Origin of the sequence: Streptomyces sp. NPDC051217 (assembly GCF_044455465.1) — a bacterium.
Taxonomy (GTDB): Bacteria; Actinomycetota; Actinomycetes; order Streptomycetales; family Streptomycetaceae; genus Streptomyces.
The window spans coordinates 40,686-96,000 of record NZ_JBITEV010000005.1; the positions used below are offsets into that span (position 1 = coordinate 40,686).

Below are 55,315 nucleotides of genomic sequence, written 5' to 3' on the forward strand. Positions count from 1 at the left end.
CGGCCCCCGCCGCCCCCGCCCCCCCCCCCCCCCCCCCCCGCCGCGCCCCCCCCCCCCCCCCCCCCGCCCGCGCCGCCCCCCCCCCCCCCCCCCCCCCCCCCCCCACGGCTCTTGCCTGTCTCCGTCCGCCGTCCCTGACGCCTCGGGGCTCAAGGGCCTCAAGGTGTCAGGGGCGGGCGGGGTCCGTCCCGGCCGGGATCGCGCGGCGGCCGTGGCTCGTCGTGCTTGATGACCTCGCCCTGGACGACCTTGCCGTCCGGGCGGCCCATCCTGGCCTGCTGAGCTTGCTGGAAGGCGTCGCCGAAGCCACCAGGACCCGCTTCGCGCATCCGGCGCTCCAGCGACCGTTCGACGCGCCGGCTCAGCATCGTGCGCACCGGCGGAATCAGCAGGACGAGGCCGACGGCGTCGGAGACCAGCCCCGGCAGCATGATCAGCAGGCCGCCCAGCATCAGGAAGCCGTTGCCCGAGGTGGGTTTCGAGCTCTCGTCGGTGCTCTCGGGAGCCTCGGGGTTCTGCTGCTGCCGCTGCGCCTGCTGAAGAGTCTCGGTGAGATTGCGGAAGGCCCGGCGGCCCGCCCGCTTCACGACGACCGAGCCGACAACGCCCGCGCCGATCAACAGCGCCAGCACGGTCAGTCCGCTCGTCGCACCGGCCACCACGGTCAGCAGCCAGATTTCGAGCACCAGCCAGACGGCGATGCCCAGAGGGACAAATTTGCGCGCGCGCGAGCGCTGCGGAGCCACGGGAGGCGGTGCGCCGGTCGTCATGGTTCCAGTGTGCCTGGCGGCGGCGCGCGTTGTCGTGACTGGGGCGGACCGGATCAGAGGGGCTTGCGGCCGAGCATGCGGTTGGCCCGGGTCCCGACGCCCCACGCGGTGACCCGCCAGAGCGCTTCCACGAGGATGTCCCGGCTCATCTTGGAGTCGCCCAGTTCCCGGTCGACGAAGGTGATCGGCACCTCCACGACATGGCAGCCGGCCTCGACGGCACGGCGCGCGAGGTCGACCTGGAAGCAGTAGCCCTGCGAGGCGACCTCGTCCAGGCCCAGCCGGTCGAGCGTCTCCGTACGGAAGGCGCGGAAGCCACCGGTGATGTCGCGCAGCGGGAGGCCGAGCAGCGCCCGTGAGTACGTGCTGCCGCCGCGCGAGATCATCTCCCGCGTCCTCGGCCAGTTCACCACACGGCCGCCGGGCACCCAGCGCGAGCCGAGCACGAGGTCGGCACCCTTGAGGGCGGTCAGCAGCCGGGGCAGTTCCTCGGGCTGGTGGGAGCCGTCGGCGTCCATCTCGACCAGGACGCCGTAGCCGTGCTCCATGCCCCAGTGGAATCCGGCCAGGTAGGCCGCGCCCAGCCCCTCCTTGCCCCTGCGGTGCAGGACATGGACCTGGCTGTCGTCGGCGGCGAGTTCGTCGGCGATCTTTCCGGTGCCGTCGGGGCTGTTGTCGTCGGCCACGAGGATGTCGGCTTCCGGGACCGCCGCGCGCAGGCGGGTGACGGTCCGTTTGATGTTCTCCGCCTCGTTGAAGGTCGGGATGATCACCAAGGCTGCGCCGAGCGGGCCGTACTGCCTCTGACCACCGTCGTTCACAACTGCCCCTTAATCGCCGTACGCAGAAGTACCACCTTAGCGAGCACGCGAGGGGTCGCCGTCCACACGGTGGCGGGGTGTTCCACGGGAGGGGGCGCGGGCGGCCGGAATCCGCCCGCGCGAGCGCCGGGCGGTGCGATCCGGGGCCTGCGGATCGGGTCCCGGCGTCCTTCGGGCCGACCTGGGACCCGCCGGCTGCGAGTCGACCGAGAGCCGTTGTCTACTGAACGCCGGGGCCCTACCCGGGTCGCACCCGCCGACCGGCAGAAACCTTCCCTCGCCCCCGAGGCGCGGGCGCTGAACCTGGCTCCCAGTGGCGGTGCGCCGGTGCGGCACACCACCCCATGGCCCAGCGGCGTTCGACGACTGCGTGGAAGTTGCCGGTCGGACGTCCTTTGGTGGACCCGGCCGAACCTACCGGCCGGTCAGTGCCTGCTGTCAATACTCCTTTGACCTGCGACATTTACCCGTTTCAGCAGGTCAGCGGGGAAGATCCGCTGGTCGCGACAGTGACCGGCAAGCATCTGTCGGCGGTACGGAAACGCGGGTACATCACTCGTTCGGTCGCAAGAACACCGTTCGCCCGCCGACCACGGTCCGCAGACAGACGGGCAGGGCCGCGCCCGGCGTGAGATCGGGCAGGCCGGGCGTCCCCGAGCGGGGGTCGGTCGACCAGCGGGAGACCCGGTCGTCGGGGGTCTGGACGATCAGCTCCGCGGTGCGCCAGAGCGCGTAGTCGGCGGGCGCCCCGGGCACGAGCACGCCGGTGTCGTCTTGTCCGGCGGCGCGCCCGCCGCCGCGCGTATGGGCGGTGAAGGCGGCGCGTACGGAGATGCGGTGGCCGGGTGTGCGGTGGAAGGCGGCCGCCCTGATGGTGCCCCACGGGTCGAGCGCGGTCACCGGGCTGTCGGAGCCGAAGGCGAGCGGGACACCGGCGCGCAGGAGGGCCGCGTACGGGTTGAGGGTTCCGGCGCGGGTCTCGCCGAGCCGGTCGGCGTACATGCCCTCCGTACCGCCCCATGCCGCGTCGAACGCGGGTTGGACGGAGGCGGTGAGACCGAGTTCGGCGAACGCGGCAACGGTCTCGGGGGTGAGCATCTCGGCGTGCTCGACCCGGTGGCGGGCGGCCCGGACACGGGAGAGGCCGAGGGTCTCGGCGGCGGCGCGGGTCCCGGCGACCACCGCGCCGATCGCGGCGTCACCGATGGCGTGGAAGCCGGCCTGGAGACCCGCTTCGGTGCAGGCCGTGACGTGCGCGGCGATGTCGGCCGCGTCGAGGTGCGCGGCGCCGGTGTGGGGCGCGTCCGCGTACGGCTCGTGCAGCCAGGCGGTGTGCGATCCGAGAGAGCCGTCCACGAAGAGGTCGCCCGCCGCGCCGACGGCGCCGAGTTGACGGATCCGCGCCGCGCCCTTGTCGTCGCCGATCGGCTCCGCCCAGTAGCCGTGGACGCGCGGGCCCGCCTCGTCCCCCGCCAGCCGGAGCAGCCCGGTGAAGTCGTCCTCGCCGGAGATGTCGGGGCCGGCGCACTCGTGGAGTGTGCCGATGCCGAGAGAGGCCGCGCGGGCGCGCGCGGCGCGCTGGGCCTCGGTGCGCTGCGCGGGGGTCACCGCGGCGTACGCGGCGGCCCGTACGGCGTGGTGCGCGTCGCCGGTCAGCGGGGCGTCACGGTGGAATCCGGCCCGTTCGGTGACGCCGGGCACCAGATCGAGCAGGGCGGTGGTCACCACGGCCGAATGGACGTCGACGCGCGTCAGATAGAGCGGCCTGCCGTCCGCCGCCTCGTCGAGCTCCCGGCGGGTGGGCGCACGGCGCTCGGGCCACCGCGAGGCGTCCCAGCCGTGCCCGAGGAGCACCCGGTCGCCGGGGTGCGCGGTGCGGTGGTCCCGTACGAGCGCGAGAGCGTCGCCGAGCGTTCCGGCGCCGGTCAGGTCGAGGCCGGTGAGGGCGAGGCCGGTCGCGGTGGTGTGGACGTGCGCGTCGGTGAACGCCGGGGCGACGAGGGCGCCTTCGAGGTCGACGGTCTCGTCGACACCGGAGGCGAAGGAATCGGCGGCGCCTTCGGAGCCCACCCAGGCGACATGACCACGTTCGACGACCATCGCGGTGGCGAAGGGGTCGGCGGGGCTGTGGACTTCTCCGCCGCGCAGCAGCACGGTGCGGGGTTCGCTCTGGGGGGCGGCGCGATCGTTCATGGGGCCCAGTCTCCCGCTTCGCGGGCCTAGGGGGCACGCGGGGGTGCGGGCGGCTGCCCGCGTTCCCGGCGAGTGAGCCGAAGGGGCGCCGCGGTCACGCGGGGGAACGCGCGTGCGGGGCACGCACCGCAGCCCGGACCACCGGCGAATGAGCCGAAGGGCGCGCCGCTGTCGAAAGGGAGAGCGCGCAGAGGCTCCGAGGAACGAGGGGCTGAGCACGGTCGACCGTCGACAGTGGCTTTAAGCGCCCGGAGGCGAACCGAGCCCTAAAAATATGGGGGCCGCGCTTCGTACGGGGTGGACAGGACGACCGTCGTACGGGTCGAGACCCCCGCCAGGGTACGGATGCGGGTCAGCAGGTGCTCCAGCGCCAGCGGCGTCGCCACCCGCACCTTGAGGATGTAGTTCTCCTCGCCGGCCACGCTGTGGCACGCCTCGATCTCGGGGATCGGGGCGAGCCGTTCCGCGATGTCGTCCGGCGCGCTCGGGTCGAACGGTTTGACCGAGATGAACGCGGTCATGGGCAGGCCCACCGCTTCCGGGTCCACCACGGCGGCGTAGCCGCGTACCACTCCGCGCTGCTCCAGCCTGCGGACGCGCTGATGCACCGCCGAGGTGGACAGACCGGTGGCCTTGCCCAGGTCGGTGTAGCTCATCCGCCCGTCCTTGACGAGCAACTCCACGATCTGACGATCCAGCTCCTCCATGCGGATCAACCTATTGCCCATGGTCACTTCCGGCACAGTCGACGGTGTACTGGATCGTCACCTGCGCCGGGCATGTGACGAACACCACAGGTATGTCACGGGGTCCGTCGAGACCTCACGGTTACCTGAGGCGCGCGACGGGAATTGCTTGCTGTGGTCGAGGCCGCACGTGGCTGTCGGCCCACCCGAGGGGGAGTGTCTCCATGCAGAGCCTGAAGCGCACCGGACATGTCGAACCGGAGCCCGTTGATCCCGTCGAGGCCGATGAGCTCGACTTCTACGACACCTTCGAGATGTTCCGGGTCGTGTGCCCGGACTGCTCCCAGCCGATCGCCCTGCTGGCCGACGAGGACAGCCTTCCCGAGCACGCGCTGTGCCCCAGCCCGTGGAACCCGTTCGTGCTCACCGTCTGCGCGGGTACGGGCCGTTCGGCCACGGACGCCCGGCCGGCCGACGAGACGCTCGACGCACAGGAGCAGGACACCGCACTGCTGCTGACGCTCCCTCAGGGGCTGGACTGGCGCACGCAGCCGTTCTCCCACGCGGGTGGCCCCGCCTCACGCCCGTTCAAGGTGCCGCATCTGCGGCGCCAGGCCGCCGCCTGACGCTCCATCACATCGAGCCCGGACCACTCGTCGATCTCCCTGGTCCGTCCGCCGGTTGGTGACTGCTGACGGACGGATCAGTACGACGGACGACGGGGTCAGCGGGTCTCGGGGCCCGCGAGATGACGGGCGATCACCATGCGCTGGATCTGGTTGGTGCCTTCGACGATCTGGAGCACCTTCGCCTCGCGCATGTAACGCTCGGCGGGGAAATCGGCGGTGTATCCGTAGCCGCCGAGTACCTGAACGGCGTCCGTGGTCACCTGCATCGCCGCGTCCGTGCAGAACAGCTTCGCCATCGCCGCCTGCCGGGAGAACGGCAGGCCCGCGTCCCGCAGCCGCGCCGCCGCGAGATATAGGGCCCGCCCCGCCTCGATCCGGGTGGCCATGTCGGCGAGCATGAAGCGCAGGCCCTGGAAGTCGGCGATGGGGCGGCCGAACTGCCGTCGGCCGGTGGCGTATTCCACCGCCTCGTCCAGGGCGGCCTGGGCGACGCCCACGGCGCACGCGGCGATCCCGAGCCGGCCCGAGTCGAGCGCGGAGAGGGCGATCGCGAACCCCTGCCCCTCGTCGCCGATCCGTCGGTCGTCGCCGATCCGGACGCCGTCGAAGTGGAGTTGGGCGGTGGGCGAGCCCTTCATGCCCATCTTCTTCTCGGGTACGGCGGCGGCCAGTCCGTCGGAGTCGCCGGGCACCAGGAAGGCGGAGATGCCACCGGCGCCCTCGCCGCCGGTGCGCGCGAGCACGGTGTAGAAGTCGGCGATGCCGCCGTGGGTGATCCAGGCCTTGGTGCCGGTGATCACCCAGTCGTCGCCGTCTCTGACGGCCTTCGTGCGCAGCGAGGCGGCGTCGGAGCCCGAGGAGGGCTCGGAGAGGCAGTACGCGCCGAGGAGACCGCCGCCCAGCATCACGGGGAGGTGCTTGGCCCCCTGGTCGGGAGTCCCGTACGCGGCGACGGCGTGGCAGGCCAGGGAGTGGACGCTGACGCCGAGTCCGATGGTGAGACGGGCCGCGGCGAGCTCTTCCAGGACCTGGAGGTAGACCTCGTACGGCTGGTCGCCGCCGCCGTGCTCGGAGTCGTAGGGGAGGCCGAGCAGTCCCGATTCGGAGAGGAGGGTGAAGGTCTCCCGGGGGAAGTGGCCCGCCTCCTCCTCTTCGGCCGCCGTGGGGACGATCTCCCGCTCGACGATGTCGCGTACGAGCGCGAGCAGGTCCTTGGACTCCTCGGTGGGCAACTGACGTTCCACCGTTCGCGGGGCGCGGTCGGGCATGGCGGCGCTCTCCTCCCTGTCGGGACGGTACGGCGGCCGCGCACTGGGTGTGGCGGCGGTCACCGGTCGAGGCCCGGGGTGTCCCCCGGGCCGGAATACTGCCCAACCGATGCTGCCTTCCCGGGTCACGGGTGCGGCTGACCAGCGGCTGTGGCGCGTTGAGTATGCCCGATCGGCGGGGTGCAGTCACGGGAGGTCAGCCCCTGTGCGGGTTCCGCTTCGGTTCCGTTTGCCCGCCTTCGGATCCGCGTCGCACTCATCGGGAAGTTGGTCCGCACCATTGACCCACTGGTCTAGTCCTTCTACCGTCCGGGTGAACACACTTCGCGTCCATGCCAAGTCGACGGCACGGACCTCGATCTCCCTCCCCACGAGGAGACCTCATGCTCAGACCGCACCGTCCCCGCGCCCGCTTCCGGGCGCTCGTCGCGGCCGTCTGTACGGCCGTGCTCGGCGTGTCCCTGCTCGCCGGCGCCGGTACCGCGTCGGCCGACCAGGACAAGACCCCGGCGGCCCCCACAGCCGCCGGTGAGAAGGTCATCGGATACTTCGCCAACTGGGGTGTCTACGACCGGAATTACCACGTCAAGAACATCCAGACCTCCGGGTCCGCCGACAAGCTGACGCATATCAACTACGCGTTCGGCAACGTCCAGGGCGGCAAGTGCACCATCGGTGACTCCTTCGCGGACTACGAGAAGGCCTACACCGCCGACCAGAGCGTCGACGGTGCCGCCGACGCCTGGGACCAGCCGCTGCGCGGCAACTTCAACCAGCTGCGCAAGCTCAAGGCGCTCCACCCGGACCTCAAGGTGATCTGGTCGTTCGGCGGCTGGTCCTGGTCGGGCGGGTTCGGTGAGGCGGCCCAGAACCCGGCCGCGTTCGCCAAGTCCTGTCACGACCTGGTCGAGGACCCGCGCTGGGCCGATGTCTTCGACGGCATCGACATCGACTGGGAGTACCCGAACGCCTGCGGTCTGACCTGCGACACCAGCGGGCCCGACGCCTTCACGAACATGGTCTCCGCGCTCCGTACGGAGTTCGGCGGCGACAGCCTCGTCACGGCGGCCATCACCGCCGACGCGTCCGAGGGCGGCAAGATCGACGCCACCGACTACGGCTCGGCCGCCCAGTACCTCGACTGGTACCTGCCGATGACGTACGACTTCTTCGGCGCGTTCGCGGCGCAGGGCCCCACGGCTCCGCACTCGCCGCTCACGTCGTACGAGGGCATCCCGCAGGAGGGCTTCAACTCCGACGCGGCTGTCACCAAGCTGAAGGCCAAGGGCGTTCCCGCGGAGAAGCTGCTGCTGGGCATCGGCTTCTACGGGCGCGGCTGGACCGGGGTCACCCAGTCCGAGCCGGGCGGCAGCGCGACGGGCGCGGCTCCCGGCACGTACGAGGCGGGCATCGAGGACTACAAGGTCCTGAAGAACACCTGCCCGGCCAACGGCACGGTGGCCGGTACGGCGTACGCGCACTGCGGCGGCAACTGGTGGAGCTACGACACCCCCGCCACCATCGGCACCAAGATGGACTACAAGAACGAGCAGGGCCTGGGAGGCACCTTCTTCTGGGAGCTCAGCGGCGACACGACCGACGGCGAGCTGATCAAGGCGATCAACTAGGGCCTGTCCGGCCGCAGGCGCCGGACGGGCCGGTCCGGCCCGTCCGGCGCCTGCGTCGTTCGGTCACCGCCTCAGAGGCCGGTGTACGGGCGGAAGTCCGGGTCCGCCGGCGGCGCCGGGCAGTCCGGCGCGAACTCCTCGATGGTGCTGAGCGTATGACGCAGCATCCGCACCAGCAGATCGCGCGGGATCTCCCGGGTCAGCTCCTCGCGGTGATCCAGCCATTCGAGGGTCAGCCACTCCACGCTGCTGAGCCAGCCCAACAGTGCGAGTCTGGCGATCGGCGGGATGTCGCGGCGGCCGTACGCGCCCTCGGCGACGGTGGAGACCAGCCCCGTACGCACGGCGTCGCGGATCGCCTGCACCTGGGTGTCGAAGCCGACTCCGCCGGTGATGATCGTGCGGTAGGCGGCCTCGTTGAACTCGGCGAACCGGAGATAGGCCTCGACGGTGCGCTGCACGCGCTGGGTGTTGGGCAGATCGCCGCCGCCCGACGCGAGCGAGACGAGCTCCATCACCGAGTCCTCGATGATGGCGAGGTAGTAGCCGCGCTTGTTCTTGAAGTAGTAGTAGATCAGCCCTTTGGCGACGCCCGCGTGCTGGGCGATGTCGTCCACGGACAGGGCGTCGTACGACGTGTCGGCGAACAACTTACGGCCGGTGGCGATGAGTTCGGAGCGGCGCATCTGCGCCCGCTCGCTCTCACCACGCTGCTGCCTGTTGTTCAAGTCCGCGCTTCCCAGTCTCGGCTGTCACAGGAGATCCGCAGTATTGCAGACCCGCTGACAAGGGCCGGGACCGGCGCCTTCGACGCCCTGCCGGACCGCTGGGGCGTGTCTTCAAAGTAGCGCCGTCCGCCCGTGGGGCGGGGCCCGCGGCGGCTGGTGCGGTGCATCGCAAGGCGGAGGATCATGCTCGTACTGGGCGTACTCGCATGACTCCGACAACGCGGCGAGGTGCCGTGCCAGGCGTTCGCGGGCCAGGCGGGACTTTGAAGACACGTCCTAGCGCACGCCGACGGCCTCCAGGGCCTTGCGCTGGGCGGCGGTGGGCTCCACGGGCCAGTAGAGGTAACAGACGCCGCCCGTGCCCGAGACCACGGTGCCCGCGGCGTTGTACCGCTTTGTCCGCAACCAGATATTTTCCCATTCGCGCCGCTTGTAGACCCGGCGTACGGCCGTGTTGCTCGGTGAGGCCGGGTCGTTGGCGATCACGTCGCCGGCGGCAGTGAAGCCGATCACGGTCATCAGATGGCCGGAGGTGCCGTAGCCCGCGCCGGTCAGCTCCTTCTCCAGGAAGGACTGCGAGGTGATGACCGGGATGCCCGCGCGGATCAGCCGCTCGACGTCGGTGAGCGAGCCGAGCCGGGTGACGACGGCGTTCATGTCCTTGTAGCTGGTCGCGTAGGCCGCGTTGAACGGCCAGTTGCCGCAGCCGTCGTACTGGTAGTCGAAGGTGAACCGGGCCGCGTGGCAGACCTGCGGGTCGGCGAAGTCCGGGTTCACCCAGGCCAGGTCGGCCGCGGTGGGCTTACGGCCCCAGTACTCGATGATCATCTGCGAGGAGGTGGGGCTGCACCAGGCCTCGCCGCCGTTGTCGTACTCCGGGTACTGGCCGACGTGCGTGTTCTGCGAGTAGCGCGGCACGGTCAGCTCGCGCGTCACCACGTGCCCGGCGGCCGGGACGGTGAAGCGGTCGGGGATGTCCGAGGCCATCGCGCCGACCCGGCGGACCGTGGGGGTGAGTGTCGTGCCCGGCTTGCGGTAGAGGGTGAGACGGAGCTGGTACGACGACAGCCGCAGGCCGCTCGCCGGGTCGTCGATGGCGAAGGTGTCGGTCCAGACGGTGCTGCGGTCGTCCGTCTGGTCGTCGACGGACGTACGGCGGATGTCGCCGTCCCCGGACGCCCAGCGGCCCATCACGTACCAGGGGGTCGCCGCGCCGTCCGAGTAGGTGCCGCGCAGCTCGGTCTGGATCCACGTGCCCGCGGGGGTCTCGGCGTTCCAGGAGGCGATCGCCTCGGTGGCCGGGACCGTGGAGCGGTGGACGGGCGAGGTCCAGGTCGCGTACTCCCAGGTGCTGGTCCCGCCGGTGTGCGGGTCGGCGTAGTCGGTGCGGCCGGCGGGGGTGGCGACGACGAGGCCGGACCGGCTGCCGGTCAGGACCTTCGTGCCGTTGCCCGTGCCGCCGTGCCAGTCGGTGGACGAACTCCAGAAGCGGTTGTCCACGGGAGTGCCTGCGCGGTGGTGGGCGGCCGACGGGCCGGGGCGGGCGGAAGGAGCGGAGGGAGCGGCCGCCATCGCGGGCGCGGCCCCGGAGAGCGCGCCCGCGCCGGCCGCGGCGAGGGCGGTGGCGAGCACCGTGCGGCGCGACGCCGAGCTGTGACGGGAAGGAGCTGGGTTGTTCATGGGACCCCCGGGTCACTGGTCTGGTGCACGACAATCCGTCAACTATCTCGGGTCCCGGACGGCTTCTGCCAGCGATTCGCCTCGCGTCGCCCGACCAATATTGGTCTCCACCAGTGACATGAATCGCCTCAGGGGCCTGGTACGGGCGGCGCCTGCCCCCGAGCGCCCGAGCATAGGGTGGCCGGGTGGACGACCTCACCGAAGCCGCCATGGCCCTGCGCGCGCTGCCGCCCTCCTGCGGGCCGGTACGGCTGGTCGCGGTCGACGGCCACGCCGGTTCCGGGAAGAGCACCTTCGCCACGCGGCTCGCCGCCGCGCTCGGCGGGGCGCCCGTGCTGCGGCTGGACGACCTGGCCACGCACGAAGCGTTCTTCGACTGGACCGAGCGGCTCGCCGAGGATGTGCTCGGACCACTCGCGCGCGGGGCTTCCGCGCGGTACGCGCCGTACGACTGGACCCTGCGGCGCTTCCGTACGCCCCGCCCACTGCTCCCCGCGCCGGTCGTGCTGATCGAGGGGGTGGGCGCGGGCCGGACGGCGGTACGGCCGTGGCTGGCGAGACTGTTGTGGATGGACCGGGGCGCCGAGGAATCCTGGCAACGGGGCCGTGAGCGCGACGGATCGGACCTCTCGGCCTTCTGGGACGCCTGGACGCGGGCCGAGACGCGCCATTTCGCGGCTGATCCGTCGCGTCCGTACGCCGATGCGCTGGTACGTGAGTGGCAGGAGGGGTACAAGTGGCTGCCCGGAACTCCTGCGACCGCACGGCAGGACCGCCCTGTTACCCACGGTGAGCAACCCTTCCCTCCGTACTGAGCAGTCGGAAATCAGCCCCGAACGGGCCTCAACTCGGCTTGACCAAGGGGTGGGACAGGTCTTACGTTCTCAATGTGCGGCTTTTCGGAGCTGCCCAGACGCGAAGCCCCCGGTTGTTCCCCCGTGATCGGGGGCTTCGTTCTGCCCTCTTCGCCACCTCCCCGGCACCGCCTCCCACCCAGCGATCACCCTGGGTCACCGGTGCGGGCGGGACGGCTGCGCCCTTAGTCGCGCACCCTCTGCGCAGGTACGATGCATCTCGGTGGGGTCAATTCCCGTCCACGACAAGGTGGTTCAGCACGCTCTGCCGACGGGCGCCCGCCCGGCGGGACATCACGGGGTCATGGTTTGTGGGGGGCCTGATGGACATCGGCACGCAGGGCGCTCAAGCCCCGGCCGATCTCGCGTGGGTGCGTGGTGTGGATGCTTACACGATGGGGGCGTATCCACAGGCGGAGGAGGAGTTCCGGGAGGCCGTACGGCTCGATCCCGGTATGGCGGACGGCTGGCTCGGACTGCACGCGCTGCGGGTCGACACCACGACCGCGCTGCTGCACATGTACCGCCACCGTGACCGCTTCGGCGAACAGCGCTCCCGCCACCGCCGCACGCTCAACTCCTGGTACTGGCTGGGCTGGTGGGTGCAGCCCGTGCTGGAGAGCCGGCGCGATCTGCTGCTGGCGCACGCCTCGCACTGGCTCGACGGCCGGCATGTACCCGAGCTCGACCGTGCGCTCGCCGGACTGCCGCCCGTGGACGCCGATCCGCATGTGCGCTTCCTGCACGCCTGCCGCGCCTATCTGGTCAAGGACTGGGACCAGTTGGTGCGCCACACCGAATCCCTCGTCAACGACCCGCTGCTGGGCATCGAGGCGGGTCTCTTCGGCGGGATGGCACGCGTCCGGCTGGAGATGTACGGACAGGCGGAGCCGCTGCTCTCGACCTCGCTGATGCGCTGCCGCAGCGAGCAGCCGCAGCGCAAAGAGCTGCGCTACTGGCTGGCCCGCGCGCACGAGGGGACCGGCCGCAGCGCCGCGGCGCTGCCGCTGTACCGGGCCGTGCACCGTATCGACCCCACCTTCATGGACACCGCCGCCCGGCTCGCCGCGATCACCGACTCCGACGGGTACGACGGGGCGGACGACTCGGCCGGTCTCGCGTCGGTCGCGCTGGCCGGCTTCGGCCAGGACGCGGTGGACGGGCAGGCCGACAGCGAGTATCCGCAGGGCCCCGACCCGCGGCCGGGCGTCGACGCGCAGTCCCCGTACGGGGTGGGTGTGCCGCCGGACCCGGTGGACCCGGTGGACGGGATCCGGGAGAAGGCGCGCGTACCGGCGCAGCCCGCTCCCCCGCAGTTCCCCGACCGACCGACGGATCCGGTCCTGCTCGCCGAGGCGCTGGCCGAGCTGGAGCGGATGGTCGGTCTGGAGCCGGTGAAGCGGCAGGTCAAGGCGTTGTCCGCACAGCTCAACATGGCGCGGTTACGGGCCGGCCAGGGGCTGCCCGTACAGCCGCCCAAACGGCACTTCGTCTTCTCCGGCCCCTCGGGCACCGGGAAGACGACCGTCGCGCGCATCCTCGGCCGGGTCTTCTACGCGCTCGGGCTGCTGGGTGGTGACCATCTGGTCGAGGCCCAACGGGCCGATCTGGTCGGCGAGTTCCTGGGCCAGACGGCGGTGAAGGCGAACGAGCTGATCGACTCGGCGATCGGTGGTGTGCTCTTCGTCGACGAGGCGTACAGCCTCGCCAACTCCGGCTACAGCAAGGGCGACGCGTACGGCGACGAGGCCCTTCAGGTGCTGCTGAAGCGCGCCGAGGACAACCGGAACCACCTCGTTGTCATACTCGCCGGCTATCCGGAGGGCATGGACCGGCTGCTCGCCACCAACCCCGGGCTCTCGTCCCGCTTCACGACGCGCGTCGACTTCCCCAGCTACCGCCCCCTCGAACTGACCGCGATCGGCGAGGTGCTGGCCGCCGAGAACGACGACGTGTGGGACGAGGAGTCGCTGGACGAACTGCGCAGCATCAGCGGCCATGTGGTCGACCAGGGCTGGATCGACGAGCTGGGCAACGGCCGCTTCCTGCGCACGCTGTACGAGAAGAGCTGCGCGTACCGCGATCTGCGGCTCTCCGGTTACAGCAGCACACCGGGCCGCGACGACCTGGCCACGCTGCGGCTGCCGGATCTGATGCAGGCGTACGGCGAGGTGCTGTCGGGCCGGGGACCGGTGAACCGGGGCCCCCAGGACCCGCCGGGGCTGTAGCGGCGCGTGCCGGGTGCCCGGCCCGGTCCCGGTACTCAACCGGGACGGGTGCCCCGGGAACCCGGGACCTGGGCGGATCTACTGTGCGGATCTACCGTCGCGACCGGCGATGTTCCCCCGCGTTCCGGGAGGGGCACCGGGGTGACCGGAAGTAATGGGGGACACAGTGGAGTTCGGCACAGTGGAATTCAGCGTGCTCGGTCCGGTGCGGGTGATCTCGAAAGGGCGGGAGATCCCGGTCCCGGGCCGGAAACAGCGGACGATGCTCGCCGCCCTGCTGCTGGCCGGCGGGCGGCCGCTGTCCGACGACCGCCTCACGGCGGTGATGTGGGGAGGGCGCGCCCCGGCCACGGTCGGCGCGCAGCTCTGCACCTACGCCTCCCGGCTGCGGACCCGGCTCGGGCCCGCGGCCGAACTGCGCAGGGTGGGAAGCAGCTACCGGCTCGGTGTCACCGGCGGGCTCGTCGACGCGGCCGAGTTCGACCGGCTCGCCCGCGCCGGGCACGAGGCGCTGCGCGCCGGTCGGCCGGAGGTGGCGGCGCCGCTTCTGCGGTCGGCCCTGGGACTCTGGCGCGGGCCCGCTCTCGACGGCGTCACCCAGCAGTTGAAGGATGCGGAGGTGCCCCAGCTGGACGAGGCGCGGACCTCGGCCCTGGAGAGCCGGATCGAGGCCGAGCTGGCCCTCGGTGAGCACCACGGGCTCGTCCCCGAACTCACCGGTCTGGTCGCCCGGTACCCCTTGCGGGAGCGGCTGCGCGCCCAGTGGATGACAGCCCTCTACCGGTGCGAGCGGCAGGCGGAGGCGCTGGCCGCCTACCAGGAGGGCCGCCGGATCCTCGTCGAGGAACTGGGGGTCGATCCGGGGCCCGCGCTGACCGCCGCTCACCACGCCGTGCTTCAGGGGCGCCTCGGCCTGGAGGCTGTCTGACCGGACTCCGGCGGCCACTCCGGGTAGGGGAAGGACTGGAAGTCCACGTCGAGCCGCGCCGGGCTGCGCGGGAGCCAGTGCGCGGCCAGCTTCCGTACGGTCGCCCTGGGCAGGGGCGGGTTGACGTTCTGCTGGTCGGGATCGGCGGTGAGCTGCACCGCGCACCCGAAGGCGTTGAGCGGGGCGATCTCGGCCCAGCGCCCCGGTGAGATGCCGAGGAACATCATCGCCCGCAGGGTCACGTGCCAGACCGGGTAGCCGCCGGGCGGATTGCCGGTCATCACATGGGGTTTCCCGGTGCGCGGGTCGTAGAGGACGCCCTGGCCGAACCAGCCGAAGGCCTGGGCCAGACGGTGGTCGTGCCGGTGGTAGACGGCGTCGATCACTTCGAGCTGGACGCGGGACATCACGGACAGGGGTTCCTTGAGCGGTGTCGCCCAGTCGGTGAAGTCGCGTGGATAGTCGGGCGAGTTGACCATGTCGAGCCAGGTGCGCAGCAGGGTGACGTCCCAGCCCGTGCCGAGGGCCGCGATCAGTGCCAGGAAGGCATCCGTGAACTCCTGCGTCGGATGGTGGAGGGTGGCCTCGTCGAGCAGGTACCAGAACTCGTTGGCCCGCCGGTCGCCGAGCATCCCCGGGACCGGGGGGAGATCCCCGCCTCCCCGGCCCCCGGCGGTGGCCCGGCCCGCCGCCGCGGCGGCGGGGAGGGCGCCCGCCGCTCCCAGCGCCCCGGCCAGTCCCCCGGCCGCGGTGACGGCGAGCGCCGACCGCAGTACTCGCCGTCGTCCCTGGGCCGGCATCAGCTCATCCCTTCCGGCAGCCAGAACGACTGGAAGTCCCGGTCGAGCCGCTCGATGCTCCGGGGCAGCCAGGAGGCGGCCAGCCGCCCCACGGTGGCGGGCGGCAGCGGCGGGTTGACCTTGTCCTGGGCCGGTTTGGCGACGGTCTGCAGAGCCCAGGCCCAGCCGAGGGCGCGTGCGGACAGCTCCCAGCGGCGCGGTTCGATGTCCAGCAGCATCATGGCCCGCAGGACCACGTACCAGGTGTGGTAGGCGCGCGGGGGCTCGTCCCCGACAGTGTTCATGGTGTGCACGAGATACGGGGCGTGGCCGCGCGGGTCGAAGAGCACCCCCTCGCCGAACCAGCCGTAGGCCCTGACCAGTTCGTGGTGGCGCTGACCGTAGTAGGTGTCGGCGACATCGAGCTGGACGCGCGAGAGCAGTTCGAGCGGTTCTCTGATCGGCTCGACGTACGCGGCGAAGTTGGCCGGGTATTCGGGCAGTTCGACGAGTTCCCACCACTTCTCGCGCAGGGTGCGTTCGAAGGGCGGGCCTGTGTACGCGCTGATGGCCGCGTAGGCGTCCGTCACCTCCTGCGAGGCGTTGTAGTAGGTCTTCTCGTCGTACACGTGCCAGAACTCGTTGGCCCTGCGGTCGCCCCGCATGCCGGGCACGTCGGGGAGTCCGGGGTCGCCGCGGCCGGGCGGGGCCGCGGCGGCGGACGGGGCGCCGGCCGCCACCAGCCCGAGGGCGGCCGCGCCGCCCAGTGAACTCCGGAGGAGCAGTCGTCGGTTGACCTCTGTCGGCACAGTGGGCCGCCCTTCTCCTGAAGACACGCTTTTTCCGTCGTGGTCAGGAGCGTAGGGAGGGCGGCTATACGCCTTCCGATCGTTCTTCTGTGCGTTTTTCTATACGTTCTTCCCCAGGTCGGCCTTCGACGGGCCGTACTTCGACAGCTCCGCCTTCAACGGGTCAGCCTTCGACAGGCCGGCGCGGCGCCGCCGACACCAGCCCCGTCTCGTAGGCGACGATGACCAGTTGCGCACGGTCACGGCTGCTGAGCTTGGTCAGCAGATGGCTCACATGGGTCTTCACGGTGGCCACACTCAGCCGCAGCAGTGTGGAGATCTCCGCGTTCGACAGCCCCCGCGCGACGAGGGTGAGGACCTCGCGCTCCCGGTCGGTGACACCGTCGAGCCGCCGCGGCGGCCGGTGGACGGGCTCGGGGCCGCGGACGAACTCGGTGATCAGCCGCCGGGTGACGGACGGTGCCAGCAGCCCTTCGCCGGCGGCGACCACACTGATGCCCCGCAGCAGGTCGGCGGGGGGTACGTCCTTCAGCAGGAATCCGCTGGCCCCGGCGCGCAGCGCGGCGTAGACGTACGAGTCGAGGTCGAACATGGTCAGCATGAGGACCCGTACGCCCGCGGTCCCGGGTGCCGCGCAGATCTGCCGGGTCGCCTCGATACCGTCCATCTCCGGCATCCGGACATCCATGAGAACGACATCGGGGCGTTCCTCGCGGGCGAGGTCGACCGCCTGCGCGCCCGTGGCGGCCTCGCCCACCACGGTGAAGCCGGGCTCGTTGTCGACCAGGACGCGGAAGCTGCCGCGCAGCAGCGCCTGGTCGTCGGCCACCAGTACCCGGACCGGCTCGCTCATACCGTCACACCGCCCGGCCTCGGGGACGGTTCGCGGGGAATCCTGGCCGAGACGGCGAAGCCGCCGTCGGTACGTGCCCCGGCGCTGAAGGCGCCGCCGTACATGGCGACCCGCTCGCGCATGCCGATCAGGCCGTGCCCGCCGCCGGCCGGGGGGCACGGCGGCATCGGTCCGCCCCGGGTGGCGCGTCCGTCGTCGGTCACGTCGATCCGTACCTCGTGCGCGGTCGTCTCGACGAGGACCTGGCAGTGTGCCGGGGCCGCGTGGCGGGCGGCGTTGGTCAGGGCCTCCTGCACGATGCGGTAGACGGTGAGTCCCATCGCCTCGGGCAGCCGGTCCGTGCCCCGTACGTCCATGTCCACGCGCAGCCCGGCCAGTTCCGCACGCTCGGCGAGCCCGGACAGCCCCTCGGGGCCGGGGGACGGGCCGAGGTCGGCGGGGGTGCCGGCGCCGTACTCGTCCGAGCGCAGGACGCCGAGCAGATGCCGCATCTCCGTCAGGGCGTCCCTGCTGGTGGTCTCGATGACACCCAGCGCGTCGGGGACCTCCTCGGGGCGGGTCTTCACGACGTGGTTCGCCACCGCGGCCTTGACCGCGATGACGCCGAGGCTGTGAGCGACGATGTCGTGCAGTTCACGGGCTATGCGCAGCCGCTCCCCCGCCGCGGCGCGCGCGGTGAGCTGGTCGGCGGCGCGGATGGCGTAGGCGCGCCGTTCCCGTACGGCGCTGCCGAGCGCCCAGACGCCCGCGATCAGGGTCCACCCGATCAGGAGGGGCCCCGGTCCGTTCAGCCACCAGTACGCGGAGGTGGTGTCGGGTTTCGCCGCGATCAGCCCGGCGAGGCCGAGCAGCCCGGCGGCGGCGAGGGGCACCCAGTTCCGTACGGGTCTGGCCAGCGCGACCGGGTAGAGGGCGAACGCGACGACGATGAAGGGGTCTTCCACGATGCCGATCAGCAGGGACACCGACGAGGCCGTGAGGACGACCGCGAGGACGGGCAGGGGCCAGAGCCTTCGTACGGTCAGCGGCAGTCCCGAGGCCACGATCAGCGCGTCCGCCACCCAGCCGGGCAGATCGTGGCGGAGTGCGCCGGGGGGCTGTCCCGCGTGCCGCAGCAGTATGAGCATGGCCACGTACCCGATGGCCAGCAGGGCGTCCACGAAGAGGAGTTGACGAGGCGTCAGATTTCGGGTGTAGAAGGAGCGGGGTTCCGCACGAGACATCCACCGACCCTAACGGCATCTCCACGGCCCCGCCTCCGTCCTCGGAACGTCATCCCCAGGTCGCGTTACCGGCAGTACGACACTCACTCCACCCGGGAGAACCGCCGGGTCGCGGCGGCCAGGGCGATCAGCGCCAGCAGCGCGACCAGGCCGACCTCCAGCAGGACCGGCGGGGTCCATCCCCACCACTGCGGGCTCGTCCCGCCGCCGCCCACCGTCGCCGCGTCCCCCGGCAGCGTGCGGCGCAGCGCGTCGACCGCGTAGGTCATGGGGTTGAGGGTCACCGCCGTGCCGAGCCAGCCGGGCAGGCCTGAGGCGGGGAACATGGCGCCCGACAGGAAGAAGAGCGGCATCATGCACATGCTCACGGCCACTTGGAAGGTCTCCGGCCGCCGGATACAGACGGCGGCGACCACACCCAGCGAGGTGAAGGAGAACGCGATCAGCGCCAGTTCCAGCAGGACCAGCAGGAGTTGGGGGTGGTACGGGACGTCCGCCACCCCGGCGAGCAGCAGTACCAGCAGGCCGTACGCCGCGCCCGAGGTGGCGCCGCCGAGACAGATCCCGACCAGGATGGCGCTGCGCCGAACCGGGGCGACCAGCATCTGCCGGAGGTATCCGGAGCGGCGGTCCCAGACGATGGAGGCGCCGACGGCGATGGCGGGTGCCTGGACGGACATCAGCAGCACGCCGGGGAAGAGGAAGGCACGGAAGTCACTGAGCGTCTCCTCCTCCATCGCCGCGTTCAGCCCGGTTCCGAGAATGAGCAGGAACATCACCGGGGTGAGCAGGCTCATGGCGATCCGCACCCGGTTCCGGCTGAATCTGATCGTCTCGCGCCGCCAGAGGACGGAGACCGTCCTCAGGTCCCGGGCCGTGCCTCCGCCGACGCCGGGCGGCGCGGGCGGCCGTGGTGCGCCGGGCGGCACGGCGTCCGCCCTGTCCTCGGCCACCGTTCCGGTGCCGTGGGTCGTGATGTCGGCCATGGGCCGTTACCTCCTCGGTCCGAAGGCGGCCGGTCCGGTGGCGTTGTCGGCCTCCCGGATGGTGCGGCCTGTGTAGTGGAGGAACGCGTCGTCGAGTGAGGGCGGGGTGACGGTCACCGAGTGGACGGGGACGGTGAGTTCGGCGCAGAGCCGGGGGACGAAGGCGGCTCCGTCGGCGGCTCTGAGGCGTACCCCGTCCGGGCCCGTGTCGGTGTCCAGGCCGAACCGCTCGCGCACGGCACGGGCCGCGGCCTCGTCGTCACCCGTGCGCAGGGTCACCAGATCCGCGCCGACGACCGCCTTGAGGGTGCCGGGGTCGCCCTCCACGACCAGCTCGCCGTTGTCCATGATGGCGATCCGGTCGCAGTGCTCGGCCTCCTCCAGGTGATGGGTCGTCAGAAAGACGGTGATGTCCTGCTCCCGCCGCAGCCGGTGCAGATGGTCCCAGATGGCGACACGGGTCTGCGGGTCCAGGCCCGTGGTGGGCTCGTCCAGGAACAGCACGCGCGGGGTGTGGAGCAGCCCCCGCGCGATCTCCAGCCGACGCCGCATCCCCCCGGAGAAGGTCCGTACGGGGCTGTCCGCGCGGTGTGCCAGTTCCACGAGTTCGAGCAGGTCGCCGATGGTCTCGCGGGCCCGCGCGCGGGGGATGCCGAACAGCTCCGCCTGGAACCGCAGGTTCTCCCTGGCGGTCAGTTCGCCGTCGAGCGTCGACTCCTGGAAGACCAGCCCGATCCTGGCACGCACCTCGGCGGGGTCCTTGCGTACGTCGTGGCCGGCGACCCGCGCCTCGCCCGCGGAGGGCCTGAGCAGTGTGCAGAGCATGCCGATGGTGGTGCTCTTGCCCGCGCCGTTGGGGCCGAGGAAGCCGTACATCTCCCCGGCGGGCACGGTCAGGTCGAGGTCGACGACCGCCTCACTCGTCCCGTACGTCTTGCGCAGACCCCTGGTCATGACCGCGGCCTCGCCGACCGCCGCCGCGCTCACCGGGGCCGCCCGGCGGGGCGGCGGACGCTGACCATCGTGTGGTAGAGCGAGGTGTCCCCCGGCTCGCCGACCGCACCGCCCTCCGCCTCGACCCACGCGTGGGCCCGGAACGGCTGGGTGCGGATCCCGGTGCACCAGTCGGGCCACCGGCCGCGCAGCCGGCACAGCAGCACGGTGGCCACCGACCGCTGGAGACAGCCCTGCCCGGCGCAGCGCGCGCTGACCGACACGACGGCCGTCCGCGCGGCGAGCGCCTCCGCCGCCGTGGCGGGCCGGGTGCCGCGCGCCGTCACCTCCAGGAAACGGCGCAGCCGTTTCGGGGGCATGCTCACCAGGACCCGCGCCGCGACGACGGCGCACCGGGCCGTGATGTGCCGGTGCCAGACCAGCGGCGACCGGCTCTCCGAGACCACGGGCATGCTCATGCGCGTACCACCAGCCGGGCGTCGACCAACGCGCCCAGCAGCGCCCGGACATCGGACCCGACGCGCTCCGCGCGGTCCGCGCGCCCGGGGGCCAGGGCTTCCGTGGTCTCCTCGGGCGACCGGCCTTCGAGCGCCAGCCGCAGAACGGCGGCGCCGGTCCGGTTGAGCTGCCAGTAGCGGCCGTCGCGCTGGTCGAGCAGGACCGCGCCGTCCTCGACGTCCTTGACCACGACATCGGGTTCGAGCTGGTAGGTCATCGGGTTCCTCCTGCCGGTGCGGGGATGTGCGGGGTGGAACTGGGGGAACGCAGCCAGGTCTCGCAGGACAGGGTGGTCTCGAACGGGCCGAGGCCGCGGACGTCGGGCACGGGGCTGAGCAGCGCGGTGCGCAGGGCCCCGGCGTCGACGAGCCCCCGGTCGGCGAGGCGGAGATCCGCGCAGAGTCCGGCGAGCCGCTCCCGGTTGCGGTACAGGCCCTCGTAGGCCTCTCTGCCGAAGGAGCCCTTGTCGCGGCGGTCGAGCACCCGGTCGGGCACCGTGCCCCGCATGGATGCCACGAGCACCGGCTTGTACTTCCCCGCCACGACCCGGTCCCTGACCCGTACCGAGAGCGCGGCCTCCAGTACCCGGTCATCGAGGAACGGGGCCTCGAACTCGACGCCGTAGGGCCGTAGCGCACGGCTCAGCTGGCGGGCCCCGTGACCGCTCTGCACCACGACCTCGACGGTCTGGTGCTGCACCCGGTCGCGGTCCAGCGGTGGCGGTTGCGCCGCCGCCGCCTCGCGGAGCTGGCGCCGTACGGACGCGATCGCGTCGCCCGTCACCCATGGGGGCATCCGCGGGTCTCCACGGCCCCAGCTCACCGGCGGGTGGAACCGGGGCGGCTGCGGAGCGTCGAGCTGCCGCGCCGCCAGGTCCAGGGAGTGCGCGAACGAGGTGCGGTCGGCGACGCTGCGGAACGTCGTGGCCAGACTCCACCGGTTGACCGCTCCGAACCGGTGGGCCATACGGATGCCGATCAGCGGATTCCGGCGGATCAGTGACCAGGCGAACAGCGGTGCCACGCCGAACAGTTCGTCGCCGCCGAGCCCGATGAGATGGACCGCGGCGCCGTCGCCGGCGGCGTCCCGCGCCAGCCGTTCCATGTGCGCCCGGTTGCGGCTGAACAGGAGAGGGCCCTCCACGTCGTCATGGCCCCCGGCATGGTGCGCCTGCGCGTCGTACCAGTCCGGCGCGTCCTTCGTCTCGACGAAGCGGTGCCTGGCGGAGGGGAGGGACGCGGCGGCGAGGCGTGCCCACTCGGTGTCCGCGTTGGCCTCGTCCCTGGGCTTCCAGTGGTTGGTGACCAGCGGGACGTCCGCGGCGGCGGCCAGGAAACACAGACTGGTGGAGTCGAGCCCTCCCGAGAGGTCGGCGCTCAGGATGTCCTGTCCCCTGGCGCGGGCCGCCACGGAGTCGGCCAGCGCGTCCCGTATCGTCCCGGCCGCCTCCGAGAGGGGAACGTCGGCGGCGGGAGGGGACCACCAGGTCCGGGAACGGTGACCGCCGTCCGGCAGGACCTCCAGCCAGTGGCCGACGCCCAGGGATTCGACCCCCTGCCACAGCGGACGTGAGGTGAGCGGGTGGGGAATCGGCTGGAGCAGTTGGAGGGCCAGGACGTCGTCGTCGATCCGCGCACCGGTCAGCGGCGCGAGGCCCGCGGGACTGTCCGCCGCCACCGTCACCCCGTGGACCGTGGTGTGGAAGACCTGCCGGGCGGTGGACAGCGATCCCTGCGTACGGGTCCGTCCGTCGAATGAGGCCGCCAGATGGAAACTGCCCGGCAGGGTCCGCGCGAGGACGTCCAGGCCCTCCGGTGAACTCGCCCCGCGCAGCGCCCTGGTGGCGGCCCCGGCATCGACGCGGGTGTGCCCGAGAAGCGCGAGCGACCGGGTCCCGGACGTGATGAGGGTGCACTGCCCGTCGTCCCAGTCCCCCACCAGCCAGGGGCGGCCCGACGCGTGCGGGACGACGCGGAGGCCGGGTCGCGCGGTGGCCCGGACGACAGGCTCCGCGGACCGGCAGTCAGGAAGGATCAGAAACTCCATGTGCCCTTCTCCGGAGTACGGACTCCCGCGGTGGACGGGGAGTGGCGGGACAGGAAGGGCGGCGGTACGGACCCACAGCTCACCGTGGGTCCGCACCGCCGCCTCAGCCGCGTGGAAGCGATAGCGCGGCCGGGTGCCGCCGGCTCAGCAGAACCAGGCGTCTCCGGTGAAGACGTCCTGGCAGTCCGCGGGGCCGAGCCCCAGCGTCAGCTCCTCGAAGTCACCGACCTCGACGAGCAGCGGCGGCTCGTAGATCTCCTCATGCGTGGTCATGTCCCACCATCCTTGGTGTCGCGGGCGATGGGAGCGGTCTCCCGCCGGGCGGGTCACCGCTCCCCGAGCGCCCTCAACGTAGGCGGCCCGTGGTCCCGGGCTCCTGGGCACGACGTCCCGTCCACGTCCCGCGCCGGTGCGCCTCAGGCGTCGCGGCGCCTGAGGGCCACGAGACCCGCGAGCACCGACAGCACGGTCCAGGCCAGCAGCACCAGCAGTCCGCTCCAGGGGCCGAGCACGGTGTCCTCCGGCGGGGTCGTACGCAGGACGATCCCGCCGGCGGCGTCGGGGAGGAACTGCGCCACCGTCTTCACCTTCGGCAGGTTGTTCAGGATCTCCGAGACGATGAAGAACAGCGGGACCAGGATGCCCAGCGTCAGCGAGGGGCTGCGCAGGACCGTCGCCATCCCCATCGAGAAGGCACAGAGCAGCGTCATGTAGATGACCGAGCCCACGATCGCGCGGAGTGCTCCGTCGTCGGTCACGGACACGTTGAGCCGGCCGCCGATCGCCGCCTGCGCGGTGAAGAACGTGACGACCACGACGACCACGGAGACACCCAGCGCGAGCGCCGTTCCGGTCAGTACCTTCGCCGCGTAGAACAGCCCGCGCCTGGGAACCGCCGCCAGCGAGGCGCGGATGGTCCCGGTCGTGTACTCGGTGCTGACCATGAGCACACCGAAGACGACGAGGGCGATCATGCTGAGGCGCAGCCCGTTGAAGCCCGAGCCGATCGGGTCGAAGGACGCCTTGCCCTCCGCGCTCATGTCGTCGTAGGCGCCTCTCAGGAAGACCCCGAAGAGCAGTGCGATGGCGACACTGACCAGGAGGCAGAGGACCCAGCTCCACACCAGGGAACGCAGGGTGCGGACCTTGGTCCATTCGAAGGCGATGGCCGCCTGTGCGGATGCCGTACTCACCGGGACTCCTCCTCGGCCCGGGGCAGCGGGGTCCCGCTGTCCGCCCGGAACTCCACCGCGTCCGCCGTCAGTCGCATGAACGCCTCCTCCAGCGAGGCCGTCTGCGGGCTGACCTCGTGGACGACCACCCCGTTCCCGGCGATCAGCTCGCCCACCGTCTCCAGGGAGACCCCGGACGCCTCCAGCGTCCCGTCGGGCCCCTCCCCCGTGGTGACGCCCGCCGCGGCGAGTACCTCCCTCATCCGCTCCCACTCGGGTGTCCGGATCCTGATGTACGAGCGGGAGTTGCGTGCGATGAATGTCTCCACATCGGTGTCCGCCAGCAGCCGGCCCCGCCCGATGACGATCAGATGCTTCGCCGTCAGCGCCATTTCACTCATCAGATGGCTGGAGACGAAGACCGTACGGCCCTCGGCCGCGAGCCGCTTCATGAGCCCGCGGATCCACAGGATGCCCTCCGGATCAAGGCCGTTGACGGGTTCGTCGAGCAGCAGGACGGGAGGATCGCCGAGCAGCGCCGCCGCCACGCCGAGCCGCTGGGCCATGCCCAGCGAGTAGCCGCCCGTCCGTTTGTCCGCCGCGTCCTCCAGTCCCGTCATGCCGATGACCTCACGCACCCGGGCCCGCGGGATGCGGTTGCTGCGCGCCAGGCCGAGCAGATGCCCGTACGCCGTCCGGCTGCCGTGCAGGCCCCTGGCCTCCAGCAGCGCGCCGACGGAACACAGTGGCCGGGGAATGTCCCGGTAGTACCGGCCGTCGATGAGGGCCCGGCCGGAGGTGGGACGGTCCAGGCCGAGCAGGCTGCGCATGGTGGTGGACTTGCCCGCGCCGTTGGGTCCGAGGAATCCGGTCACCTGTCCGGGCCTGACCCGGAAGCTCAGCCCGTCCACGGCGACCGTGTCCCCGTAACGTTTCGTCAGTTCTTCAACCTCGATCATGTCCGTCACGTTCTCGTGGAGCGCGAGTCGGCACATCGGGCCGGAGAATGTCATCCTCCGGACCGAGACCGCCCGGGGCACCGCCCGGCGGGGAAGGGCCGTCCCCGGGAACGCGCAACGGCGGCGGAGGGAAGCCCTCCACCGCCGTTCTCTTCAGGGCGCGTACGCCATCGCGGCACCGAACGCCGTCCGGTCGGACGGGATCCGGTGCCCCGGCGGGCGCGCCGCCGGTTCAGCTCCGCCGGACCGTCAGCAGGCCCAGGCGCCGCCGCCGAAGATGTCCTCGCACGCGCTGTCCCAGCCCAGGGTCAGCTCGGCGAAGTCACCGAGCTCGACCAGAGCGGGGGTCTCGTATTCGTCATGATCGGCCATCGTGAGGTCACCGTCCCATTCGGATGTGCTGGTGAGGCGGTGTCCGGCGCACCGGCCGGACACCGCCCCTGGTCACCGCCACCGTAGGAGGCCCACGGTCCCGGGTTCCTGGGTCACCGCACCCGTCCGGGTCCCGGCCCACCACCCGGGGTGGGGCACCCTCCCGGCAGCCTGTCCGTCAGCCGCCGAGTCCCGCGTCACGAGCCCGTACGGCCGCCTCGGCCCGGTCGCTGACCTGCAACTTGGCGAAGACATGGGACACGTGGTTGCGCACGGTCTTCTCGGAGAGCACCAACTCCCGGGCGATACGGCGGTTGTTGAACCCCCGCGCGAGCAGGTCGAGGACCTGCCGTTCGCGGTCGGTGAGATGGGGGAAGGCGGCGCGGCTCGGCAACTCGTGCACGGCGGAGAAATAGGCACCGAGCCGGGCCGCCACAGCAGGGCTGAACACGGCGCCGCCGACCGCGACGGTGCGTACGGCCCGTACCAGTTCCTCCCGTGGCGCCCCCTTGACCAGATAGCCGTAGGCACCGGCGCGCAGCGCCGAGACCACCGCGTCGTCGTCCGCCGCCACCGACATCACCAGGATGCGGGGCACGGCGGCCCCCGCCGGGAAGCCGTCGACGATCGTCCGGGTCGCCTCGGTGCCGGAGCACCCCGGGAGCTGCATGTCCATCAGGACGATGTCCGCGGTGACTTTCCTGCCCAGCAGCGTCCGCACGGCCTCCTCGCCCGTGGCGGCCTCTCCGACGACCTCCAGGCCGTCGGTGTCCTCCAGCGCGATCCGGACACCGGCCCGGAACATCGGATGGTCGTCCACGAGGAACACCCGGACGTTCACATCGGGTTCCGGGGCAGGAGCACGTGCACGAGCGTCCCCGAAGGACCCCGGGGGTGCGGCAGGAGCAGGCACCGGCCCCCTACCTCCTCGGCGCGCTGGGCCATCGAGTTCAGCCCGACACGGCGGCGGCCCGTCGCGTGGCCGGGTGGCAGGCCGATGCCGTCGTCCAGCACCTGAAGGACGAGATGGTCCCCGTGGACGTCCAGGGACACGGTGACGGTGCCGGCCACCGCGTGCCGGATGACGTTCGTCAGCGCTTCGGAGGCGATCCGGTAGGCGGCCAGTTCGGTGGTGTAGCCGGGCCGCAGGTACGTGCCCGGCTCCGGCACCCTGCAGTCGACGCGCAGGGTGGTTTCCGTGCCGACCCGGTCCACCAGGTTCCGCAGCGCGCTCGGCAGGCCCACCTCGTCGAGGTCCGGGGGCCGCAGATCGTCGATGATGCGCCGCACGTCGTCCATGGTGCGTGAGGCCTCGTCGGCGGCGTCCAGGATGAGGCGGCGGGCCGACGACTCGTGGACGGCCCCCGCCGCGGTGTCCAGCCGCAGCCGGAGCCCCGCGAGACTCGGACCGAGACCGTCGTGCAGGTCACGTCTTATCCGGTGCCGTTCCTGCTCACGGACGGCCACCAACTGCTCGGTGAACCGCAGTCGCGGGAACGGCGCCGCCGCCCTGGGCCGCCGGCCGAGACGCTGTCTGCCGGCCCAGACCAGCAGAGGTGCGAGGGCGGAGAGGCTGCCGATGGCGACGGCCAGGCCGAGGGCCTCGGGCCACGGCATCACCAGGAGCAGAAAAAGGAGGAAGAAGACGGTCAGAGACACCCAGCCGCGAAGTGACCACCTCATCCCAGCCCGCCGATGGCCGGACAGCACCCGCACGAAGACGGTCCGCGCGCAGTTCCCTTGCCCGTCGAAGACACTCTGGTCAGGTCGTGTTTCGTTCTGTCACGCATGCCCCGTTGATTCAGCATGTGTTCGAACATACGAGGAGTTGAGCCGTTGATGGGGGCCGAAAACCGGCCGTCCACGACCTGCCGGAGGGACCGGTTTCGGCCCCTCCGGCGGTTGTGGGCTCAGCGCGCCAGGGCCTGCCCGGCCTGGTCGGTGCGCTGGTGCACCGGCAGCGCCGCCTGCCGGTGTGACGGGTCCCGTACCTCGCCGACGAGCATTTCCAGTACGTCCTCCAGCGCGACGAGGCCCAGCACCCGGCCGGTCGCGTCGGCGACCTGCGCGAGGTGGGTGGCGGCCCGGCGCATGACGGTGAGGGCGTCGTCCAGCGGCAGTTCGGCCCGCAGGGTCGTCATCGGCCGCCAGACGTGCTGCGGTACGGCGCGCTCCCTGTCCTCCAGGTCGAGGACGTCCTTGACGTGCACGTACCCCATGAAGACCCCCGCGTTGTCGGCGCAGACCGGGAAGCGGGAGAAGCCGGTGCGTACCGTCAGCTCCTCGATCTCGCGGGGCGTGACCGCGGGTGTCACCGTGACCAGCCCGGCCCGGGTGAGCAGAACGTCGGTGACCGGCCGGGAGCCGAGTTCCAGGGCGTCTCCCAGCCGTTCCCGCTCCTCCGGTTCGAGGAGGCCGGCCTGGCCGGAGTCCTCCACGAGACGGTTGAGCTGTTCGCTGGTGAAGACGGCCTCCACCTCGTCCTTGGGCTCGACCCCGAAGGCCCGAAGGACCAGCGTGGCGCAGGCGCCGAGGGCCGCGGTGACGGGGCGGCAGAGACGTGCGAAGCCGACAAGACCGGGGCTGAGCCAGATCGCGGTCTTCTCCGGCGCGGCCATGGCGAGGTTCTTCGGCACCATCTCGCCGATGACGAGGTGCAGGAAGACGACCAGGGCGAGGGCGATGACGAAGCCCAGCGGATGGATCAGTCCCTCGGGGACATGGGCCGCGTGGAAGAGCGGTTCCAGGAGATGGGCCACGGTGGGCTCGGCGACCGCGCCGAGCGTCAGGGAGCAGATGGTGATGCCGAACTGCGCGGCGGCCATCATCTGCGGAAGATTCTCCAGACCGTGCAGCACCTGCCTGGCGCGGGCCGATCCCTCGGCGGCCAGGGGTTCGATCTGGCTGCGCCGTACGGAGACGAGTGCGAACTCGGCTCCTACGAAGAATCCGTTGGCGAGGACGAGCAGGACGGCGAAGAGGAGTTGAAGGACGCTCACCGGGCCGCCTCCGCCTTGGCCGTGGCGGACGCGGGCGCCGATGTCTGGGGAGGCGTCTGTGCCGGTGCGGGCGCCGTGGCCCTGACCGTGACCCTGGCCGGCGCCGGCTTCGCGCCCCGTACGGCGGCCGGGGCCGGGACGTCGCCGGTGCGCGCCAGCCGGACACGCTCGGCCCGGTAGCGCCCGACCTGCCGGACGGAGAGCCGCCAGCCGGGCAGCTCCGCCCGGTCGCCCGGGGCGGGGATACGGCCCAGCAGATCGGCGACCAGCCCGGCCACCGTCTCGTACGGCCCGTCCGGGACTTGGAGCCCTATCCGCCGGAGGGTGAGGACCCGGCAGCTGCCCTCGGCGTCCCATGTGGGGCGCCCGTCGTCGGTGGCGACGGAGGCGAGTTCGGGCCGCCCGTCGCCCTCGCTGTCGTGCTCGTCCAGGACCTCGCCGACCAGTTCCTCGACGATGTCCTCAAGGGTGACGACCCCGGCCGTACCGCCGTACTCGTCGACGACCACGGCGATGGGCTGCTCGCTGCGCAGCCGCTCCAGGAGCTGCCGCACCGGCAGCGTCTCGGGCACCAGCTGGGCCTGCACGGAGATCCGGCCGACCGGCGCGCGTCCCCGCTCGTGCGCGGGGACGGCCAGCGCGTCCTTGAGGTGGGCCATGCCGACGATCTCGTCGATGCGCTGCCGGTAGACGGGGAAGCGCGACAGGCCGGTGGCGCGGGTCAGATTGAGTACGTCGGCCGCGGTGGCGTCCGACTGGAGGGCTATGACCTTCACCCGCGGGGTCATCACATGCTGAGCGGTGAGATGCCCGAGGGACAGGGTCCGTACGAACAGGTCGGCCGTGTCCTGTTCGAGGGCGCCGGCCAGCGCGGAGTGCCTGGCCAGTGAGACCAGCTCGCCGGGCGTACGGGCCGAGGCCAGCTCGTCGGTCGGCTCGACGCCGAGCAGCCGCACCAGCCGGTTGGCCACCGCGTTGAGGAGGGTGATGACGGGCCGGAAGACGGTGGCGAACAGATGCTGGGGGCCCGCGACGAAGCGCGCGACCTGCAACGGCCGGGAGACCGCCCAGTTCTTCGGTACGAGTTCTCCGATGACCATCTGGACGGCGGAGGCGAGGAGCACACCGATCACCACGGCGACCCCGGACACGGCCCCTTCGGGGAGACCGGTGGCGGTGAGAGGGCCGTCGAGCAGCTGGGCGAGGGCCGGTTCGGCGAGCATGCCGACGACGAGTGAGGTGATGGTGATGCCGAGCTGGGTGCCGGAGAGCTGGAAGGACAGCTCCCGCAGGGCCCGGACGACGGCGCGGGCGCGGCGGTCGCCCGCGGCGGCGGCGCGTTCGGCGTCCGGCCGGTTCACTGTCACGAGACCGAACTCGGCCGCCACGAAGAATCCGTTGGCGAGGATGAGAAGGAATGCCGCGGTGAGCAGCAGCAGGGGGATGGTCATGCCGCCGCCTCTTCGAAGGCGGCGGCGCATGTACTACCGGATGATCCGTCCATTGCTGGAGGGAGTCACTCCTCGGGTCGCAGGATGCCCCGCGGGCCGGTACTCACGGCCGTCGGATGCGGGGCGGGGCGCACCTGGCGCCTCCGCCCCCAGCGTAGCCACTGGGACCGGCACCGCAATGTTCACGCCGGCCCGGCATCCGTGGCCGTGTCCGTACCGGCGTCGGTCGTGGTGTCCGTACGGGCGTCGTCTGCGGCACCGGTCGCCGTGTCCGTGCCGGTGCCGTGCGACTCCACGAGGGCGCGCAGGGTCCGCGCGTCGCGTACGGCCTTCTGCCTGGCGACACCGGGCTGGATGCCGAGTACGGGCATGCTCGTGCCGTCGCTCAGGTCGAGGAAGACCCACGGGTCGCCGACCCGGAGGTTGACGCGCAGGATCTCCGCCCACTCCAGGCGCCGGACGCGGGTGAGATTGACGACGGTGACGCCCGTGTCGTCGGCGACGACCTTGGGGCGGCTCAGCAGGCACAGCACGCCGAAGAAGAGCAGCCCGACGAAGACGAAGCTGACGCGCTCGGCGGAGTTCAGCTTCTCCAGCAGCAGGGACATCGCCGTGATGACAACGAGCATGAGCGTCCCGACGGACAGCAGGACGGCCCGCGTGACGTTCGGGCGGAACGTCACGGGGAGCGCCGGCAGGTCGGGGGGCGTGGGGCGGGTGGCCGGCACGGGCATCAGAGGTGAGTCCTTCACAGGCGGCAGGCGTGGATGGCCGTGGTGAGGATGGCACGGGCGCCCAGCTCGTACAGATCGTCCATGATCCGCTGCGCCTCGGCGGCCGGGACCATGGCGCGGACGGCGACCCAGCCCTCGTTGTGCAGCGGGGAGACGGTCGGCGACTCCAGGCCGGGCGTGAGGGCGACGGCGCGCTCCAGGTGTTCGGCGCGGCAGTCGTAGTCCATCATCACGTACGAGCGGGCCACCAGGACGCCCTGGAGACGGCGCAGGAACTGCTGGACCTTCGGGTCGCCCGCGTCCGCGCCGTTGCGGCGGATGACGATCGCCTCGGACTTCATGATCGGCTCGCCGATGACTTCCAGGCCGGCGTTCCGCATCGACGTGCCGGTCTCCACCACGTCGGCGATGATCTGCGCGACGCCCAGCTCGATGGCGGTCTCGACGGCGCCGTCGAGGTGGACGACGGAGGCGTCCACGCCCTTGTCGGCGAGGTACTTGACGACAACGCCTTCGTAGGAGGTGGCGATCGTGAGCCCGCCGAAGTCGGCGACGGACGCGGCGGCGCCGGGCTTGGCGGCGAAGCGGAAGGTGGAGCGGGCGAAGCCGAGGGGCAGGATCTCCTCGGCGCCCGCGCCCGAGTCGAGCAGCAGGTCACGTCCGGTGATGCCGATGTCGAGCCGGCCGGAGCTCACATAGATCGCGATGTCACGCGGGCGCAGGTAGAAGAACTCGACCTCGTTCCCGGGATCGACCAGGACGAGTTCCTTGGACTCCTTGCGCTGCTGGTAGCCCGCCTCATGGAGCATCTCGGACGCTGCCCCGGAGAGCGAACCCTTGTTGGGGACGGCGATACGCAGCATGAGAGTGGCTTCCTTACGTATGCGTGACAGCGGCGAACGGGGAACGTGACGTGAACGGCGAGCGGGCGGGATCCGGGCGCGACCGTGCGCCCGGCGCCGTGGAGTTGTGGGGAGTCGTACGTCGATGAGGGTGGTGCTCAGAGATGGGCGTAGACGTCGTCGAGGGAGATCCCGCGCGCGACCATCATCACCTGGATGTGGTACAGCAGCTGCGAGATCTCCTCGGCGGTGGCTTCGGGCCCCTCGTACTCGGCCGCCATCCACACCTCGGCGGCCTCTTCGACGACCTTCTTACCGATGGCATGCACTCCCTTGTCCACCAGTTCTGCGGTGCGGGAGGTGCTGGGGTCGCCCGTGGCGGCCTTCTGCTGAAGCTCGGCGAAGAGCTCCTCGAACGTCTTCTTCGGCATGGTGACGACTAGCCTACGCCGTCCGCCGGGACCGTCAGCGCCAGGGTTCGGCGAGGGCGCGCAGGGTGGCCGCCGTGGCGACGGCGGCGGTGGCGGCCTCGTGCCCCTTGTCCTCGCGGGAGTCATCGAGTCCTGCCCGGTCCAGCGCCTGTGCCTCGGTGTCGCAGGTCAGAACGCCGAAGCCGACCGGTACGCCGGTGTCGATCGAGACCTGGGTCAGGCCCTGGGTGACGCCCTGGCACACGTAGTCGAAGTGCGGGGTCCCGCCGCGGATGACGACGCCGAGGGCGACGACCGCGTCGTAACCGCGGTCGGCGAGGACCTTGGCGGCGACAGGCAGCTCGAAGCTCCCGGGGACCCTGATCAGGGTCGGCTCGTCGATGCCCAGTTCACGCAGGGCGCCCAGGGCGCCGTCCACGAGTCCGTCCATGACCTTCTCGTGCCACAGGGCCGCGATGACCGCCACGCGCAGGTCGCCGCAGTTGCGGACGGTCAGTTCGGGTGCACCCTTGCCGCTCATGTCTCTCCTGTTGTTCCGATGCGCAGTGAGTACTGCGGTGTCGCTGATGAGTACGGATGTGCCGGTGTACGTGCTGGTGTACGCGCCGGGTGTTACTGGTTGCCGCAGGCCGAGGTGGCCGCCGGGTCGAGCCAGGGCAGTTCGTGCCCCATCCGGTCCCGCTTGGTGCGCAGATACCGGAGGTTGTGCTCCCCCGCCTGGACGGGCATGGGCTCGCGGGCGGTCACGTCGAGACCGTGCCGCACCAACGCGTCGACCTTGTCGGGGTTGTTGGTCATCAGCCGCAGGCTGCGCACCCCGAGGTCTTCGAGGATCTGCGCCCCGGCCGCGTAGTCCCGCGCGTCGGCGGGCAGGCCGAGTTCCAGGTTGGCGTCCAGGGTGTCGCGCCCGCGCTCCTGGAGCTCGTACGCGCGCAGCTTGGACAGCAGGCCGATACCACGCCCCTCGTGGCCGCGCAGATAGACGACGACGCCCCGGCCGGCCTCGGTGACGCGTCGCATCGAGGCCTGGAGCTGGGGGCCGCAGTCGCAGCGCTGCGAGGAGAAGATGTCGCCGGTCAGGCACTCGGAGTGGACCCTGACGAGGACGTCGGTGCCGTCGCCGATGTCACCGTGGACGAGGGCGACATGCTCGACGCCGTCGACGGTGGACCGGTAGCCGTACGCGGTGAACTCACCGAACGCCGTGGGCAGTCGGACCTCGGCCTCGCGGCGGACGGTGGGCTCCGCGGCGAGCCGGTAGGCGATCAGGTCCTCGATGGAGATGATCGTCAGGCCGTGCTTGCGCGCGAACGGGATCAGCTCCGGCAGCCGGAGCATCACCCCGTCCTCGCCCGCGATCTCGACGATCGCCCCGGCCGGACGCAGCCCCGCCAGCCGGGCCAGATCGACCGCCGCCTCGGTGTGACCGTTGCGTACGAGCACCCCGCCCGGCTTGGCGCGCAGCGGGAAGACATGGCCGGGCCGGACGAAGTCGGCGGGCTCGGCCGCGGCGCCGGCGGCGAGCAGGCGGAGTGTCGTGGCGCGGTCGGCGGCCGAGATACCGGTGGTGACACCGTGGGCCGGTCCCGCGTCGACGGAGACGGTGAACGCGGTGCGCATCGACTCGGTGTTGTGGTCGACCATCTGCGGCAGTTCGAGCCGGTCCAGCTCCGCGCCCTCCATCGGGGCGCAGATCAGTCCGCGGCACTCGCTCATCATGAAGGCGACGATCTCGGGGGTCGCCTTCTCGGCGGCGATCACGAGATCGCCCTCGTTCTCGCGGTCCTCGTCGTCCACGACCACGACGGGCCGGCCCGCCGCGATGTCCATGACGGCCCGCTCCACGGGGTCGAGGGCGAAGTCCTCGATGTTGTCGGTGGAGTACCAGGTGGGCTGTGCGGTCATGCTGCCGCTCCTTCCAGAGCCGGGGCGGCCACGCGGGTGCGCAGCCACCAGTCCCGCAGCCCCCACAGGACGAGGGCGAGGTAGACGACGTACACGAAGCCGGAGAAGGCCAGCCCGCTGCTGAAGGCGAGCGGTACTCCGACGAGGTCCACCAGGAGCCAGGCGAACCAGAACTCGACCAGACCGCGTGCCTGCGCGACCATCGCCGCGAGGGTGCCGACGAAGATGTACGCGTCGGGCCACGGGTTCCAGGACAGGTCGGGTACGGCGGTGAAGAGGCCACCGACGGCGAGGGTGCCCAGCGCCGTGCCGCCGAGGAGCAGCCCGCGCTCGGGCCAGGTGGCGAACCGTACGGCGATCGTGCCGTCCTGCGCCTGGTGACGGCCGCGCTGCCACATCCGCCAGCCCCACAACGCCACGACGATCACGAGGAGTTGCTTGCCGACGCCGCCGCTGAGGTGCGCCGAGGCGTACGCGGCGACGAGGATGGCGCCGGACAGCAACTGCGCGGGCCAGGTCAGGATCGAACGTCGCCAGCCGAGCGCGAGGGCGACCAGACCCATCGAGTTGCCGACCATGTCGGACCAGATGATGTGCTGGCCGAAGGCGGTGAACGCCTCCGCGTTCAGCCACGACATGTCCGGCCAGGAGGGCAGGGCGCTCACCGGACCGGTCCCCCGGCCTCGTGGGCGCCGGACGTCAGCAGCCGCTCCACGTATTTGGCGATGACGTCGACCTCCAGGTTGACCGGGTCGCCGGGCTCCTTGATGCCGAGGGTGGTCAGCGCGAGGGTGGTGGGGATGAGGCTGATGGTGAAGTAGTCGGGCCCGGCGTCGACCACGGTGAGGCTCACGCCGTCGACGGTGATGGAGCCCTTCTCGACGACGTAGCGGGTGAGGTCGGCGGGGAGCGAGACCTTGACGATCTCCCAGTTCTCGGACGTCTTGCGGTCCATGATCGTGCCGGTGCCGTCGACATGCCCCTGGACGATGTGTCCGCCGAGCCGGTCGCCGACCGCCATGGGCCGCTCCAGGTTGACCCGTGAGCCGGGTACGAGCGCGCCGAGGCTGGAGCGGTCCAGTGTCTCGGCCATGACGTCGGCGGTGAACTCGCCCCCGTCGAGGTCGACGACGGTGAGGCAGACGCCGTTGACGGCGATCGAGTCGCCGTGCTTGGCGCCCTCGGTGACGGCGGGGCCGCGCAGACGGAAGCGGGAGGAGTCACCGAGCTTCTCGACGGCGGCGACCTGACCCAGCTCTTCGACGATTCCGGTGAACACTCAGCGCTCCTTGGGGGTGGCAACAGCACTGGCGGTGCTGACGGGTGTGGCGAGCTCGTCCGCGTGCGCGGTCGTGGCGCGTCCGGGCGTCGCGGTGATACGGAGGTCGGGGCCGACGCGTACGGTCTCGGTCATCCGTAGACGCAACGCCCGCGCGAGGGTGGTGATTCCGGCGTCGCCCAGAGCGGCGGGACCGGCGCCCAGCAGGACGGGCGCGAGATAGCCGACGACCTTGTCGACGGCCCCGGCCGCGACGAAGGCCCCGGCCAGGGTCGGGCCGCCTTCGAGCAGTACGGAGCGCACGCCGCGCGCGTGCAGGTCGGCGAGCAGCGCGGGGACGGACAGGCCCCGTTCGGCGCGCGGCAGCCGTACGACGTCCACCGGCTCCCCGCCCGGCCCCGCGGCCTTGAGGTGTGTGGTGTCGGCGTCTTCGGCGACGGCGATCAGTGTGGGCGCGGTCCCGTCCAGGACGCGTGCTCCCGGCCGTACGGCGGTGGCTTCGGTGTCGATGACGACCCGCAGCGGCTGGACGGCGCCGGCGACGTCGCGGACCGCGAGGTGGGGGTCGTCGGCGCGGGCGGTGCCCGAGCCGACGACGACCGCGTCGGCCTCGGCGCGGAGCCGGTGGACGTCGGCGCGGGACTCGGCGGAGGTGATCCAGCGGCTGGTGGCGTCGGCCGCCGCGATCCGGCCGTCGAGCGTGGCGGCGTACTTCCACAGGACATGGGGGCGGCCGAGCCGTACGGAAGTGAGCCAGGCCGCGTTGCCCGCCTCGGCCTCCTCGGCGAGCAGCCCCTGCTCGACGTGGACACCGGCCGCCCGCAGGGTGTCGGCGCCGCCGGTGGCCTGGGGGTTCGGGTCACCGACCGCGTACACGACGCGGGCGACGCCGGCCCTGATGAGCGCTTGGGCGCACGGGCCGGTGCGGCCCGTGTGGTCGCACGGTTCGAGGGTGACGTAGGCGGTGCCGCCCGCGGCCCGGTCGCCGGCTTCGCGCAGGGCGTGGATCTCGGCGTGCGGGCCGCCTGCCCGCTGGTGGAGTCCCTCGCCGGCGAGTGCTCCGGCGGCGTCGAGGATCACGCATCCGACGACCGGATTGGGGCTGGTGGCGCCGAGTGCGCGGGCGGCGAGCTCAATGGCTCGACGCATGGCGTCCGTGTCGGCCGTGGTGGTGGCCACCGGGTTCTCCTGCCTCTGGGGCACGGACTCCGGGGCCTGTCGATGACGACAGAGAAACGGGAAACGCACACGGGAACGCCGGGACCGAGGATACGAATCGTCCGAGGACGATCCGCCGACGGCGGCATACCTGTGACGGCCCGCCGCGCACTGCCTCCCATCCGGACTTTCACCGTCGGTCCAGGAGTTTCACCTGGTCAACCGGCCGCTGGAAGCGGTCGGGTCGCGGACTGTAACCGCCGGTTCGGAATTGCACCGACCCCGGAGTGCGCTGCTGCTGGTACGGAACCAGTGTGCCACGCCTGATCGTCGGCCATCGGGGGGTGGTGTGTGCGGTGGCTCACAGAGGGTGGCCGGTGGGAGAACCGGCGGCCCGTTCCGGATACGGTCCGGGCGCCGGGCGGTCACGGGTTCGCACCCCTGTCGTCTCCCGGTGTGTCACACGCTGGCAGGCTTGGGCCATGGCAACAATCCTCGTGACCGGTGGTACGGGAATTCTCGGCAGGCAGGTCGTGGACAGGCTGCGCACGGACGAGCACAGCGTCCGGGTGCTGAGCCGCAGTTCACAGCCGTACGCCGTCGATCTGCGCGACGACGACAGCAGGGGGCTGGACGAGGCGTTGAAGGGTGTGGACGTGATCGTCCACTGCGCGTCCTCGCCGCGCGGCGGTGACGACAGGGCGGCGGCGCATCTGGTGGAGTCGGCCGTCCGCGCGCGGATTCCGCATCTCGTGCACATCTCGATCGTCGGGGTCGACCGATTGCCGCTCGGTTACCACCGGACGAGGCGGATCGTCGAGCGGGTGGTTGAGGATTCGGGGCTCGGCTGGACGATTCTGCGTACGACGCAGTTCCACGATCACGTCCTGCGGATGCTGGAGGGCGCGACCAAGCTGCCGGTCGCCGCGCTGCTGCCCGCGCAGGTGAGCCTCCAGCCGATCGGCTCGGCGGAGGTCGCGTCCAGGGTGGCGGACCTGGCCACGCGCCCGCCGGCGGGCCGGGTCCCCGATCTCGGCGGACCCGAGATCCGGACCGTGCGGGAGCTGGCCGACGCCTATCTGCGGGCGACGGGTCACAAGCGGCGGCTGGTCGCGATGCCGCTGTTCGGAAAGGCGTACGCGGGGTACCGCCAGGGCCATCAGCTGACGCCCGAACGGGCGGTGGGCAAGGAGACGTTCGAGGATTTCCTCGCGACGCGGAAGTTATGAGTGGGCGGGGCACGGCATTTCGGGCGACTGACGGACATGTGCGGCACCGCCGAGGCTCACTGACGGGCTGTCAGACCGGCGTCGCGAACAGGTCGTTCTGGGCGGCGTCCCGCGCCGTCAGCAGCGCTCCTCGCAGCACGGCCGCGCCACCCAGGGACGTCGCCACGACCTCCGTACGGAGAGGTGACATCTCCGCCAGGCGGGCCTCGACACGGGAGGCCAGTGCCGTGCCGCCCGCCCGGCCGACCTCGCCCGCCAGGACCACCCGGCCCGGGTCGAGTACCGCGCTGATGGCCGCGGCGCCGACCGCGAGCCGCGCGGCGAGGGCGTCGAGGAAGGCGTCCCCGGCCGGACCCGCCGTGAGGGCGGCGCGCACGACGGCCGCCGCGGGCGGCTCCTGGGGGCCGGCGTCGGCGAACAGGCCGTGCCGCTCGGCGAGTTCGCAGATCGCCGCCGAGCCGGCCAGCGAGTGGAACCCCCCGTCGCAGCCCGTGGACCTGGGCAGCCCGGACGTCCCCGGCACCGGAAGGAAGCCGATCTCTCCGGCACCGCCGGATGCGCCGCGCCGGACCTTGCCGTCCAGGACGAGCGCCGCGCCCACGCCGAAGCCAAGCCACAGCAGTACGAAGGTGCCCGCGCCCTGGTCGCGGGCGGCGCCGAGGCGCTGTTCGGCGACGGCGGCGAGATTGGTCTCGTTCTCCACGAGGACCGTGGCGGACAGCCGTTCCTGAAGCGCGGCGACGAGTCTTCGGTGCCAGGCGGGCACGCCGCTGGTCTCACGGAGTTCACCGGTCACCGGGTCGATCAGGCCGGGTGCGCCGATGCCGACGCTGTGCAGCCGTACGGCGCCCGCCTCGCGGGCCGTGCGTTCCAGCAGGGCCGCCGCGCCCTCGACTGCCGGTTCGACGCCGGTGTCACTGCCGATGGGCAGCACCGCCTCGGCGAGGGTCACCCCGAGGAGGTCGCTGACGACGACGGCGACGCTCTGCGTGCGGACGTCGAGCGCCGCGAGATGCGCCCGGTCGGCGACGAGACCGTACAGCCGCGCGTTGGGGCCGCGGCGCCTGCCGCCCGTCTCGCCGACGATCCTGACCAGGCCGGAGCCTTGCAGCCGCTCCACGAGGTCGGCGACCGTGGGCCGGGAGAGCCCGGTCAGTGTCTTGAGCTGTCCCGCCGTCAACGGGCCTTCTTCCTGGAGCAGTTCCAGGGCGAGGCGGTCGTTGATGGCCCGTGCCGTGCTCGGGGATGCGGCCATACCTGGATCCTTCCAGATGCCGGTGGGGTTCTTGCGACCGGTGCCACCTATTTATCTAGCAGGGTTCCTGATAGTTTACTGCCGCACTGTTGGACAGGCGTCGCCGCGCCACAGGGGGAGGACGAGACGGAATGACGACTGGACCACCGGTCTTCGACAAGCGACGGCTGCGACAGGCTCGGTTCGCCGTGGCCGCCGTCTTCCTCGTGCACGGATCCGTCGCCGGCAGTCTCGCGACCCGTATCCCCTGGATCCAGGACCACGCGTCCCTGAGCGCCGGGCAGTTGGGCCTCGCGCTCGCCTTCCCCGCCATCGGCGCGTCGGTGGCCATGCCGCTGGCCGGCACGGTGAGCCACCGCTTCGGCGCGCGTACGGCGCTGCGCGGACTGATCGCACTCTGGACGCTCTCCCTCACCCTGCCCGCGCTCGCCCCCAATCTGCTGACGCTCTGTCTGGCGCTCTTCGTCTACGGCGCCACCTCGGGCATGTCGGACGTGGCGATGAACGCCCTCGGCGTGGAGATCGAGAACCGGCTCGACAAGTCGATCATGTCCAGCCTGCACGGCATGTGGAGCTCGGGCGCGCTGCTCGGCTCCGCCGGCGGCACGCTCGCCGCCCATCTGGACAGCGACGCGCGCGTGCACCACCTGATCGCGGCCACCGTGCTCACGGTCGCGGGCCTGATCGCCTGCCGGTGGGTGCTCGATCTGCGCAGCGAGCCGGACGACGAGCCGCCGCCGCGCTTCGCCCTGCCGCCGAAGTCCGCGCTGCTCATCGGTGCGGTCGGATTCTGCGCGGTCTTCGCCGAGGGCGCGAGCCTCGACTGGTCGGCGGTGTATCTGGAGGACGTACTGGACACATCCCCCGGCCTCGCCGCCGCGTCCACCACGGCCTTCGCACTCACCATGGCCGTCGCGAGGCTGCTGGGCGACCGGGTCGTCGACCGCTTCGGCGCCGTACGGTGCGTCAGGGTCGGCGGCGTCTCCGCCACCCTCGGCGGTCTGTTGGTGGTCGTCGCGCCGAACCCGCTGGTCGCCATGGGCGGGTTCGCCTTCGTGGGGCTGGGTGTGGCGGTGGTCGTACCACTGGCCTTCGCCGCCGCCGGGCGCAGCGGCCCCAACCCGAGCCAGGCCATCGCGGGCGTCGCGACCATCACGTACACCTCGGGGCTGATCGCCCCTTCGGCGATCGGCGCGGTGGCCGATACGACGTCCCTGGTCGTCTCCTTCGGTCTGGTGACCGTGCTGGCCTTCGGCCTGGTGCTGGGGGCGAGCGTGCTGAAGACCGGGGACCGGCGTACGGCGCCGGCGGCCGGGGCACCGGCGCCCGCGCCCTCCATACAGAAGGACTGACGCGGCGCGGACACCGACGCGGCGCGCGCGCCTTCGCTGGACGGGCTCCCGGCCCGTCCGGCGAACCAGTCGGCTCAGGGCGCGATCGAGTCGAGTTGCTCGGCGGCGGGGCGCAGCGCCCAGAGGTCACCCAGGGGCGGCTCCTCCAGCAGGGGCACGGCCGCCCGCGCCTTCCGGTTTCCGGCGTCGGCCGCCGACTGGACGATGTCGCTCGCCGCGTACCGGTAGAACTCCAGCTCCGGATGCGGCCACGGGGTGCTCGCGGTCGCGGCCGGCAGCAGATACTCGACGGCCTTGAACAGGCTCTGGCCCTCCGGCCCCCGGTGGTCCCAGAGGTTCACCCCGACGTGTCTGCCGATGTCGGCGAGCCGGGTGTAGGCGACGAGCGAGAACGTCGAGTAGTGCCAGCTGCGCGTACGGGCCAGTTCCTGCGGCTGGGTGCCGTCACCCTCGATCTGGGTGTCGATGCGCTTGGCCCGCGCGTCCTTGACGACCTGGCGGGCGAGGGCCTTGTCGCCGGTGGCGAGGGCGAGACCGGCGACCTGCATGTCCATGAAGGTGCCGTGGTTGTTGGCCGCGGCCGACTCCTCCTTACCGAAGGGGGAGTTGACGAGCCAGTCGAGGAAGTCCTCGTTCCAGGCACGCATGCCGGCGCGGTCGGCCTTGGTCCAGCCGGGAGCGCCGGTCTCCAGGATCGCGAGCGCGTCGAGCACGCTCGTGTACTGCTGTGAGAAGTCGATGATGCCGATCGCGCGCCCGTCGAACTTGCAGGGGATGAACTGCCCGTGGTTCAGATTCGGGTTCATCCGCGTCGCCGGGTCGACGAACCAGGTGCGCAGGATGTCGGCGGCGTGCGTCGCGTATTTCTTCTCGCCCGTGTAGTACCAGGCGAGGCTCAGGGCGGTGGTGGAGTTGAAGACCTTTCCGATGTCGGGGCGGTCGGTGCCCGTGTCGACCTCGGGGTTGCGCTCGCCGTCGCGCTGGACGTACGGGCAGCCCCAGGGGTTCTCCTCGGTCTTGGGCTGGGACGGCCACCAGTACGGGGCCTGGCTGAGGTAGTCGTGGGGGTCGCCGCTGGGCGCGGGCTTCGGTTTGTCGGTGACGGTCCAGGGGCCCTGCTTCAGCCAGGTGTCTGCGGTGGCGGTGAGTTGGCGCACCGTACGGCGCAACTCCCGGTCCCCGGCGTCCAGTCGGGACTTGGCCTGGCGCATCCGCGAACCGTCGATGACGACGGTTTCGGGAGCGCGATCCTTCCCTGCCGAGGTGCCGGTGGCGGGACCGGGATCCACGGCGGAGGAGGACGATACGGGTACGAGGACCGCGGCCAGGGCCGCCGAGGCGGTGAGCAGGGCGCCGAGACGCCCCCGGGTTCTGCTCCTCATCGAGCACTCCCATCACGTATATGAATGTAGTTCACGAACAAGACCGTGCGAGCTGCGAGCGTAGAGGCACCCGGCTCCAACGAACAATGCCTCGGACGGAATTCAGCGGACGGAACCTGCGCGCCGCCACCCGACGAAGAGGTGGTGACAGCGGGCCCTACCATGACCTGATCTTTTCGGTGCCGGATTCGGAAGTGGAGCACCCTCATGAAGCTCGGTGTGCGCTGGACCCTGCACGGCGACGGGCGAACGCCCGCGCCCGGCGCCGTGGTCCGGCCGGACGAACGGCTCTCCTGGCCGCGTACGGCGGGACTTGGCGCCCAGCACGTGGTGGCGATGTTCGGCGCGTCGTTCGTCGCGCCCGTCCTGATGGGCCTCGACCCCAACCTCGCGATCATGATGTCCGGTGTCGCGACGGTCCTCTTCCTGCTGGCCACCCGCGGCCAAGTGCCCAGCTATCTCGGCTGCTCGCTCTCCTTCGTCGGAGTCGCCGCCACCGTCCGGGCATCGGGAGGCGACAGCGCCACCGTGACCGGCGCGGTCTTCGTCGTCGCCGTCGCGCTCTTCCTCTCCGGTCTGGCGGTACGGCGCTTCGGCGCCCGGATCATCCACGCCGCGATGCCGCCGGTCGTGACGGGCGCCGTCGTGATGCTCATCGGCTTCAATCTGGCGCCGGTCTCCGCCAAGACGTACTGGCCGCAGGACCAGTGGACCGCGCTGCTGGTGATGGTGGTCACCGCGCTGGCCGTGGTCTGTCTGCGCGGCTTCTGGTCACGTGTCGCGATCTTCCTCGGGCTGCTCTTCGGCTACGCCGTCTCCTGGCTCTTCGACCGAATATTCGGCCGGATCCACTCCCCGGCGGGCGGCGCCGAGTCCGTGGATCACTGGCGCCTGGATCTGTCACTGGTCGGGAAGGCCGACTGGGTCGGACTGCCGGACTTCCACGGGCCGAGCTTCGAGTGGTCGGCGATCCTGGTCGCACTGCCGGTCGTGATCGCGCTGATCGCGGAGAACGCCGGGCATGTGAAGGCCGTCGGCGAGATGACCGGCGATTCACTCGACGGCAAGCTGGGCACGGCGATCGCCGCCGACGGCGCCGCGTCGATGCTCTCCACCGCCGTCGGCGGGCCGCCCAACACCACCTACTCCGAGAACATCGGCGTGATGGCCGCCACCCGCGTCTACTCCACCGCGGCCTACTGGGCCGCCGCCGGCTTCGCCCTGCTCTTCGGACTCTGCCCCAAGTTCGGCGCCGTCGTGGCCGCGATTCCCGGCGGGGTGCTGGGCGGGATCACCGTCATCCTCTACGGCATGATCGGTCTGCTCGGTGCCCAGATCTGGATCAACGCCGGGGTGGATCTGCGTAATCCGCTGAATCTGGTGCCGGCGGCCGCGGGCATCATCATCGGCGTCGGCGGGGTCACTCTGAAGTTCACCGACAGCTTCGAACTCAGCGGCATCGCTCTCGGCACGCTCGTCGTCATCGTCGGCCACCACGTGCTGCGGGCCTTCGCCCCGCCGCATCTGAAGGGTGACGGACCGCTGCTCGACTCCGGCACATCGACGTACGACGACGGGGATGAAGGACGCGACCGTCCCTCGTTCTGACGAAGTCCCGCTCCCCCGGCCCCTCGCGGGCTCCCGGGCTGGGACGCTCCCCCCATGGCGGAGATCCAACTGCTCGCGGCCCCACCCGATGACGACCGGCCCCCACCCGATTCCGCGTGGCAGCGCATGCACGCGCTGCGTTCGGCCTGGCCGGAGGGTGACGGCGTGGCCGTGTTCAACGGGCTCTGTCTGTCGGGCGCCGGGGACATCACGGCGTCGTACGGGGGCGGTTGTCCGGCGACGGCCGCCACGCGGGACGCGGCCGCCCTGCGTTCGGCACTCGCCGAGCGGTATCTGGCGGCGGTCGACGCGGTGGGCGTGGGCGGGCGGGCGCCGGCCGCCTGGCGGCCGCTCTTCCAGTACCGGCGCCATCCGGGCGTACGGCCGGCGCAGTTCGCGCTCGCGGGCGTCAACGCGCATGTGGGGCACGATCTCGCCCTCGCCGTGGTGGACCTGTGCCGGGCCCGTGGCTGCGAACCGCCCGCGCTGGAAACGGCGTTCGCCCGGGTCGGTGACGCGCTCGCGCTGCTCGTGGAGCGCGTCGGCGAGCAGGCACCGGCCGGTCCGGACGCGGGGCGCGGGCCGCGGGTCGAGGACCCGGTGACGCATCTGCTCGGGTCCTGGAACGTGGAACGGGCCCTGGAGGCGGCCTGGTCGTCGGCGCTGGTGCTCTGGGGTCTGCGCGAAGTGCCGCCGCTGGCCGAGGAGTTCAGGGAACGGACGGACGCGGGGGTGGGCCTGGTGGGGCGGTGCCTGCTCACGCCGTACGGCTGAGCCCGGGGCCCCGAGCCCTCCCCGCCACCGCCCCGCTCAATCCTCCGGCAGCTCCACCGGGGCGATCTCGTCGTACACGTCCCCCGGCCCCGGGTTCGCCGGGTCCGTGGCGCCGCCGAAGTGGGTCATCACGCCCCACACGGCGTTGAGCGCGGTCTGTACGGCGCCCTCCGCCCACCCCGCCGTCCACGAGATGTCGTCGCCCGCCAGGAAGATGCCGCGCTTGTCCGAGGGGAGCCGGTCCTGCATGAAGTGGGTGAACAGGCGGCGCTGGTAGCGGTAGTGGCCCGGCAGGTTCGCCTTGAACGCGCCCATGAAGTACGGCTCGTTCTCCCACGAGACCGTGACCGGGCTGCCGATGATGTGCTCGCGGATGTCGACCTTCGGGTAGATCTCGCCGAGCGACTTCAGCATGACCTCCATCCGCTCGTTCGCCGACAGCGGCAGCCACTTCAGGCTGTCGTCGCACCAGGTGTAGGAGAGGCAGATGACGGCCGGCCGGCCGGGCCCGTTGTCCAGGAGATATGTGCCGCGGGTCATACGGTCGGTGAGCGTCATCGACATCGTGTCGCGGCCGGTCGGATTCCCCTGGTCGTCGACGGCCTTGTCCAGCCAGAACGGCCGGTCCACCGGCACGAACAGCTTGGACGACTCCATGTAGTGGGTACGCTCCATCGCCGTCCAGTGGTCGATCGGGAAGAGCGAGTCGGAGCAGTCGATCTTCGAGAGCAGCATCCAGGACTGTGCGGTGAAGACGGCGGCACGGTAGGTGCGGATGTCCCCCGAGGCGTCGGTGACGGTGATCCGGTCGCCCGCCGTGCGGTGCAGCCGTGTCACGGCGCCGCGCGGCTCGCCGCCGTGCAGGGAGGAGAGCGAGGTGCCGAGCGGCCAGTGCGTGATCTTGGCGGGCTCGCGTTCCCAGAGCCGCAGCGGGAGCTGCCGGCTGCCGCCGACGATGCCGCGGTGATGGTCGTCGGCCTCGGAGTAGACGACGCGCAGGATCTCCAGGATGGAGTTGGGGAAGTCGGTGTCCCAGCCGCCCGTACCGAAGCCGACCTGGCCGAAGATCTCGCGGTGCCGGAAGGACTTGAAGGCCTCGGAGTCGCAGAGGAAGCCGTAGAAGGTCTGGTTGTCGAGCTTCTCGACCAGCCGCGCCCAGATCTCCCGGATACGCGGCACGTCGCGCTCGCGCATCGCGCGGTTCATGTCGGAGAAGTCGGCGCCCTCCTCCAGACACGTGTTCCAGGCGGCCATCACATCGCGGTAGACCTGCGGCAGATCGTCGATCGTCTCCGCGTAGTGCGACTCGCCCTTGAGGTCCACGACGGTCGAAGGGGTGCCGGGGGCGAGGGGATTGGGGAACGGCTCGGTGACCAGGCCCACCAGGTCGATGTAGTGCTGGAGCGCGGTGGAGGACGGCGGAAAGCGCATCGCGCCCATCTCGGCGGTCAGGGCGGGGTCGCAGCCGTCGAAGCCGACGGTACGGAGCCGGCCGCCGATCCGGTCGGCCTCGTAGACGACCGGCCGCAGGCCCATCTTCATCAGCTCGTACGCGGCGACGATGCCGGAGAGACCGCCGCCGATGACCGCGACCTCGGCGCCGTGCTCGGTCGCCGGCACCTGGCCGACGCCGGCGGGGTGGGCGAGGAAGTCGTCGTAGGCGTACGGGAAGTCCGGACCGAACATGGTGACCGGCGGCAGGCCGGCGTCCGGCTGCGCCTCGGGGTGCTGGGCGGCGGTGGGCACCGTGGACGTCATGGGGTACGGGCTCCTTGCGGGGTGGGGCAGCGGTGAGGGCGGTGAGAGGCGCGGGGCGGTCGCGGTCAGTTCAGGGAGCCGTAGAGGCCGGGGCGGCGGTCGCGCAGATAGGGGTTGGCGGCCCGGGAGGCCCGTAGCAGTTCGGGGTCGACGTCGCCGAAGACCAGCTCTTCGCCGCGTCCCGCCCTCGCGCGTGTCGTGCCGTCGGGACCGGCCAGACAGCTCAGCCCGACGAACTCGAAGGCGGACCCGCCCCCGGCCTCGCCCCCGGCCTCGCCCCCGGCCTCGCCCCCGGCCTCGCCCCCGGCCTCGCCTCCGCCCTCGCTCCCGCCCTCGGGACCGGTGCGATTCACGTACGCCACGTACATCTGGTTCTCGAAGGCACGCACCGGGACGACCGATTCGGCGACGAACTGGAAGGGATGCATCTGGGCGGTCGGCACCAGCAGCAGATCGGTCCCGGCGAGCGCGTGGGCGCGTACGTTCTCCGGGAACTCGACGTCGTAGCAGATCATGATCCCGACCCGCAGGCCGCCGAGATCGGCCTGTACGACCGGGGTGTCGCCCGGGGTGAACCACTCCTGCTCGAAGCCGCCGTAGAGATGGGTCTTGCGGTAGTTGGCGAGGGACGAGCCGTCCGGGCCGATGAGCCGCGCGGCGTTGTGGACGCGCGCGCCCTCCCCGTCGCCGGCCCGCTCCGGGTAGCCGTACAGGATCGCGATGCCGTACTCGTCGGCGATCCGCGCCACCGCCTGGGCGGCCGGACCGTCGGCGGGCTCGGCCAGCCGGGACACGTCGGCGCCGATGGCGTAGCCGGTGAGGAACATCTCGGGGCAGACCAGCAGGGCCGCCCCGCCGGCCACCGCCTCACGCGCCGCGCCCGCGACGAACTCAAGATTCCTCACGATGTCGCCGGGCCTGCCGGAGCTCTGGAGCAGGGCGATACGCGACGACGGCATGGCAGACCTCGGGACGTCAGGGTGTTCGGGGGGACATCCAGACGGTACGGCTCCGACTTCCGCGGCGGCAAGGCGCCTGTGTTGCGTGTGAGCAGGGCATTCGTTGCGTCTTCGGGCCTCTGGACGGCGATTCGTTGCGTCGCTGGTCGCATCCGTTCTCCGCCGTGCGGCGGAGTGGATGGGGACCGTGGCCCGACGCCCCGAGGTGCCCCGGCGCGGGACGGTGATCAGGCCCGGGAAGAGCCGGGCGCCCGCGATCGGTACCGGGAGTACCGGTACTCCGTAGAAGGGGTTTCCCATGAACCTTGCCGCACCGTCGTCCCGTCGCCGCACCCGCGCCGCCGCGCTGGGAACCGCGCTGCTGGTCGCCGCCGCCGTCGCCACCACCGGCGGACCGGCCGTCGCGTCGGACGACAACGGCACCGGGGCGGGTGACCGGAGCACGACGCGAGAGGCGGCGGCCCTCACCGGCACCGCCAAGCTGTACCGCTCGCTCGGTGACGACATCACCTTCAGCTTCGACGCGCACCTCGCCGCCGAGGACACCGACGACCCGAGCAAGGCCACCGGCACCTTCCGTTTCAGCCACTATCTGAACGACTTCGGCGCCTCGGCCGAAGTGAAGGTCGACTGCCTGGTGACCGGGGGGAAGGTGGCCGTCGTGAGCGGCGTCATCACCAAGTCCGACCTGGAGGGCGCCGAGGGCAGGCGGGTCGGCGTCACGGTGCACGATCTGGGGCGCAAGGACCGGCTCGGCTACAGCTGGGCCTCCACCGGCAGCCCGGTCGAGCAGGGGCCGATGCCGAAGTGCGTGAGCTCCGCGCCGTTCGAGAAGGTCAAGGCGGGCACCGGCGACTTCAATGTGCTGCCCTGGGAGCCGAAGCTCTGACGCGCTGAGCTACGCGTCGTGATGCCGGGACTCCCGCACAGGGGACGGGAGCCCCGGCACCCCAGGTGTCCGTGTCAGCCCGGCGCGCCCGACGAGAAGCGTCTGAGCAGCGGGGAGAGCACCAGGACCGACTTCGTACGTTCCACGTACGGCTCCCCCGCGATCTGTTCGAGCACCCGCTCGAAGTGGCGCATGTCGGAGGCGAAGACCTGGACCAGCGCGTCGGCGTCGCCCGTGACGGTCGACGCCGACACCACCTCCGGGTAGCGCGACAGGCCGCGCCTGATGTCCTCGGGCGACGTCTTGTGGCGACAGTAGATCTCGACGAATCCCTCGGTCTCCCAGCCGAGCGCCGCCGGGTCCACCCGCACGGTGAAGCCCGTGATGGCGCCTTCGGCGCGCAGCCGGTCCACCCGCCGCTTCACGGCGGGCGCCGAGAGGCCGACCTCGGAGCCGATGTCCGCGAAGGAGCGGCGGGCGTCCTCGGCGAGGGCGTGCACGATGCGTTCGTCGAGCTTGTTCAGTCGCACTGCGGGTGGATCACTTCTCTGCGGGTGGTGGTCGCCGTGGCCGGCCGGAGGCGGGGCGCGCCCCGCCTCCGAAGTAGACCATGAGGCGGACGGTCTCACCCATGATCACTCGGCAGGTCCGCGCCATGGCCGGACGGCGGAACATTTCGGGCCTTCGACGGGGCACCTATGACGTCGGAGGCGAACCCGCTTTCCGGGACGACGACCAGGACCGAGGAGCACGATGAGCTGGCTGGATCCCGCACCCTTCCTGCGTGGCGTGGGCTGGATGGACGGCGACCGGGTGGTGCGCGCGGACCCCTCCGACATGTCGCAGCTGTCGTGGGACATCACCAAGCGCGCGGTGCTGCCGATCGGTGTGCGGCTGGAGTTCGTCTCCGACGGCGCGGACGCCGCGGACATCCGGTACCGCGCCACTGTCCCGGAGCCCGGGGACCCGCTGACCGAACTCGCCCACGCCTTCGCCCTCTGGGAGGGCGACCGCTTCCTCGGCGAGACGTTCACGGAGCCCGCGCGCGAGCAGGTGGCGCGTATCGAACTGCCCCCGTCCTGCGGCCCGTTCACCGTCCATCTGCCCGAGGGGCACGCGCCCGAGATCCTGGGCGTACGGCCGGTCGGCGGTTCCCTGGCCCCCGCGCCGGCGCGCCCGCGCTGGGTCGTCCACGGCGACTCCATCACCGAGGGCTGGTCGTCGACACGCCCGGCGCGGTCCTGGCCGGCCGTCGCCGGGCGGGCGCTCGGCCTGGACACGGTCAACCTCGGTTACGCGGGCGCCGCCCGGGGCGAACTCGCCACCGCCTCCCACATCGCCGCACTCCCCGCCCATCTGATCACCCTCGCCTTCGGCACCAACTGCTGGTTCGGCGTGCCGTACTCGGCGCCGCTGCTGTACGAGACGACGCGCGCGTTCCTCGCCGTCGTACGCGAAGGGCATCCGACCACTCCGCTGCTGGTCCTCTCGCCCGTACTGCGGCCCGACGCGGAGCACACCGGCAACGCGCTCGGGGCGACGCTCACGGAGCTGCGCGCGGCCATGGAGGAGGCCGTACGGGACGTCGTCGCGGCGGGCGACGAGCGGCTTCTGCTGCTGCCGGGCCGGGGCCTGCTCCGCGCGGAGCATCTGGTGGACGGAGTGCATCCGGACGACAGCGGGCATGTACTCATCGCGGAGGCGGTCGCGACCGCCCTGCGCGAAGCGGAATGTGTGCCGCCATTCGTGGTAGCGGCCGGGTAGCGTGTTTTGTCCGGACGGGGCGGCTCCCCGGGTGGATTTGATGGATGCCCGAAATCGGGGTAGGCGAATGATCGAGATGAGTGAAGAGCCGCACACGGTGATCGTCGAATCACCGCAGCTGGACACGGCGTCCGCCCGCGGGGCCGCCGCCGAGTTCCTGACGCACCACTGCCCTTGGGCCGACCTCGACGCGGTGCTCCTCGTCGTCTCCGAACTCGTCTCGAACGCCGTCCGGCACACCTCGGGCTGGTGGCGGCTCCATCTCAGGGCGGAGCAGGAGTCGTTGGTCGTGGAGATCGACGATTCGAGCCCCCAGCCGCCGATTCCGCGCGACCCCGACTTCGGCGGGGGCGGCGGCTTCGGGTGGCACATGGTGCTGAGGCTGGCGACCCGGGTGGAGATCCGGCCGCTGCCCGAGGGCAAGCGGGTGCAGGCGGTCTGGGACCGGCCGCCGACGCCGGCGACGGTCGCCTGAGCACAGTCACCTGAGCACGGTCGGGTTCGACCGGCGGTCTGTGACGGCCCGGACGAACGGTGGAGGGGATGTCCCCAAGTTCTGGGACATCCCCTCCACCGTTCGTCCGTGGTCGGCGAGCGTGACCGGCGGACGCCGGCCGGCCGGTCATTCGACCGCCAGCAAACCCTCCCGCAGCCGTCCGGTGATCCGTGACAGCAGTCGCGACACATGCATCTGGGAGACGCCCAGCTCCTGGCCGATCTCCGACTGCGTCATCTCCGCGCCGAACCGCATCTGGAGAATCCACTTCTCGCGGTCGTCCAGCTCGTCGATCAGCGGCTTGAGCGCCTGCACGTTCTCCGCCACCTCCAACTGCGCGTCGGGCGCGCCGAGTCGGTCGGAGAGCGGCGACGACGACTCCGCGCTGTCGTCGGTGGGCATGTCGATCGAACCGGCCGTGTAGCCGTTGCTCGCGACGACGCCTTCGATGATCTCGTTCTCGTCGAGGCCGAGGTGCTCGGCGAGTTCGGCCGTCGTCGGGGCGCGGTCCAGCCGCTGCGACAGTTCGTCCGTCGCCTTGGCCAGGTCGATCCGCAGCTCCTGGAGCCGGCGCGGCACATGAACGGCCCAGCTCGTGTCACGGAAGAAGCGCTTGATCTCACCGACGATGTACGGGACGGCGAACGTCGCGAACTCCACCTCGCGGCTGAGCTCGAAGCGGTCGATCGCCTTGATGAGACCGATGGTGCCGACCTGGACGATGTCCTCCATCTGGTCGGAGCGGTTCCGGAAGCGGGTCGCCGCATACCGCACCAGGGCCAGGTTGAGTTCGATCAGGGTGTTACGGACGTACTGGTGCTCGTGAGTCCCCTCCTCCAGCTCCGCCAGCCGGACGAAGAAGACCCGTGAGATCTCCCGCGCGTCCTTGGGTGCCACGTCTCCCGGGCATTCCACATGCGGAAGCCCCAGTTCCGCGATGTCGGCCTGGTGGGTTCCGTACCGAGTGGTGTCGGTCGGGACTGCGCTCGCCGTGGCCACTGTGTCCTCCCCTGCTCTGTTGGACAGTGCACAGCCCGTGTACCCAGACCCAACCAGGTCATGTCCCAAGGATCGTGACCGGGATATGCCAATCCCGCTCGACGCGGCTTCGACAGGCGGGCCCCCGGCCCGCGTACGACGGCGAGTTGCCTGGTCACAGGGGTGCGAGTCGACCGGCCCACGGTGGCGACGGACGGCGATACGGGCCGGGAAATTCGCGGAACCGGCCCGTCCGGCCTCAGGGTCGGATCCGGAAGAGACCCTAGAGCCTGTCCGGTGGATCTTCGTGGATCAGCCCGGGGCGGCTGGTGCGGTGCGTCGCAAGGCGGAGGATCGTCGTTGTGGATGGACCGGACGTACTTGGACGAGTCCGACAACGCGGCGAGGTGCCGTGCCAGGCGTCCCGGGCCCACGAAGATCCGCCGGACAGGCCCTAACTCCAGCTCGCGTGGAGCGGCTTGCCCTCCGCGTAACCCGCCGCGCTCTGCACACCGACGATCGACTTCTGCGCGAACTCCTCCAGCGAGTTCGCCCCGGCGTAGGTGCACGCGGACCGGACCCCGGCGATGATCGAGTCGATCAGGTCCTCGACACCCGGCCGCGCCGGGTCGAGGAACATCCGCGAGGTCGAGATGCCCTCCTCGAAGAGCGCCTTGCGGGCCCGCTCGTACGCCGACTCCTCGCTCGTACGGTTCCGCACCGCGCGTGCCGACGCCATGCCGTAGGACTCCTTGTAGAGCCGTCCGTCGGCGGCCTGCTGGAGGTCGCCGGGCGATTCGTACGTACCGGCGAACCAGGAACCGATCATGACGTTCGACGCGCCGGCGGCCAACGCCATCGCGACATCGCGCGGGTGGCGGACCCCGCCGTCGGCCCAGACGTGCTTGCCGTACTTCTTCGCCTCGGCGGCGCACTCCAGCACGGCGGAGAACTGCGGCCGGCCCACACCGGTCATCATGCGGGTGGTGCACATGGCGCCGGGCCCGACACCGACCTTGATGATGTCCGCGCCCGCCTCGACGAGATCGCGTACGCCCTCGGCGGCCACGATGTTGCCCGCGACGACCGGCACCCTCGGATCGAGCGCCCGGACGGCCCTGACCGCCGTGAGCATCGACTCCTGGTGGCCGTGCGCGGTGTCGACCACGAGCGTGTCGACGCCCGCGTCGAGGAGCTGCCGGGCCTTGCCCGCGACATCGCCGTTGATACCGACCGCGGCGGCGATACGGAGCCGGCCGTTCGCGTCGGTGGCCGGAGTGTAGAGCGTGGCGCGCAGGGCGGCCTTACGGGTGAGGATGCCCACCAGCCTGCCCTCGGTGTCGACGGCCGGGGCCAGCTTGCGGTTGGCGCCGTCGAGCCTGCCGAACGCCTCGATCGGGTCGATGTCCGCGTCGATGAGGAGCAGGTCCTTCGACATGACCTCGGAGAGCTGGGTGAAACGGTCGACCCCGGTCAGGTCGTGCTCGGTGACGACTCCGACGGGACGCCGGCCGTCGTCCACCACGACCCCGGCACCGTGCGCCCGCTTGGGCAGCAGGGACAGGGCGTCACCCACGGTCTGCGTCGGCGCGAGGACGATCGGGGTGTCGAGCACGAGATGCCGGGTCTTGACCCAGGAGACGACGTCGGTGACGACCTCGATCGGAATGTCCTGCGGGATGACCACGAGACCACCGCGCCGGGCGACGGTCTCCGCCATCCGGCGGCCCGCGATCGCCGTCATGTTGGCGACGACGAGCGGGATGGTGGTGCCGGTGCCGTCGGGTGCGGCGAGGTCGACGCCCTGCCGGGAGCCGACGGCCGAGCGGCTCGGCACCATGAACACGTCGTCGTACGTCAAGTCGTACGGCGGCTTCAGATCATTGAGGAATCGCATGCCAACTCTCTCACCAGCAGGTATACGTACAGGGCGGGTGGGAAGTCAGCACCGAACCAGCACGGGATCGGGCTGCGGCTCCTAAGCCATCATCACCGATGCCACCCCGTCCTAGCGAACTGGCACCCCCTTCTGTGTATCATCCGCCAAATCTTCAGCACTGGCGCCTGTATCTTCGACCAAGGAAGAGAAGCTGCCGTCGTCAGGAGATCGCTTCCGGATCCGCGTCGACCGGTCGAGGATGGGCCTTCTTCTCTTCTCCCCGCCGGCGCAGGCGCGTGACAATGAAGGCGACGAGGACGGCGAGCAACAGGGCGAGCACGGTGTACTGGATGACTTCGATATAGGGCTCGACCTGCTGCCAGTTCACGCCGAGCGCGTATCCCGTGGCTGTGACCACCCGGCCGAAGGTCTCGACCCGGTCTGCCACGCCGGCGTCGACAACGTCATGACCAACTACCGCCAGCGGCCAGTACTGCCGTGAGGCCTTCTTGCAGATCTTTGACGAAATACTCGGGAACCTCCAGCGACGGGAAATGCCCTCCGGTTTCGGGCGACCTCCATCGGACGATCTGTCGGTACCGCTCCTGTGCCCAGGCGCGCGGACACTTCTCGATGTCGCGGGGATACATACTGATCGCTGACGGGACGTCGACCCGAAGTCCGGGATCGAGCGAGTTGTGGCTCTCGTAGTAAATGCGGGCCGACGATGCGCCGGTCCGCGTCAGCCAATACAGGGTGACGTCGTCAAGAACCCTGTCTCTGGAAATCGTCTCGAACGGGCTGTCTTCGGTGTCTGACCACTCGGCGAACTTGTCAAGGATCCAGGCAAGAAGCCCGACCGGTGAGTCGACGAGCGAGTACCCGATGGTCTGCGGTCGGGTCGCCTGCTGCTTCGCGTACGCCGCGCGGTGGCGCCAGAAATCGCGGGTTTCCTCGGTCCACTCGCGCTCGACCGCCGTCAGCCCGTCCGTCGTCAACCCAGGGCGGTGCCTGCGCGAACGTTGCATCCCCGTGAAGCTGGTCGCCAGCTGGTGCTCCGAGTTGAGCAAGGCATGTCCCTGCGAGGCGCCCTTCGACGACGCCAGACGATAAGCGACAAGCTCAGGGGGACCATGCGCACTACCAACCGCCATGTTCGCGGCCGTCACTCGGCCGAGGAGGTCAAGCTCGGCTACCAGCTGTCGAAGGCCCGCGTCCGCCCAACCGCCTTACCAGGATGGGGCGTTGAAAATGCGGCTCAGCGATACAGGAGGCGCTGCAGCCAGCGGACCCGCGCGCGTCGGGCCTCGCGGGAGACGGCGGCCTCCTGTGCCAACTGGTCGAAGCCGTGAAATCCGCCCGCCCAGATGTGCAGTTCGGCCTCGCCGCCGGACTGCCAGATCCGGGTGGCGTAGGCGACGGCCTCATCCCGGTACGTCTCGGCGGAGCCGGCATCGATGAAGGCCGGCGCAAGCCCGGACAGGTCCGTCGCACGGGCCGGGGCAGCGTACGGCGATACGTCGGCACCCCCGCGCTCCTCTCCCAGGAGAGAGGACCACCCGACCGCGTTGGCATCGCGGTCCCACACGCCCAGTCCGGCCATTTGCACGGCGGACGGGGAGTCGTTGCGGTCGTCGAGCATGGGGCACATCACCACCTGCCCCAGGAGGTGCGGGCCTTTGCGGTCGCGTGCCATCAGCGCGAGCGCGGCGGTGAGACCGCCGCCCGCGCTCGCGCCGGCGACTACAATGCGCTCCGGATCCCCACCGATCTCGTGGGCGTGGCGAGACACCCACACCAGACCGGCGTAGCAGTCCTCGACACCTGCCGGATAAGGGTGCTCGGGCGCGAGCCGGTAATCGACCGAGACCACGACGAGTTCGAGCGGCTCAGCCCACTCCCGCAGTATCACCTCCATGCCCGCCCGGTTTGTGCCGCCGATCATCCCCCCGCCATGCACGTGATAGATCACCGGCGCGCCGTGCTCGAGACCGGCAGGGCGGGCGATCAGCAGCGGGACCTCCGGTACGCTCCCGGGCCCGGGCACCGACCGCTCGGACACCTCGAAGGCCCCACGGTCGCGCAACTCCCCCACGGTCGGGTCAGGAGCCAGATCCGCCAGGCGCGTCCGCCACTCCCTCACGTTGCCCGGCGCGGACGGCGAACTGTCGCGCAGATCGCCCATGCCGGCGAGCACCGCGGACAGCTCGGGGTCGAACGGCGTCGGCGGCGGCTGCTCGTTCGGGGTCTGGGTGTTACTCATCATTTCCTCTCGGACAGAAGTCGTACGGCTTCGGGACGGCAGGCATCCGCGCTGTCTTCCCATCCGTCTCAGTGATCGTTCTGGACGGCCAGGAGCCGACGACCGCCGACAGCGGGCGCCTGGGCCCGCCCCGATGGGCTGTCCGCACCGCCTGACGGGCTGTCGAGCAGATAGCGGGCATGAAGCTGCCCGCATGCGGCGTCGATGGAAGAGCCGAACTGCCGCCTGCGCGTGGCCCGTACGCCCAGATCACGCAGCCGCGCGACGAACTGCGAGACCTCTTCCGTCGCCGGCGCCCGGTAGGAGGGGTCCGCCCCCGCGGCGGTGTTGTACCGGATCACGCTGACGTGAAAGAGCTCCGGGCGAGAGCGTGACCTCACCAGCCGGGCCAGCGCCCGCAAATGGTCCGGGGAGTCATTGACACCCGCGATGAGCAGGTAGGCGAGGTAGACCTTGCGGCGTACGGCGGCGACATGCTCATCGAGGACGGCGAGGTTCTCGGCCAGAGGGAAGCGCCGCTCAAGAGGAACGAGGTCGGCACGCTGCGCCGGGAACGCGGAGTGGACGGACAGGGTGAGTGTGATGTGGGGGTGCTCTCTGGTGAGCCGTACCAGGTTGGGGACGAAGCCCACCGTCGAGACCGTGATCCGGCGAGGTGAGAGCCCTCCGTAACCGGGGGAGGTGAGCAGGCGCAGGGCGGGGAAGACATGCGGGTTGGCCAGCGCCTCTCCCATGCCCATGAAGGCCACGCTGTCGGGCAGCGCCGCACCGGAAGTGCGCCAGTGCGGATGGGCAACCTGGGCGTAGATCTCGTCCGCGGTGAGGTTGCGCACCAGCCCCACCGCACCGGTGGCGCAGAAGGTGCA

General features: G+C 71.2%; 53 protein-coding genes, 2 pseudogenes and 1 riboswitch (1 of these 56 running past the window's edge). Of the genes and pseudogenes, 12 read left to right on the plus strand and 43 right to left on the minus strand.

All coding sequences use genetic code 11. The features are described from left to right. Positions 1-158: 158 nt before the first annotated feature. The 4 genes from fxsA to ACIBBB_RS13590 form a co-directional block, all read right to left on the minus strand. Positions 159-770: an FxsA family membrane protein gene (gene fxsA / locus ACIBBB_RS13575; RefSeq protein ID WP_398981387.1), complete on the minus strand. Its 612-nt coding sequence runs from the start codon at positions 768-770 to the stop codon at positions 159-161. A gap of 53 nt (positions 771-823) precedes the next feature. Beyond that, positions 824-1,591 carry a polyprenol monophosphomannose synthase gene (locus ACIBBB_RS13580; protein WP_398981389.1) on the minus strand — a complete coding sequence of 256 codons (768 nt, stop codon included), beginning with the start codon at positions 1,589-1,591 and terminating at the stop codon, positions 824-826. Positions 1,592-2,143: 552 nt separating this feature from the next. Beyond that, complete coding sequence (locus ACIBBB_RS13585) at positions 2,144-3,784, minus strand: amidohydrolase (RefSeq protein WP_398981391.1); 1,641 nt, start codon at positions 3,782-3,784, stop codon at positions 2,144-2,146. Between the two features lie 266 nt (positions 3,785-4,050). Then, entirely contained in the window at positions 4,051-4,491 is a 441-nt protein-coding gene (locus ACIBBB_RS13590; protein WP_398981393.1) for an Lrp/AsnC family transcriptional regulator, read from the minus strand. Positions 4,492-4,694: 203 nt separating this feature from the next. On the opposite strand from ACIBBB_RS13590, the gene ACIBBB_RS13595 reads away from it, so the two are divergent. Beyond that, the gene (locus ACIBBB_RS13595; RefSeq protein WP_398981395.1) at positions 4,695-5,096 is read left to right on the plus strand and encodes a hypothetical protein; all 402 of its coding nucleotides are present in this window, start codon (positions 4,695-4,697) and stop codon (positions 5,094-5,096) included. A gap of 98 nt (positions 5,097-5,194) precedes the next feature. Here ACIBBB_RS13595 and ACIBBB_RS13600 read toward each other — a convergent pair whose 3' ends face one another. Next, positions 5,195-6,367 carry an acyl-CoA dehydrogenase family protein gene (locus tag ACIBBB_RS13600; RefSeq protein ID WP_398981397.1) on the minus strand — a complete coding sequence of 391 codons (1,173 nt, stop codon included), beginning with the start codon at positions 6,365-6,367 and terminating at the stop codon, positions 5,195-5,197. A gap of 383 nt (positions 6,368-6,750) precedes the next feature. On the opposite strand from ACIBBB_RS13600, the gene ACIBBB_RS13605 reads away from it, so the two are divergent. Beyond that, positions 6,751-7,995, plus strand: coding sequence for a glycoside hydrolase family 18 protein (locus ACIBBB_RS13605; protein ID WP_398981399.1), 1,245 nt, complete (start codon positions 6,751-6,753; stop codon positions 7,993-7,995). A 71-nt stretch (positions 7,996-8,066) separates the two neighbouring features. Here the strand turns inward: ACIBBB_RS13605 and ACIBBB_RS13610 are convergent, their stop codons facing one another. Further along, positions 8,067-8,723 (minus strand): TetR/AcrR family transcriptional regulator, encoded by a 657-nt coding sequence (locus tag ACIBBB_RS13610; protein WP_398981401.1) that lies wholly within the window; start codon positions 8,721-8,723, stop codon positions 8,067-8,069. Positions 8,724-8,999: 276 nt separating this feature from the next. Then, complete coding sequence (locus ACIBBB_RS13615) at positions 9,000-10,403, minus strand: peptidase C39 family protein (protein ID WP_398981403.1); 1,404 nt, start codon at positions 10,401-10,403, stop codon at positions 9,000-9,002. Between the two features lie 185 nt (positions 10,404-10,588). On the opposite strand from ACIBBB_RS13615, the gene ACIBBB_RS13620 reads away from it, so the two are divergent. The 3 genes from ACIBBB_RS13620 to ACIBBB_RS13630 all read left to right on the plus strand — a co-directional run bounded on the left by ACIBBB_RS13620 (position 10,589) and on the right by ACIBBB_RS13630 (position 14,413). After that, positions 10,589-11,218: a uridine kinase gene (locus ACIBBB_RS13620; RefSeq protein WP_398981405.1), complete on the plus strand. Its 630-nt coding sequence runs from the start codon at positions 10,589-10,591 to the stop codon at positions 11,216-11,218. A 362-nt stretch (positions 11,219-11,580) separates the two neighbouring features. After that, the gene (locus ACIBBB_RS13625) at positions 11,581-13,485 is read left to right on the plus strand and encodes an AAA family ATPase (protein WP_398981407.1); all 1,905 of its coding nucleotides are present in this window, start codon (positions 11,581-11,583) and stop codon (positions 13,483-13,485) included. Between the two features lie 154 nt (positions 13,486-13,639). Further along, complete coding sequence (locus ACIBBB_RS13630; RefSeq protein ID WP_398981409.1) at positions 13,640-14,413, plus strand: BTAD domain-containing putative transcriptional regulator; 774 nt, start codon at positions 13,640-13,642, stop codon at positions 14,411-14,413. Here ACIBBB_RS13630 and ACIBBB_RS13635 read toward each other — a convergent pair. From ACIBBB_RS13635 to ribD, 25 genes and pseudogenes are all read right to left on the minus strand, one after another. Further along, positions 14,383-15,213: a hypothetical protein gene (locus ACIBBB_RS13635; RefSeq protein WP_398981411.1), complete on the minus strand. Its 831-nt coding sequence runs from the start codon at positions 15,211-15,213 to the stop codon at positions 14,383-14,385. The two genes, ACIBBB_RS13630 and ACIBBB_RS13635, sit on opposite strands and share 31 nt — an antisense overlap. After that, a complete protein-coding gene (locus tag ACIBBB_RS13640; protein ID WP_398981413.1) occupies positions 15,213-16,001 on the minus strand; it encodes a hypothetical protein in 789 nt (262 codons plus the stop codon). The genes ACIBBB_RS13635 and ACIBBB_RS13640 overlap by 1 nt, the downstream gene beginning before the upstream one ends. A 163-nt stretch (positions 16,002-16,164) precedes the next feature. Continuing rightward, positions 16,165-16,854, minus strand: a complete 690-nt coding sequence (locus ACIBBB_RS13645; protein WP_398981415.1) for a response regulator — start codon at positions 16,852-16,854, stop codon at positions 16,165-16,167. Continuing rightward, on the minus strand, positions 16,851-18,077 hold the full coding sequence (locus tag ACIBBB_RS13650) for a sensor histidine kinase (protein ID WP_398981417.1): 1,227 nt from the start codon (positions 18,075-18,077) through the stop codon (positions 16,851-16,853). The genes ACIBBB_RS13645 and ACIBBB_RS13650 overlap by 4 nt, the downstream gene beginning before the upstream one ends. A gap of 83 nt (positions 18,078-18,160) precedes the next feature. Beyond that, positions 18,161-19,063, minus strand: a complete 903-nt coding sequence (locus ACIBBB_RS13655) for an ABC transporter permease (protein WP_398981419.1) — start codon at positions 19,061-19,063, stop codon at positions 18,161-18,163. A gap of 6 nt (positions 19,064-19,069) precedes the next feature. Beyond that, positions 19,070-20,017: an ATP-binding cassette domain-containing protein gene (locus ACIBBB_RS13660; RefSeq protein ID WP_398982046.1), complete on the minus strand. Its 948-nt coding sequence runs from the start codon at positions 20,015-20,017 to the stop codon at positions 19,070-19,072. Positions 20,018-20,046: 29 nt separating this feature from the next. Next, complete coding sequence (locus ACIBBB_RS13665) at positions 20,047-20,475, minus strand: lasso peptide biosynthesis B2 protein (RefSeq protein ID WP_398981421.1); 429 nt, start codon at positions 20,473-20,475, stop codon at positions 20,047-20,049. Continuing rightward, entirely contained in the window at positions 20,472-20,732 is a 261-nt protein-coding gene (locus ACIBBB_RS13670; RefSeq protein WP_398981423.1) for a lasso peptide biosynthesis PqqD family chaperone, read from the minus strand. The genes ACIBBB_RS13665 and ACIBBB_RS13670 overlap by 4 nt, the downstream gene beginning before the upstream one ends. Continuing rightward, positions 20,729-22,561 (minus strand): asparagine synthase-related protein, encoded by a 1,833-nt coding sequence (locus ACIBBB_RS13675; protein ID WP_398981425.1) that lies wholly within the window; start codon positions 22,559-22,561, stop codon positions 20,729-20,731. The genes ACIBBB_RS13670 and ACIBBB_RS13675 overlap by 4 nt, the downstream gene beginning before the upstream one ends. Before the next feature lie 144 nt (positions 22,562-22,705). Beyond that, the gene (locus ACIBBB_RS13680; RefSeq protein WP_398981426.1) at positions 22,706-22,834 is read right to left on the minus strand and encodes a lasso RiPP family leader peptide-containing protein; all 129 of its coding nucleotides are present in this window, start codon (positions 22,832-22,834) and stop codon (positions 22,706-22,708) included. A gap of 143 nt (positions 22,835-22,977) precedes the next feature. Further along, on the minus strand, positions 22,978-23,754 hold the full coding sequence (locus ACIBBB_RS13685) for an ABC transporter permease subunit (RefSeq protein ID WP_398981428.1): 777 nt from the start codon (positions 23,752-23,754) through the stop codon (positions 22,978-22,980). Continuing rightward, on the minus strand, positions 23,751-24,692 hold the full coding sequence (locus ACIBBB_RS13690) for an ATP-binding cassette domain-containing protein (RefSeq protein WP_398981430.1): 942 nt from the start codon (positions 24,690-24,692) through the stop codon (positions 23,751-23,753). The genes ACIBBB_RS13685 and ACIBBB_RS13690 overlap by 4 nt, the downstream gene beginning before the upstream one ends. 249 nt (positions 24,693-24,941) lie before the next feature. After that, on the minus strand, positions 24,942-25,064 hold the full coding sequence (locus tag ACIBBB_RS13695) for a lasso RiPP family leader peptide-containing protein (RefSeq protein ID WP_329390016.1): 123 nt from the start codon (positions 25,062-25,064) through the stop codon (positions 24,942-24,944). 178 nt (positions 25,065-25,242) lie between these two features. Continuing rightward, on the minus strand, positions 25,243-25,905 hold the full coding sequence (locus ACIBBB_RS13700; protein ID WP_398981433.1) for a response regulator: 663 nt from the start codon (positions 25,903-25,905) through the stop codon (positions 25,243-25,245). Continuing rightward, on the minus strand, positions 25,902-26,747 hold the full coding sequence (locus tag ACIBBB_RS13705; protein WP_398981435.1) for a sensor histidine kinase: 846 nt from the start codon (positions 26,745-26,747) through the stop codon (positions 25,902-25,904). Before ACIBBB_RS13705 ends, ACIBBB_RS13700 begins: the two co-directional genes overlap by 4 nt. A gap of 227 nt (positions 26,748-26,974) precedes the next feature. Further along, positions 26,975-28,063, minus strand: coding sequence for a hemolysin family protein (locus tag ACIBBB_RS13710; RefSeq protein ID WP_398981437.1), 1,089 nt, complete (start codon positions 28,061-28,063; stop codon positions 26,975-26,977). Next, on the minus strand, positions 28,060-29,514 hold the full coding sequence (locus ACIBBB_RS13715) for a hemolysin family protein (RefSeq protein WP_398981439.1): 1,455 nt from the start codon (positions 29,512-29,514) through the stop codon (positions 28,060-28,062). The genes ACIBBB_RS13710 and ACIBBB_RS13715 overlap by 4 nt, the downstream gene beginning before the upstream one ends. A gap of 263 nt (positions 29,515-29,777) precedes the next feature. Continuing rightward, a pseudogene (locus ACIBBB_RS13720) lies at positions 29,778-30,248 on the minus strand (PH domain-containing protein); the annotation flags it as partial. A gap of 14 nt (positions 30,249-30,262) precedes the next feature. Beyond that, positions 30,263-31,111 carry an ATP phosphoribosyltransferase gene (hisG, locus tag ACIBBB_RS13725; protein WP_398981441.1) on the minus strand — a complete coding sequence of 283 codons (849 nt, stop codon included), beginning with the start codon at positions 31,109-31,111 and terminating at the stop codon, positions 30,263-30,265. 137 nt (positions 31,112-31,248) lie between these two features. Continuing rightward, complete coding sequence (locus tag ACIBBB_RS13730; protein ID WP_398981443.1) at positions 31,249-31,521, minus strand: phosphoribosyl-ATP diphosphatase; 273 nt, start codon at positions 31,519-31,521, stop codon at positions 31,249-31,251. A 34-nt stretch (positions 31,522-31,555) separates the two neighbouring features. Next, entirely contained in the window at positions 31,556-32,041 is a 486-nt protein-coding gene (gene ribH / locus ACIBBB_RS13735) for a 6,7-dimethyl-8-ribityllumazine synthase (protein WP_398981445.1), read from the minus strand. 92 nt (positions 32,042-32,133) lie between these two features. After that, on the minus strand, positions 32,134-33,426 hold the full coding sequence (locus ACIBBB_RS13740) for a bifunctional 3,4-dihydroxy-2-butanone-4-phosphate synthase/GTP cyclohydrolase II (RefSeq protein ID WP_398981447.1): 1,293 nt from the start codon (positions 33,424-33,426) through the stop codon (positions 32,134-32,136). Beyond that, positions 33,423-34,064, minus strand: a complete 642-nt coding sequence (locus ACIBBB_RS13745) for a nicotinamide riboside transporter PnuC (RefSeq protein WP_398982048.1) — start codon at positions 34,062-34,064, stop codon at positions 33,423-33,425. Before ACIBBB_RS13745 ends, ACIBBB_RS13740 begins: the two co-directional genes overlap by 4 nt. A gap of 23 nt (positions 34,065-34,087) precedes the next feature. Beyond that, on the minus strand, positions 34,088-34,705 hold the full coding sequence (locus ACIBBB_RS13750) for a riboflavin synthase (protein ID WP_398981449.1): 618 nt from the start codon (positions 34,703-34,705) through the stop codon (positions 34,088-34,090). Then, on the minus strand, positions 34,706-35,854 hold the full coding sequence (gene ribD / locus ACIBBB_RS13755) for a bifunctional diaminohydroxyphosphoribosylaminopyrimidine deaminase/5-amino-6-(5-phosphoribosylamino)uracil reductase RibD (RefSeq protein ID WP_398982050.1): 1,149 nt from the start codon (positions 35,852-35,854) through the stop codon (positions 34,706-34,708). A gap of 173 nt (positions 35,855-36,027) precedes the next feature. Continuing rightward, positions 36,028-36,158: riboswitch (FMN riboswitch) on the minus strand. A gap of 187 nt (positions 36,159-36,345) precedes the next feature. Between ribD and ACIBBB_RS13760 the strand changes: the two genes are divergently transcribed. Further along, positions 36,346-37,092: an SDR family oxidoreductase gene (locus ACIBBB_RS13760; RefSeq protein WP_398981451.1), complete on the plus strand. Its 747-nt coding sequence runs from the start codon at positions 36,346-36,348 to the stop codon at positions 37,090-37,092. Positions 37,093-37,162: 70 nt separating this feature from the next. Here the strand turns inward: ACIBBB_RS13760 and ACIBBB_RS13765 are convergent, their stop codons facing one another. Beyond that, a complete protein-coding gene (locus ACIBBB_RS13765) occupies positions 37,163-38,347 on the minus strand; it encodes an ROK family transcriptional regulator (RefSeq protein ID WP_398981452.1) in 1,185 nt (394 codons plus the stop codon). A gap of 131 nt (positions 38,348-38,478) precedes the next feature. On the opposite strand from ACIBBB_RS13765, the gene ACIBBB_RS13770 reads away from it, so the two are divergent. After that, a complete protein-coding gene (locus tag ACIBBB_RS13770; RefSeq protein ID WP_398981454.1) occupies positions 38,479-39,699 on the plus strand; it encodes an MFS transporter in 1,221 nt (406 codons plus the stop codon). A gap of 74 nt (positions 39,700-39,773) precedes the next feature. On the opposite strand, the gene ACIBBB_RS13775 is transcribed toward ACIBBB_RS13770, so the two are convergent. Continuing rightward, the gene (locus ACIBBB_RS13775) at positions 39,774-41,081 is read right to left on the minus strand and encodes an alginate lyase family protein (RefSeq protein ID WP_398981456.1); all 1,308 of its coding nucleotides are present in this window, start codon (positions 41,079-41,081) and stop codon (positions 39,774-39,776) included. Positions 41,082-41,288: 207 nt separating this feature from the next. Here ACIBBB_RS13775 and ACIBBB_RS13780 point away from each other — a divergent pair, with 207 nt between their 5' ends. Then, on the plus strand, positions 41,289-42,689 hold the full coding sequence (locus ACIBBB_RS13780; protein ID WP_398981458.1) for a uracil-xanthine permease family protein: 1,401 nt from the start codon (positions 41,289-41,291) through the stop codon (positions 42,687-42,689). 54 nt (positions 42,690-42,743) lie between these two features. Further along, on the plus strand, positions 42,744-43,463 hold the full coding sequence (locus ACIBBB_RS13785; protein ID WP_398981460.1) for a DUF5995 family protein: 720 nt from the start codon (positions 42,744-42,746) through the stop codon (positions 43,461-43,463). A 36-nt stretch (positions 43,464-43,499) separates the two neighbouring features. Here ACIBBB_RS13785 and ACIBBB_RS13790 read toward each other — a convergent pair whose 3' ends face one another. Next, positions 43,500-45,221 carry a flavin monoamine oxidase family protein gene (locus tag ACIBBB_RS13790; protein ID WP_398981462.1) on the minus strand — a complete coding sequence of 574 codons (1,722 nt, stop codon included), beginning with the start codon at positions 45,219-45,221 and terminating at the stop codon, positions 43,500-43,502. Between the two features lie 65 nt (positions 45,222-45,286). Beyond that, positions 45,287-46,180, minus strand: coding sequence for a carbon-nitrogen hydrolase family protein (locus tag ACIBBB_RS13795; RefSeq protein ID WP_398981464.1), 894 nt, complete (start codon positions 46,178-46,180; stop codon positions 45,287-45,289). Between the two features lie 298 nt (positions 46,181-46,478). Here ACIBBB_RS13795 and ACIBBB_RS13800 point away from each other — a divergent pair, with 298 nt between their 5' ends. After that, the gene (locus ACIBBB_RS13800; RefSeq protein ID WP_398981466.1) at positions 46,479-47,069 is read left to right on the plus strand and encodes a Repetin; all 591 of its coding nucleotides are present in this window, start codon (positions 46,479-46,481) and stop codon (positions 47,067-47,069) included. A gap of 74 nt (positions 47,070-47,143) precedes the next feature. Here the strand turns inward: ACIBBB_RS13800 and ACIBBB_RS13805 are convergent, their stop codons facing one another. After that, the gene (locus ACIBBB_RS13805; RefSeq protein WP_189109191.1) at positions 47,144-47,599 is read right to left on the minus strand and encodes an Lrp/AsnC family transcriptional regulator; all 456 of its coding nucleotides are present in this window, start codon (positions 47,597-47,599) and stop codon (positions 47,144-47,146) included. A 223-nt stretch (positions 47,600-47,822) separates the two neighbouring features. Between ACIBBB_RS13805 and ACIBBB_RS13810 the strand changes: the two genes are divergently transcribed. Both ACIBBB_RS13810 and ACIBBB_RS13815 read left to right on the plus strand, forming a co-directional pair. Beyond that, the gene (locus ACIBBB_RS13810; protein WP_398981468.1) at positions 47,823-48,833 is read left to right on the plus strand and encodes an SGNH/GDSL hydrolase family protein; all 1,011 of its coding nucleotides are present in this window, start codon (positions 47,823-47,825) and stop codon (positions 48,831-48,833) included. A 67-nt stretch (positions 48,834-48,900) separates the two neighbouring features. Then, positions 48,901-49,308, plus strand: coding sequence for an ATP-binding protein (locus ACIBBB_RS13815; protein ID WP_398981470.1), 408 nt, complete (start codon positions 48,901-48,903; stop codon positions 49,306-49,308). Positions 49,309-49,455: 147 nt separating this feature from the next. On the opposite strand, the gene ACIBBB_RS13820 is transcribed toward ACIBBB_RS13815, so the two are convergent. The 6 genes and pseudogenes from ACIBBB_RS13820 to ACIBBB_RS13845 all read right to left on the minus strand — a co-directional run. Next, entirely contained in the window at positions 49,456-50,328 is an 873-nt protein-coding gene (locus ACIBBB_RS13820) for an RNA polymerase sigma factor SigF (protein WP_398981472.1), read from the minus strand. Between the two features lie 433 nt (positions 50,329-50,761). Beyond that, positions 50,762-52,204 (minus strand): GuaB1 family IMP dehydrogenase-related protein, encoded by a 1,443-nt coding sequence (locus ACIBBB_RS13825; RefSeq protein WP_398981474.1) that lies wholly within the window; start codon positions 52,202-52,204, stop codon positions 50,762-50,764. A gap of 202 nt (positions 52,205-52,406) precedes the next feature. Further along, entirely contained in the window at positions 52,407-52,634 is a 228-nt protein-coding gene (locus ACIBBB_RS13830) for a hypothetical protein (RefSeq protein ID WP_398981476.1), read from the minus strand. A 16-nt stretch (positions 52,635-52,650) separates the two neighbouring features. Continuing rightward, positions 52,651-53,209: pseudogene (locus ACIBBB_RS13835) on the minus strand (epoxide hydrolase); the annotation flags it as partial. Between the two features lie 235 nt (positions 53,210-53,444). After that, complete coding sequence (locus ACIBBB_RS13840) at positions 53,445-54,449, minus strand: alpha/beta hydrolase (RefSeq protein WP_398981478.1); 1,005 nt, start codon at positions 54,447-54,449, stop codon at positions 53,445-53,447. A gap of 68 nt (positions 54,450-54,517) precedes the next feature. Further along, on the minus strand, positions 54,518-55,315 hold the 3' portion of the coding sequence (locus tag ACIBBB_RS13845; protein WP_398981480.1) for a radical SAM protein. The gene runs 360 nt beyond the window's last position; only the last 798 of its 1,158 coding nucleotides appear in the window; the start codon falls outside the window, past its right edge; its stop codon occupies positions 54,518-54,520.

Excerpts from the sequence above, each read along its gene's own strand:
- ribH (WP_398981445.1), bottom strand. The coding sequence starts at position 32,041 with ATGAGCGGCAAGGGTGCACCCGAACTGACCGTCCGCAACTGCGGCGAC.
- ACIBBB_RS13775 (WP_398981456.1), bottom strand. The coding sequence starts at position 41,081 with ATGAGGAGCAGAACCCGGGGGCGTCTCGGCGCCCTGCTCACCGCCTCG.
- hisG (WP_398981441.1), bottom strand. The coding sequence starts at position 31,111 with ATGCTGCGTATCGCCGTCCCCAACAAGGGTTCGCTCTCCGGGGCAGCG.
- ACIBBB_RS13670 (WP_398981423.1), bottom strand. The coding sequence starts at position 20,732 with ATGACCTACCAGCTCGAACCCGATGTCGTGGTCAAGGACGTCGAGGAC.
- ACIBBB_RS13770 (WP_398981454.1), top strand. The coding sequence starts at position 38,479 with ATGACGACTGGACCACCGGTCTTCGACAAGCGACGGCTGCGACAGGCT.
- ACIBBB_RS13585 (WP_398981391.1), bottom strand. The coding sequence starts at position 3,784 with ATGAACGATCGCGCCGCCCCCCAGAGCGAACCCCGCACCGTGCTGCTG.
- ACIBBB_RS13655 (WP_398981419.1), bottom strand. The coding sequence starts at position 19,063 with ATGGCCGACATCACGACCCACGGCACCGGAACGGTGGCCGAGGACAGG.
- ribD (WP_398982050.1), bottom strand. The coding sequence starts at position 35,854 with ATGCGTCGAGCCATTGAGCTCGCCGCCCGCGCACTCGGCGCCACCAGC.
- ACIBBB_RS13715 (WP_398981439.1), bottom strand. The coding sequence starts at position 29,514 with ATGACCATCCCCCTGCTGCTGCTCACCGCGGCATTCCTTCTCATCCTC.
- ACIBBB_RS13595 (WP_398981395.1), top strand. The coding sequence starts at position 4,695 with ATGCAGAGCCTGAAGCGCACCGGACATGTCGAACCGGAGCCCGTTGAT.
- ACIBBB_RS13815 (WP_398981470.1), top strand. The coding sequence starts at position 48,901 with ATGATCGAGATGAGTGAAGAGCCGCACACGGTGATCGTCGAATCACCG.
- ACIBBB_RS13660 (WP_398982046.1), bottom strand. The coding sequence starts at position 20,017 with ATGACCAGGGGTCTGCGCAAGACGTACGGGACGAGTGAGGCGGTCGTC.
- ACIBBB_RS13630 (WP_398981409.1), top strand. The coding sequence starts at position 13,640 with ATGGGGGACACAGTGGAGTTCGGCACAGTGGAATTCAGCGTGCTCGGT.
- ACIBBB_RS13740 (WP_398981447.1), bottom strand. The coding sequence starts at position 33,426 with ATGACCGCACAGCCCACCTGGTACTCCACCGACAACATCGAGGACTTC.
- ACIBBB_RS13760 (WP_398981451.1), top strand. The coding sequence starts at position 36,346 with ATGGCAACAATCCTCGTGACCGGTGGTACGGGAATTCTCGGCAGGCAG.
- ACIBBB_RS13650 (WP_398981417.1), bottom strand. The coding sequence starts at position 18,077 with ATGTCTCGTGCGGAACCCCGCTCCTTCTACACCCGAAATCTGACGCCT.
- ACIBBB_RS13745 (WP_398982048.1), bottom strand. The coding sequence starts at position 34,064 with ATGTCGTGGCTGAACGCGGAGGCGTTCACCGCCTTCGGCCAGCACATC.
- ACIBBB_RS13635 (WP_398981411.1), bottom strand. The coding sequence starts at position 15,213 with ATGCCGGCCCAGGGACGACGGCGAGTACTGCGGTCGGCGCTCGCCGTC.
- ACIBBB_RS13705 (WP_398981435.1), bottom strand. The coding sequence starts at position 26,747 with ATGAGGTGGTCACTTCGCGGCTGGGTGTCTCTGACCGTCTTCTTCCTC.
- ACIBBB_RS13600 (WP_398981397.1), bottom strand. The coding sequence starts at position 6,367 with ATGCCCGACCGCGCCCCGCGAACGGTGGAACGTCAGTTGCCCACCGAG.
- ACIBBB_RS13680 (WP_398981426.1), bottom strand. The coding sequence starts at position 22,834 with ATGACCACGCATGAGGAGATCTACGAGCCGCCGCTGCTCGTCGAGGTC.
- ACIBBB_RS13695 (WP_329390016.1), bottom strand. The coding sequence starts at position 25,064 with ATGGCCGATCATGACGAATACGAGACCCCCGCTCTGGTCGAGCTCGGT.
- ACIBBB_RS13765 (WP_398981452.1), bottom strand. The coding sequence starts at position 38,347 with ATGGCCGCATCCCCGAGCACGGCACGGGCCATCAACGACCGCCTCGCC.
- ACIBBB_RS13730 (WP_398981443.1), bottom strand. The coding sequence starts at position 31,521 with ATGCCGAAGAAGACGTTCGAGGAGCTCTTCGCCGAGCTTCAGCAGAAG.
- ACIBBB_RS13785 (WP_398981460.1), top strand. The coding sequence starts at position 42,744 with ATGGCGGAGATCCAACTGCTCGCGGCCCCACCCGATGACGACCGGCCC.
- ACIBBB_RS13615 (WP_398981403.1), bottom strand. The coding sequence starts at position 10,403 with ATGAACAACCCAGCTCCTTCCCGTCACAGCTCGGCGTCGCGCCGCACG.
- ACIBBB_RS13825 (WP_398981474.1), bottom strand. The coding sequence starts at position 52,204 with ATGCGATTCCTCAATGATCTGAAGCCGCCGTACGACTTGACGTACGAC.
- fxsA (WP_398981387.1), bottom strand. The coding sequence starts at position 770 with ATGACGACCGGCGCACCGCCTCCCGTGGCTCCGCAGCGCTCGCGCGCG.
- ACIBBB_RS13665 (WP_398981421.1), bottom strand. The coding sequence starts at position 20,475 with ATGAGCATGCCCGTGGTCTCGGAGAGCCGGTCGCCGCTGGTCTGGCAC.
- ACIBBB_RS13645 (WP_398981415.1), bottom strand. The coding sequence starts at position 16,854 with ATGAGCGAGCCGGTCCGGGTACTGGTGGCCGACGACCAGGCGCTGCTG.
- ACIBBB_RS13690 (WP_398981430.1), bottom strand. The coding sequence starts at position 24,692 with ATGATCGAGGTTGAAGAACTGACGAAACGTTACGGGGACACGGTCGCC.
- ACIBBB_RS13675 (WP_398981425.1), bottom strand. The coding sequence starts at position 22,561 with ATGGAGTTTCTGATCCTTCCTGACTGCCGGTCCGCGGAGCCTGTCGTC.
- ACIBBB_RS13790 (WP_398981462.1), bottom strand. The coding sequence starts at position 45,221 with ATGACGTCCACGGTGCCCACCGCCGCCCAGCACCCCGAGGCGCAGCCG.
- ACIBBB_RS13605 (WP_398981399.1), top strand. The coding sequence starts at position 6,751 with ATGCTCAGACCGCACCGTCCCCGCGCCCGCTTCCGGGCGCTCGTCGCG.
- ACIBBB_RS13840 (WP_398981478.1), bottom strand. The coding sequence starts at position 54,449 with ATGAGTAACACCCAGACCCCGAACGAGCAGCCGCCGCCGACGCCGTTC.
- ACIBBB_RS13795 (WP_398981464.1), bottom strand. The coding sequence starts at position 46,180 with ATGCCGTCGTCGCGTATCGCCCTGCTCCAGAGCTCCGGCAGGCCCGGC.
- ACIBBB_RS13810 (WP_398981468.1), top strand. The coding sequence starts at position 47,823 with ATGAGCTGGCTGGATCCCGCACCCTTCCTGCGTGGCGTGGGCTGGATG.
- ACIBBB_RS13625 (WP_398981407.1), top strand. The coding sequence starts at position 11,581 with ATGGACATCGGCACGCAGGGCGCTCAAGCCCCGGCCGATCTCGCGTGG.
- ACIBBB_RS13780 (WP_398981458.1), top strand. The coding sequence starts at position 41,289 with ATGAAGCTCGGTGTGCGCTGGACCCTGCACGGCGACGGGCGAACGCCC.
- ACIBBB_RS13590 (WP_398981393.1), bottom strand. The coding sequence starts at position 4,491 with ATGGAGGAGCTGGATCGTCAGATCGTGGAGTTGCTCGTCAAGGACGGG.
- ACIBBB_RS13800 (WP_398981466.1), top strand. The coding sequence starts at position 46,479 with ATGAACCTTGCCGCACCGTCGTCCCGTCGCCGCACCCGCGCCGCCGCG.